The organism is Loigolactobacillus coryniformis subsp. coryniformis KCTC 3167 = DSM 20001 (assembly GCF_002706425.1).
GTDB lineage: Bacteria > Bacillota > Bacilli > Lactobacillales > Lactobacillaceae > Loigolactobacillus > Loigolactobacillus coryniformis.
Map to the genome: position 1 here is coordinate 807,401 of NZ_CP017713.1, position 57,671 is coordinate 865,071.

Here is a 57,671-nt window from a genome sequence, read left to right on the forward strand (position 1 = left end):
GGCTATATTTCAATTTATCGGCGAATTGAAGAGGGCACGATTCGCTGGTACCGTTCAAAACAAGTGATGCTAAGATTTGGTGAATTGGCTTTAGTCGTCTATGCGAGTTCAGTTGAAATTAGTTTGCGGATCCTACATCATTTTTTAACGACCAATCTGTGGACGATGGTCAATTTACAAACGGTGGTTGCGTTGTATACTTGTTTGACGCTGCGTAACAAAGGTGCCAACCTACTTTTCTTGTTAGTGACACTGGCAACATTTGGCTCCTACGGTACGTTAACTTGGGGGCTATGGTTGGCCTTGATCGGTTTGTTGATCATTTTATTTGTGGTCAACCTGCAAAGTGCGTGGTTAGTTGGCAGTCTTAGCCGCTACTTGGCATTTGTCCTGCCATTTGGCACGTTTACTTGGCTGCTATTCAAGGCCTTTTATGCGTTTAGCTGGCAATCACTGTTGGTGCAGTTGTTTTGTTACGTTTGCGTTGAGACAATCGTTTTTCAATACAGTATCTTGCTAAAGAATCGCGGTGCGGCCAGCGCCAAGTTGATCTACGAAACGATGCATGATCGGTTGACCGGCGTGCCTAATTGGGCGAAGTTCAATCAGGATTTTCAGCTGTATCATGAACTAATGTTGAGTACCCAGATCAATGAGATCGTTTTGGTGGCGATCGATATCGATCATTTTAAACAGATCAACGATACGTATGGGCATTTAGCCGGCAATGCGGTGTTGACCAGCTTTGCCCATAACCTACAAACCTATATTCACCAAGTAAATTCGGAATGGGAAGTTTACCGTGCTGGTGGCGAGGAATTTAATGTGATCATGGCCGAGATCGACCAAGCCGCAGCAAAACAGGTGGTTGAAGCTTATCGCCAGCAATTACATGAGCTACACGTCATGTATGAAGGAAATAAGATCAACGTTACCGCCTCGGTGGGCATGACTAAGCTGCAAGGCAACGATGTGCAGGCCGAAGATACGATCAAACGGGCGGACCAGTATTTGTATCAAGCTAAGCAAGCTGGGCGTGACGCGGTCATTGCGGGCTATTGAATAAGAAAACCTCAGGAAAAGATTCCCGAGGTTTTTTAGTTACGCAATTGAGGTGCTGTGTAAAGGCTGTTTACGTTCTGGATAAAGTGATTCTGCAATGTGGTTGACTGCAGTCGGTGCTTCACCAAAGCCCGCGGCGATCAGTTTGGTTTTGCCGGAGTAGGTAACACTATCGCCAATGCCATAAATACCCGCGATCGTAGTCGCCATATTCTGGTCAACGGGTAAGGCCCGATGTTCTAGCGGTAAGCCCCAATCGCGCAGAACGTGATTATCAGCGGTAAAGCCGTAGTTGACCAGTAGGGCGTCAACATTCAATGTTTGTTCAGCAGAACCTTTAGCTTGTTTCAGTTGTAGCGCCAAACCTGTTGCCTGCTTGGTCAATTGCGTGATGTTGTAAGGTGTGACTAATTCAACACTGGAGGCTTCCAGTCGCTTCACATTTGCCTCTAAACCGCGAAAACGCGGCCGGCGATGAATCAAATAAACTTTTTGTGCAACGGCTTCTAGGGTCAACGCCCAATCAATCGCCGAATCACCGCCACCAGCGATCGCCACCGTTTTGCCGGTAAAATCAGCGACATTTTTAACGAAGTAAAAGACTTCTTTACCGTCTAACTTAGGGTCATAATTAACTGCCAGCGGTCGTGGGGAAAAGGCACCACCGCCGATGGCAACAATGATCTGTCGAGTATGGGTGATGCGTTTAGTCGTAGTCAAAATAAACTCGTCGTTGTTTTTTTCTAAGCCAAGCACTTCTTCGTCGCAGAAAACTTGTGGCTTGAAATCGGTGAATTGTAGCATCTGTTCCTGCAAACTATGGACCAATTCGCGACCTTTAATGTGCGGAAAACCAGCCACATCGCGAATGATCTTTTCCGGATAAAGCGCAGCAACTTGGTCGCCTAACTGGGGTAAACTTTCGATCAGCTGGGTATCCAGCTCACGTAATCCGGCGTAGAATGCGGCAAACATACCGATCGGGCCGCCACCGATCACGGTTAAGTCATAAAGATGCGTATCTTGCTGCATTGAGCGTCCTCCTATTGTTCATTAAAGTTAATTTTAGTCGGTGTCGCCAATCTTAAATCTGTGCCAGTGCTTGATCCAAATCAGCGATCAAGTCATCAACGTTTTCGATCCCAATCGATAAACGAATCAAATCTGGCGTGATCCCCGTTTGTTTCAGCTCTTCCGCATTTAATTGGGCATGGGTCGTTGAAGCGGGATGAATGATCAAAGAATGGGCGTCACCAACGTTAGCCAATAAGGAGAACAGCTCAAGGTGTTCGATCAAGGCTTTACCAGCGGCCTCGCCGCCTTTAAGCCCAATGGTGAAGATCGAACCCGCACCTTTAGGAAAATATTTTTCGGCCAAGTCATGGTACGGGCTGTCGGCTAATTCGGGATAGTTGACCCAAGCGACCTTGGGATGCTCGTTTAAGTAGTTGACGATCTTGCGGGCGTTGCTGACATGACGCTCAACCCGTAGCGATAAGCTTTCCAGGCCTTGGATCAACAAGAACGAATTGAAGGGACTGATCGTACCACCGAGATCACGCAAGGATTGAGCGCGCACTTTCGTGGTAAATACCGCTGGGGCAACGTCGGTCCAAACTAAGCCATTATATTGTGGATCAGGTGTGGTGAAACCAGGGTAACGGCCGCTAGCCGCATAATCAAATTGACCGTTTTCTACGATCACACCGCCCATGGTCGTGCCGTGGCCGCCGATAAATTTAGTCGCCGAATGAACGACCACGTCAACACCGTGATCAAGTGGTTGGATCAAGTATGGTGTGCCGAAAGTATTATCGGCGATTAGGATCAAGCCGTGCTTATGGGCAATTGCGGCCACAGCCTCTAGGTCGATCAAGTTGATGCCCGGGTTACCGATGGTTTCTACATACAAAGCTTTGGTGTGCTCATTGATCGCAGTTTCAAAGTTAGCCGGATCATCGGGGTCAACGAAATGCGTCGTGATACCCAGCTTTTTCAAAGTGACGCTGAACAGATCGTAAGTGCCACCGTACAAGGTGCTTGCTGACACAATTTCGTCACCAGCATCAGCCACATTAAGGATCGCCGCGGTAATCGCCGCGGAGCCTGTCGCTAAAGCAACACCGGCAGTCCCATTTTCCAAAGCCGCTACTCGTTTTTCCAACACATCGGTGGTCGGATTAGTTAAGCGGGTGTAAATATTACCGGCGTCGGTCAAAGCAAAGCGGCCAGCGGCTTGGGCGGCGTCTTTGAACACGTAAGAAGTGGTTTGGTAAATTGGTACAGCGCGGGCACCAGTTTCATCGACCGTTTGACCAGCAGTAACTTGTAATGTTTCAAAATTTAATTTTTTACTCATGATAAAGCCTCCAGTTTTTTGTTTAGAGTGATTGAAAAAGCGGGTAGATTATGTAATAATCTGCTTTTTCAACTACGTTTACGCTAAAGCAGACATAAGCTAACTTTGCGTTTTTTGTCACATATTGTTTATGTAACTTTGGTGCAACGATCCTGGTGCACTCGCCTCCTTCTTCTTGCGCAAATAAAAACCGCCGCCCCCGTGCTAAATCAGCACAAGGGACGACGGTCATCGCGTTACCACCCAAATTCGTATCGACCTCACGATCAATACCTTAAAAAGTACAGTTATATACTCGGCAAAGTATCGCTTGCTAACGGTGCGGCTGCACTGGCTCCAAGTTCATCTTCATCAAGCTTGTGCTGTTTCTTTCCACCAACTGAAACTCGCTGTAAACACAAACAAGACTACTCTTCTTTTCGTCGCCATGAATATTAACTTGTGTCTTAAACTAGCATCATCTTTTTTTAATGTCAAGCTCATTTTTAAAATTAATTATTTTATCGATCTTATGCTAAAATGACCTATAGCGTTGATATATCCTGAATTATGCATATCTTTTCCTAAACCTTAACGAGAATGCTGCTACACCATCGTTTTACCTTTGATTGAGGGTTTCACCAAAATGGTGTACCAAAAAAGCACCTTCCGTGTTATTGTTATAGCGACCAAACAATAACGAACACAGGAGATGCCTCATGACTAACTTACACGAAACCCAACTGCGATTCAACCCTAAAATCAAAATTAAGACTGATGATGTTCAACTTTCAAATAACGCAGGCCTGTTGTTTTACGCCGAATTTAAGCACGCAGCTGGTCTTGACCAAATTATTGATCAAGCGGCGGCACAATTAAGCGAAAAACGTATTGGCCCTCATTATTCTAAAACTAGCTTACTCAATCAAATGCTGGAACTGAATATTGCCGGTTACGGCAATGATGTCGCGGCCGACGCGCTACAACACGACCCAGTCATGAAACAGGTCCATGGGACGACTGATTTAGCACCCCAACCGACTATTTCTCGTTTTTTAAGTGCGCTAACTTGTGATGATGTTCTGCACTTGAACCGTTTGATTTTAACCTTGGCGCTCGATTATATCAGGACTAACCATATTGACACGGTCATGCTTGATGTTGATTCGACGCATTATGATACCTTTGGTCATCAAGAAGCTGCTAGTTTCAATGCGCATTATGGGGTTACTGGTTTCCATCCGCTAGTGGCCTATATCGCGCAGCTGAATTTGCTTTTAGGAATCAAGCAACGTCCAGGCAATCAGTACACCAGCACTGGTGTCAAAGAATTCTTAGCCCCGATCTTTGCGGTTTTTTGCGAATTGCCGTTTGATGTTCAGTTGATTTTACGCGGTGATAGTGGTTTTGCGACGCCTGAGCTTTATACGCTCTGCGAATTTTATGATGTAAAATATGTGATCCGCCTGAAGCGAAACGCCGCTTTAGACCAACTAGCTGATGAATTCACACCAGTAGTGCCCAAGCATTTTGATCAGAATTCGGTCATCTATGGTGAATTCAACTACGCGGCCAAGAGCTGGTCGATTGATCGGCGCGTCCTAGTAAAATCGACGCATCAAGTAGGTGAACTATTCTTTGAACGGCAATATGTGGTCACTAATATGACTGAAGCCGGGGTCAAATTATTGTACTTAGCCTATCAAAAGCGTGGGGCCATGGAAAACCTGATCAAAGAAAGTAAAGCCGGCTTTTTTATGGATAAGACGAATAGCCACACCTTTACTGCCAATGCCGCGCGGGCAACTATCAGCGGCATTGCCTATAACTTGATTGCCTTGATGAAGTTAATGGCCTTACCAAAAGAGCAGCGCAACACGACCATTAGTACACTACGCTTTCAAATCTTTCACGTTGCTGGAAAACTAGCCCGTCACGCCGGAAAAATAATCATTCATCTGGCGCAAAGCAACGTCTTTAGCCAGCAGATCGAAGCCTTATTAGCTAACATTCACACGTTAAGCCCCTTAGTGACCAACTAAGAAAATAGCGCAGTTACTTTTAAAATTATTGTGTTTGACCAAGGGATTAGTGGCTACTTTTTTGACGCGATCAAGTATGAAAACTAATCAAACTAACTAAATTAAGTCAAACTTGGCTAGTCATGACTAGCCCAAGTCGTGAATATAGAGAAATTACGTAAAACTGATAATTTGGCCAATCAATTTGATGCATATGCATAATTCAGGTATATAACTGTTTCTAAAGAAAATTGGCTAAGGTAACTAAAGACGCTAATTTAAGGGCCCTTTATGGAAGTTACAGCACTTTACAGCTTTTCACTGACCCCCGACCAACAAGAAGCCAACCACTGAATCACCACTTTGGCCGGTGTTGTTTTTAACCGCCTTTGCACTTGCCGCGCTAAACTAGCCAAAAACAGCGCCGCTTGAATTTGCCGACTTAACCAGAGTTTGCGTTCACGCAAACTTTTGGTTACCAAAAAAGCTAAACTAGGTTGGGTCAATGGCAATACGATCATCAAGGTATACGCCGTATTCAATAAATGATGATCGGCTTCAATCTTGGCTACTGAACGCACGGCGTAATCACCGAAGTGCCAGAATGTTTTCATTTCATAAAAATAGGTCTCGATCGCCCAACGTTTTTGATAGTAGGCCAACGCTCGTAGCGCTGGCGCAGGGGCGCTGGTCTCCGGCGTCCGATAGGTGAGCTGGGTCGGATCAACGGCTAGGGTTTCGGTTGTGATCGCCGCTAATTCTTCGGGCGCGCTCGTCGCCATGAACAGACGACAAGTCGTCTTGCGTTGTACGCGGATCATGTAAACTGGCTGGGGCATCAAGCGTGTCAGACACCGCACTATACCGATCTGATCTCCGGCCGAACAAAGATTTAATGCAATATTTCCCAAATGGATCTGGTCACCATATTTCCGCGGCCGACCGCGCTTACCGGTGCGTTTGGGTAAGCCAAACATGGCGGTATCTTTACGCACATTGGCGATCATAGCTAGATTAGGTTGCGTCATGACCAGTTGGTTGATCTCAGCTTTGGGATACCAACTGTCACACAGTAGGAACACTTGTTGGTCGCTGGCGATCGATTTCAAAGTCGTCTTGATCATTTGCGCCGCTTGCTGGTATTTGGTCGCCTGTTCCGCCTGATAAAGGTGCGTGGCTAACGGCAAGAACGTATAAACTGGCTGGTCATCTTGGTCCCGCTGTGTTGGGATCATCAGACCTAAAGTAACGAAATCATGGGCATTGACGAGCCGCTTACCCGTATGTGCGGCGTGATCGAATAGATATTTGACGCCGGTAAATTTGTGGCCGAACTTGGGTTGGACCGTGTCATCCAGAACCAATAATAAGGGCAAGTCCTGACAAGTAGTGGGAATCAAGGTCAGTAAATACGTCAAGTTGCGCACTTCTAACTGTGGCAAGTGGTCACCGATCACTGCCAAAGCCCGATAAAACGTGTTCAAAGAATGCTTCGTCACCCGGCCCAGAAATTGTTCAAATAAGTGGCGGATCGAGTGGCGGTCACCGATCACTAACAACGCTAGACACAACCAAAAATAGTTAAGGCCCATTGGCTTAGACAAGCCAGCCGCTTTTAAATCAAAAAAATAGGCGTGGAGGGTGGTTAAAAGTGATGATTTTTGATAAAATGAGTTCAACACGAATCCTTCTTTCTGAGTGGTTTTTAGACGAACTCATTTTAGCAAAGAATAGGCATTCGTGCCTTTTTATATCCAAATTTTTTTAAAAAGCTGTAAAGTGCTGGAAGTTAAAAAAATGACCAAAATATTTTCTAATTTAGCGGCTTGACAAATTCAATTAAATTCCCGTATGCTAACGCTTGATCAGAATTAAATAAACCGACATTGAACAGAAGAGTAATTGGTGCTGAAAAGGCAGTGACCCTTGGCAAGTGGAAAAAGGGCTTGGCGGTACTGACGAAGATGAGCTGGGAGTCGCGGCTAAGTTAACGCTTAGTCGCCGGTAGCAACCGTTATTTTGCTAGGTATCAACTGGTACTGACTGAGATGTGTATTGTGAGATATGCATGAAATAGGGTGGCAACACGACGAAACGTCCCTTTGCAAATAATTTATTTGCGCCGGGGCGTTTTTTTGTGGCCAAAAAAACATTGAAAGGATGATCGCCATGAATTTACAACAAATGCGCTACGTTTTGGCAGTAGCCGCCAATGGCAGTTTTCGTGAAGCTGCCAAGGCGCTATACATTTCACAACCAAGTTTGTCCCATGGTATCAAGCAATTAGAACAAGAGTTAGACGCGCCACTTTTTGAACGAACGCGCCAAGGAACGATTTTAACGGCTGCAGGGCAGGACTTCGTTGCTAGTGCACAAAAAATCGTGCAGCAGGTCGATCATTTACAGCAGCATTTTACGACAACAGAAACCGAGCAACATTATTTTTCAGTTGCGGGACAACACTATGATTTTATCGCGCTGGCGGTGTGTCAAGTGTTGAAGCAGTACAATGATTATCGCTATATTCGTATTTTTGAAAGTACGGCCTTGGAAGTGATCAAGGATGTGGAACGGTATCACAGTGAATTAGGCATCATTTTCTTAAGTGACTACAACCAATCTAGTTTGCTGCGTTTATTTAAGCAGGATGAATTGGTGTACGAAGAATTAGGTATTTTTCAGACGCATATTTTTATGCGCACCGCCCATCCGTTAGCCAAAAAAGCAACGATCAGTTTGGCTGATTTAGTGCCGTACCCGCAAGTGCGCTTTACGCAAGAAGCCTCTTACCCTGATTTGGCCGAGGACCCGCTGGAAGCGCCGACGACTGGGGCAGTGATCGCAACAAGTGATCGGGCCACCATGAGCCGCATCGTCGCCCGCACCGATGCCTACGGTTCTGGTTCCGGTATTTTGGAAGCACCAGAGGCACAAGGCTTGATCATGCGGCCGTTGCAGCATTCGCCGAAAAATAGAATGATCATTTTGCGCCGAAAAGGCCACGAACTATCGGAGATCGGCCAATATTTTGTGACTGCGCTGCGGGCTTACTTTGCCAGTCAGCATGGCAGTCTATTTAAATAGTGTGATAGAAAATAACTATCCAGCGCTAAAGCCACTGGCTACAGCGGTTCAGCAGCGACTTTGATCAAATTTTAACGAGCCTGTACCAATGCTAAATAAAAATTAACTATTGGGCAGGCTTTGACACTACCAGAAAAAATGACTAGCATAACGGGTAATCAAACACCCGTACGATCGCAAGATGAGTACAGCTAAGTCTATCGCAAAGCGAGTTCCGCTCAGTGTAAGGGAATCGATAGTTAGTTGGAAGATGGTCTTGACGCGGATTTACTTGTGAGCCTTTTGGTAAACAAGTAACGGCACCAACCGTTAAATTGGGATGCACGCAAAGCGTGCAGCATAAGGTTTTAACTGTAAAGTTAGAATAAATTAAGGTGGTACCACGCGTTGGCGTCCTTTCCGAATATTTCAGGAGGGGCGCTTTTTTTAGTTCAACTGAAGGGGATGAGCGGAATAAGTGGGAATAATGTTCAGGACTAATATATACGATTTTGACTTTTATCTAAAAAAGAAATCTAAATTCAGCACTGTGAAGAGTCAGTGATAATACAGATTATATTACATGAAAGAGTTGATGAATATGGACAAAACCAAACGATTAGAATTCTATGGCGGCCCGATCGTCGGGTTGCTGCCGATCGCTATTTTCATTGTTGCCATCGGCTACATTACTTTAGGCCTGAAATTTTATTCAGTAAGTTCCTTTGCGATCCCCACGCTTGCCGGTTTGATGGTGACCTACTTTCTAGCCAAAAATCGGCAACAGTATTGGCAAACTGCGATCAATGGTCTAGCCAATAAAGGGATCGCCAAGCTGATTTTTGTTTTCCTGATCATCGGGATCTTTACTCGCCTGTTGGTGGTCGGTAAAACCGGCCAAGGCTTTGTCTGGCTGGGCACGACTTTAGGACTACATGGTGCCAGTTTTGCCATTTTAGCTTTTCTGGGCACCGCGATCTTTTCCCTAGGTTCCGGCGTGCCCTTTGCCGCCTTGTTCGCCGCCACCACGGTTTTCTACGTTCCTGGCGTCATGCTGGGCGTCAATCCGGCGATCATGGCTGGTACGATCGTCGGCGGTGTTTTCTTCGGCGATGGCATTTCGCCTAATTCCCAGTTGACCACCGCAGTTTTACAAATGGAAACTGATTCTAAAACTGGCAAAAGCGCTGACCTGGTTAAAATGCTACGCCAACAGGTCGGCTGGGTTTGCAGCGTAGCGGCCGTGACGATCGTTTTCCTGATTTTGTTTGCCGGTAAAGGCGGCACGACTCAATCAGCGGCGGCGTTAAGTAAATTTGCTGATCCGGCGGGCCTATGGATGTTGATCCCCGTTTTAGTCGTTGCGATCATGTGTATCAAAACCCGTGATGTGCTGGCCTCATTGACAACTGGTATTATCATCGGCCTGATCATCGGTTTAGCCACTGGCCTGTTCGGCTTGCAGGACATCATCAGTTTGAACGTTAAAACGGCCACCATCACCGGCATTTTCGAAGACGGCATCAATAGCATGTTACCGATCTCGCTCTCCACGATCTTTCTCAGCGGCTCGATCGCGGTGATGCAACAAAGCGGCATCATCATGATCTTATGTGATCGGCTGACCAAGCATAAATTTGTGCAGACCCCCTTAGGCGCCGAACTCGTCACCGCACTCGGCATGGGGCTAGTCAATATCGTACAATGTGGCGCTTTATTGCCGGGCATTTTGCTTTATGGTGACTTTGCCGATCGAATCGGTCACGTGGCTAAGATCTCACCCGAACGGCGCGCCTATATGTTAGTGGCGATCTCGATGTCACTTACCGGCATTCTGCCGATCAACAGTATTTTCATCATGGGTATTCTCGGACAAATTCGTAGCTTACACACCGCTTTTCCGTCGGTGGCCGTACCCAGCGCCAACGCGATTTTTAGCGGTACCTTCTATTGTTGGATCATCACGGCGCTGTGGTTATGCTGGGTCCTGCTTGGTTGGGGCCGCAGCTTCGAAGCGAGTGCCAAACCCAACCGTAAGCTTACCGCGACACGCAAAAAAATCACCGTCCTGGAAAGCAACGACTAAAACGTATTTTTAAATCAAGTTAACGTAAAATCTAAGCGACTTTAAGCATAAGAAATGGAGTGTTGACCTATGGGCGAACCCTTAGTATTTCCAACTGGAACAGTGCGCTACGATCCAACTAAAGCTTGGAACGGCTACACCTTAGTTCCAACGATCAATGACGGTATTTTATTATTCGATATGAACGGCAATGAAGTGCGCCGATGGAATTTTCAAGGTTTCCCTCCTAAAATGCTCCCCGGCGGCCACATCATCGGTAACTCCGGCATGCGCTACCCTGAAAACGGCATGCAAGATGGCGTCAACTTAGCCCAAATCGATTACGACGGCCAGCTGGAATGGGAATTCGATCATTTTGAAAAAATTGACGATCCCGGCCATGATCATCGGTGGATGGCGCGCCAACATCATGATTTTCAACGGGAAGGCCAAAGCGTTTATTATTCACCTGACGAACGACCTAAGATCAATTCCGGTAAGACCTTGATCCTCGGTCACCGCACCATCCATAACCCGTTGATCTCTGATAAAAAGTTATTGGACGATGTAGTCTATGAGGTTGATTGGGCCGGTAAGGTGCTTTGGCAATGGAGTATTGCCGACCATTTTAGCGAGTTTGGCTTTGATGAAGCCGCTAAAAACGTTTTGGCACGTAATCCCAATATGCGTGCGCCTGATGGTGGGGTTGGTGATTTTATGCACACCAATTGTGTCAGTTATTTAGGCCCTAATCATTGGTATGACGCTGGTGACCAACGGTTTAAACCGACTAATTTGATTCTAGATAGTCGCGAGGCCAATGTGCTTTTCATTGTCGATCATGATAGTGGCCATATCGTTTGGCAATTAGGCCCTGATTACGTGCACGATGCCCAGGCCGCGGCCATCGGCCAGATCATCGGTCAGCACAGTCTGCACATGATCCCGCAAGGCTTGCCTGGCGCCGGTAACTTATTAGTTTTCGATAACGGCGGCTGGGCAGGCTACGGCACGCCTAATCCCGGTAGTCTCGATGGCGCCAAAAATGCCTTACGTGATTATAGTCGTATTCTAGAGCTCAACCCAGTCACTATGAAAGTCGTGTGGTCAGTCACGCCGCAGGACCTCGGCTTCAATATGCCGGTTGATAGCAGTAAATTTTACAGCCCGTACGTTTCTAATGTGCAACGCCTGCCCAACGGCAATACCTTGATCGACGAAGGTTCCGACGGCCACGTTTTTGAGCTCACCCCCGATTATGAAGTGGTGTGGGAATGGATCTCGCCTTATTTCACCCATAATGAAACTGGCCCTAAAGGCAACATGATCTACCGTGCCTTCCGCTATCCCTATAGTTACGTGCCGCAAGAACCAACGCCCACCGAAGTGCCGATTGCCCCGGTAGACAATACCACCTTCCGGCTCCCTGGCGCTGGTCAAAAAGGCGCTAAAAAAGTGGTCAGTGTGGCTGGCACCTTGCCCTACTACCCAGATGTTGCCCTATGTGTGGCTACACTCGATGAGACCAACGAAGTGCAAGCGCTAAAAAAGCAACGCCATTTATTTACTCTGGACCGCAAAACTTTTAGTGAACTTGATCAAACTAGTTTTGCCCAACAGATCCAAGCCGCTACCACTGACCAACTACAGATCGTCATGTTTGGCGCTGAACGCTGCGCCCACTGTAAAGTTGTCCATCCGCTACTAAAGCGTGCACTGACCACTGAATTCGCCGCTGACTTTACATCCTATTACGTCGATGTCGACGCAAACCCTGAGTTAGTCGTCACCTTGGGTATTCTCGGCACTCCCGTAGTGATCGTCTTTAGCGCCGGCAGTGAGCTGACCCGTTTCCGGGGTGAATTAGATTACGCTGGGATCCGCGCTTTTTTAAGTGATACCTTGGTTAAAGCAGAATAGAGAAGACCGTGAAAATAATTCTACGGTCGCTGAATGATCTTATTTTTAGAATACAGTAAGGAGGACTTTTACTTATGAGTTATCAAGTGACATGGGCGGACGCTAAACTCAATAAAAATGAGCAAAGTAAATTAAACGAAGACGGCTTAGATATTTTTCGAGACTTACCTGAATTGGTCAAGCACCCCTTCGCCGCGATCGATAAAAGCTATTATATGTACTTTAAATTTGCTGGGTTGACGGTACAAAAGCCGCAGGAACAGGGCAACTTCATGATGCGGGTGAAAATTCCTGGCGGCATCATTAATGTTAAACAAGCGCGACATTTGGCGGCGATCGCGGCTGAGTATGGTCATGATCAACTAGATTTGACCACGCGGCAAGCGGTGCAGTATCACTGGATCCCCTTTGCCAAGTTACCAGAAGTCTTTGCCGGTATCAACGCAGTCGGTTTGACTACCCAAGGTGCCGAAGGTGATATTACCCGTAACGTGATCGATAATCCATTATCAGGAATTGATCCGGATGAATTATTCGATACGCGGCCAACCGTTCGCCGCGTCCACCGACTATTCCAAGGAAACCGCGACTACTCTAACCTACCGCGTAAATTTAAAATCTCGATCAATAGCAATATCTATAACGCCGGCAACGCGGAGATCAACGATTTGGCTTTCGTACCAGCAACCAAAAAAATCAACGGCCGCACGGTTAAAGGCTTTAATGTTAAAGTCGGCGGTGGCCTAGGAATGCGTCCTTACTTAGGCCTTGGTCTGGATATTTTTGTCACGCGTTCGCAAGTGGCGGCAGTAGCCGAAGCGGCGGTGCAACTTTACCGTGACAACGGCTACCGGCGCAGTCGCTCCAAAGCACGGTTGAAGTTTTTGATCCAAGATTGGGGCGTTGCCGAGTTCGAAACTAAGCTACGTGAAAAAGTGCCTGATTTAGCCACTGCTGGCGATAGTGCAGTAGTCGGTTGGTCCAATGGCACTGCCTTAGGGATTCATGAACAACGCCAAGCAGGTTACTATTATGTGGGCGTCAGTATTCCTGCCGGTCGGTTACAAACCGCTGATTTTAGCGCCTTTGTCGATCTGGCGGAAAAATATGGCCGGGACGAGATTCGCTTTGATCATGGTCAAAACTTGTTGATCCCTTATATTGCAGCTGCCGATCTGCCAGCAGTTAAGGCGGCACCAATTTTCAAAAAGTTTTCTTACCAGCCCCATAGTTTGGTTGATTTTGGGACAACTTGTACCGGTGCTGAATATTGTAATCTGGCTTACACCCACACTAAGGAGATTTTCGCGCCGCTGTTGAAACGATTAGATGCACAGTTTAGCTTTGAGCAGCCGGTACATATCACCTTAACGGGTTGCGGTAATGGCTGCGCGCACCGTAGTGTTGCCGATATTGGTATTGAAGGCCTGACTGCTAAAACAAAAGACGGTCAACGAGCAGAAGCCTTTAAAATTGCGGTTGGCGGTAGTTTGTTAGCCGGCGGCCATTTCAATGAAGTTTTGAAAGGTAAACTATTTACCGACCAACTTTATGGTGCCTTGGCCGCATTGTTGGCTGATTATCAAACACAGCAATTGGCTGCTGAAACTTACTATGCCTATTTTCAACGCTTAGGCATTGCGCATTTCCAAGCTATTTTGGATCAATATTTGGCTCAAGCGGCTTAAGCATTGCCATGTTTCAACTTAGCGCCTTTTGCTTTAGTTGAATGGACACCGTCCGAAACCTTAAAATTTATTAGCGTCCTTGGCTAATAAATCACCTTAATTGTGAAGTAGGAGCGATTTGCATATGAAAATTAAAATAATATACACCAGTTTAACCGGTAACACACAGGAAACGGTTGAAGTTTTAAGTGATGCTTTAACCGCACAGGATATTGATGTAGCAGTTTTTGATAGCGAGGATGGGGTTGAGGTGGAAGATTTTTTCACGGCGGCCGATGCCTATGTTTTGGCAACCTTTACTGATGGCGATGGTGAGGTGCCCGATAGTATTTTAGACTTTTATGATGATATTGCTGAGTTTGACCTAACTGATATACCAGTCGCTGTGTTGGGTACTGGTGACACCAGCTATGACGACTTCTGTCAGGCCGTCGATTTATTAGCTGGGCAATGTACGACTAGCGGGGCACATTTAGCCGTACCTACATTAAAAATTGAGCTGGCACCTGATGATGAGGCGGTTGCAGCGATTGAACAGTTTGCCCAACAATTGACACAGCAGGTCGCAGCAGAATAGGAACTGATCGTGCTAAATTAGCATGATCGCAGGGGGGCAACATTATGGCGCAAGGTATTTTATATGTGTTACATGGTCGGCGTAACAAAATTCCGCAAGTAAATTTACGTTTATTACAGGAACTGATGCACGAGTTGTCACAACCGCAAGTGATCAGTTTTTTAGAAGGTGATCAGCAAACTTTGGCGGCTGGTTTGGTACAGTTGCAACAACAAGTCGAAGATGTGATCGTTGTGCCAGTCCTATTATTCGCGGCGACACATGTGCGCCAAGATATACCACAGCGGCTAAAAGCGCACCAAAGGCTAGGTGTGACGATCACGGTGCTAGAACCTTTGGCCACCACCACGGCGGTTTTTAACTTTTTGCAACAACAATTGACTCGGGCTTGTCAGGCTTTGCCACAGCGGCCGATATTATTGATTGCACACGGGACACCACATTTTGTGGAGCCTTACCAGCAATTGCAAAATTTAGCTGCACAGTTGCAACAACAATTACCAGTACCGGTGATCGCGGCTAATTATATTGGTGCGCATCGATTTACTGAATTATTAGTTGATCAAACTGAGCCGGTGATCGTACAACGGCTCTTTTTAACCGATGGTCGTATTGCGGGTAAAATCAAGCGTGCAGTACAGCAACAGGTACCGACCGCGTTATTTTTACCGACATTGGAAAATCAAATCACGGTCAAGCAAGCAATTTTGGAGCGGCTGACTACAGTAATGGCGCCAATACAAGTTTAATGGCAAATAAAAACGACCCGCGGGCCGTTTTTTTAGTCTAAGTCGTGTTTGGAAAATATTGCTAAGCTGGTTTTTAACACTAATTTAGCTTAAACGTGGCCAAAAAAGCATTGGCACTGAAAACACGACTTAGCAAGTATCTGATTTAATGCCCATTTATTTAAGTAGAACTTGTTTCTAACGAGTCACAGACTACGTTGGGCGCTTTTAAACACACGTTAATCAGCTGCTTTAGCGCCAAAGCGGCTTTTTAGCACACCGATGATCGCTGGAATCAAGGAAACTACGATAATACCGAGAATGATCGCAGAAAAATGGGCCTTGACTACTGGGATATTGCCGAAGAAATAACCCGCGCCGCAGCATAATGCGACCCACGCGACACAGGCGATCAGATTATAGCGAATGAATTGGCGGTAGGAAAAACCTGAGCCGGCCGCAACAAACGGGACGAAAGTTCGAATGATCGGCATGAAACGCGCTAAGATGATCGACATCGCACCGTGTTTGTCGAAGAAGGTTTGTCCCTTGGCTAAGCTTTCTTCATTGATAAAACGACGGAACCAGCGATAACGCGATAAAATTCGTTCAGCATTGTGGCCGATCCAGAAATTACTGGAGTCACCACCGATACAAGCAACCAAAAAGACCGCAACGAAAAACCAAATATTAAGATGATACTCAGGGTTAGCCGCCAAAGCACTAGCCGCAAAAAGCAATGAATCGCCAGGTAGAAATGGTAAGATCACCGCACCCGTTTCAATAAAAATGATCGCGAATAAAATAAAATAGGTTGAGTTGCCAAAAGTATTAACGATCGTTACCAAATGACTATCGATATGCAAAATAAAATCGATCAGTATACTCATAACTTAGTTTTCCTCCAATTTTCAGGTCAAATCTGTTATGAGTGTAGCAGAAAAAGGCTTAGCTGTCTGTAGTTTTTAAATCATTTAAGTTTTTCGCAAAAAAGCTTGCATAAATATTTTTTAGGTAAGATAATTAAAAATGAGCTAAGCGTGTTAATTCAAAACTAATTCTGGATGACACGTTGCACTTGGACAGAAAAATATAGAAGGTGAGCCCGTGAATTATGTAGTTGTGGCGTTATTTGCGTTTTTAGGTGGCGGCTGTCGTTATTTATTAAGTAGTTGGTCAACAACGTTTCCTTGGGGAACGCTGGTCGTTAATTTAATTGGTTGTTTCGTATTAGTTTGGTTAACACAATATTTAGCGTATATTTTACCATTATCAGAACGCTTTGTTCTCGGTGCGGGGACAGGTTTCGTTGGTGCATTCACGACTTTTTCGACCTTCAGTTTAGAAACGATCAATTTTGTGCAAACGCAACAATACTGGTCGGCCTTATTGTATGTCACGCTTAGCGTATTTGGTGGCTTAGCTTGTGCCAGTGCAGGATTATTAGTTGGTCAATTGGCACGTGGAAAGGCAGGCGTACGACCATGATCAATTTCGTTTTGGTTGGTAGCGGCGCTGCTTTAGGCGCCTGCGCACGCTATCATTTAGGTGAATTAGGCAAACGGTATTTAAAAATCGATTTTCCGGCAGTGACTTTATTTTTAAATCTCACCGGCAGTTTTATCTTGGCTTACCTTTTTGGTCATCATTTAGCAACCCCATTATACTTATTCCTTGGTACGGGGATTTTAGGTGGTTATACGACCTTTTCGACGTTTAATTCTGAGTTGGTCTTATTATGGCAACGCCAGCGCTATCAAGCCATGTTGTGGTACGGTGCTAGCAGCTATGTTTGTGGCTTATTGGCGGCAGTTGCTGGTATCTGGTTAGCCACGATTAAATGAGTAAGCTCTCATTATTTTTTTGCTAGAATATTAGGTTAAATTGTTATGATAACCCTTACAAATGGTTGTTAGGGGGAGAGCAACAATGCTAAATCGACATAATGTTCTATTTATTTACTTAGTTTTTCTCGGTTTACAATTCGTGGCGATCGATTCATTTTGTCCAAATACACCAGTCGGCGACAGCTCTATCGCAATTGTGGGGGAAAGCGATGATGGTGAAGCGGGCAGTGCCGGTAATAAAGGAAAGGCCGGATTTGTTGGACGGCAAGGTAAATCTGGCCATTCTACAGCGGTGGTTCAAGCAGCAAAGAAAAGAACGAGTGAGTTCAAGCAGCAGGTAGCGTCGTTGGAAAAAAAGGAGCTATCGGTCAAAGGCCTAGCGATGATGATTTTCGGCTTGGAGGCGATCATGACATTACCGCTTGTTGTGTTTGGCGTGATGAGTCTTAATCTGGAGGCCAAGCAGGCGCGGCAGCGTACGCAAAACAAGAGCAAACGTACCGCTGTGGTGCGGGCGTATACCTAAACTATATAGGAACAGAAGTGGCAGTTCATCATTAATTTTGATGAGCTGCTTTTTATATTACCAAAATAGCGAACGTACGTTTTTATTTTGGCGCGAGTGTGTTATTATTTGTGAGAATAATAGTTCAACAAAGTAGTTCAAGTCATACACTAATTTGGCGTATCGCGTCTTAACAGGATAAAGGAGGCTGAATGTTGACTGAAGCAGAAATCTTAGCGCTATCTTTGGCGGCAGGTCAGCCGCAAACCTTTAAATTGACCCAGACGTTTTGGCGCCATCGCTATCAGGTCGATCCGCAAAGTTGGCTGGTGAATTTTGAACGTGCAGGTCTATTACGACTAACTGTGTCGTCTGAACTTAGTTTGCAGCAAAAAACGGTCGCAGAACTAAAAAGGTTGTTGCAGGCGCATGATTTAAAAGTAAGTGGTCGTAAAGCAGTATTGATCGCGCGTTTACAAACGGCGCTAACAGCAGCAGAATTGACAGCGTATTTTCCGCAGACCTTCTATCAGTTAACACCAACCGGCGCCGAACTAGTCGCGCAAAATCATTATGTGCGCTGGATCCATGATCATTATGTGGCCGGGATCGTTGATTTTGCTGCCGCTAAACGGGCGAATTTACCGAAAAATTTAGATTTGGTGGCAACTTTAACTTGGTTATTGGATGCTGCGCAGGTACAGGCCGATTCGGATTGGCCACAATATTATTATATTGAACATTTACGGTTTCAGTTTGCTTGGCAAAATCAGCTGGTCGGCACGGCGTTAAACGCAGTACTAGACTGTATCCGCTTGAAGCTAGCTGGTTTATCGCAGGCCGAAGAAAAGACAGTGGCGTCACTGGATCTAGCGACAACGGCCTATAAGGTAGAGCCGTTTTATACTTATATATTACAGCGGATCATGCAGGACTATTCACTTGAAGTGACGGACATTATGGCAGCCTTTGCCCAGCGTTGCCAGTTACTTCAGGTGCCACGCCAATTATTCAGCGATCACGAAATGCAACAACTTTTGCACTGGACTTTAACTGATCAAAGGCAACTGATCCAGCAATGCTATCGGCAGAAACAAAAACAATTGCGCGAAGCGTCGGCGTAACTGTTAGTTAAGGGCTGAACATGATACAATGTAAGTGTTAAACCGGTCGGTTGAATTTGGTCAATCATGATATAGAAGCCATGTTTCTTGCGGTGACTGTCGCTCGTTTCAGGCAACGTTGTTTGGCAAGTATAGGATATTGAACTTATTTGCTAAACAAAACGTGCTTGCCGATGTCGATTGGACTAAACCGAAAAACGGTAAGTCCAAGTCGCACCGAAACGGGTTGAGTTGCGGAAACGCAGTTGCGGACTGTGCAACTACGCTCCTTAAAATTGCCACAAGAATGGCCACTATCGCTCGTTTTTAACAACACTTTCAGCAAGTATCGGACATTGAGCTAATTTGCTAAGTAGGACGTGCTTCACGATGTTGATTGGACTAGTGCCGAAGTGCGGCAAGTCCAAGTCGCATCGGCCGAAACATCAAAAATTTTTGGTACAAAAATTATCCACTATATGTGGAGTAGAGGAGCGAGTCATATGTTTAAAGAAAAGTCAGCAAAGTCACAGCACCCAGCTTGTCATGCGATGCATGGTCATCATTATTTAATGGATCATCCGCAGTTATTGTTGCCACTGGCGGTTATTCATGTGATCCCGTTAGCGTTATTTATTCATGGAGCGTTTAAATATGCGAATTTACATGAAAAACGTAAACTTGAACAAGAACGAACTAAGCAGATCAAGTATCGTGCGCTGCCTAGTCGGCAAAAGTGAGGCTGAAGTGAGTGAAGACTAAAGCTAATAAGTTTGTTGTCTATTTTTTTATGTATTTATTACCATTAGCATTGTTAGATTTCTTTTGGATCGTAATGCTACAAAAAGCGGTGCGGCTGGGTTACCGAAATAATTTATTACAGATTCGAATGAACAGCTTTGAAATGTTACTGACAGCTTTGATCGTAGCGGTGGTGTTCAATTATCTTTGGCAATACTTAGTCAAAAGTGTGACCAAAAGTTTGCACGATCAAACACCTGATCATTTTGGCGGATTGCTTAAGGGGTTTTTAGGGATACCTGGTTGGCTTAACTTAGTGGTTGCAGTTGTTATTGCCTTTGTTTTGACGATCATCGTGCCGCGGCATCTACTCATCATTGAAATTCGTAGTTGGCTAGTATTGCTCTGTGCTTACGGGGCAATCGGCTCGTTTTATAATGGTCAGGATGATTTGATCCACATCGTTAACGGAGTCGATCGCTGGGCCGGTGACAATCATAATGTTTAATAGCTTAATATTGGGACAAAAATTAACCACTATTGTGGAGTAGAGCCATGTTTCTTGCGGCACGAATTTTGCCACAAGAATGGCCATCGTCCGTAGCATCAGAAATTTTTGGGACAAAAATCGACCACTATTGTGGAGTAGAGCCATGTTTCTTGCGGTATGATTTTTGCCACAAGAATGGTCATCGTCCGCAGCATCAGAAATTTTTGGGGACAAAAATTAACCACTATTGTGGAGTAGAGCCATGTTTCTTGCGGCACGATTTTTGCCACAAGAATGGTCATCGTCCGCAGCATCAGAAATTTTTGGGGACAAAAATTAACCACTATTGTGGAGTAGAGCCATGTTTCTTGCGGCACGATTTTTGCCACAAGAATGGTCATCGTCCGTAGCATTAGAAATTTTTGGGACAAAAATTAACCACTATTGTGGAGTAGAGGGGAAATATTGTGAACAAATACTATCAGATCAGCTTTTATTTTAATGGCGGTGTGCGGGCCAGTTATCATCAACAATACGATTCAGTAGAATTGGCACAACAAGCAATCAATGCAGCATTTACCAAAAAAGAATTATTGCAGATCGACGGCAGCGTAATCAATACCGGTAAAGCACTCGGTTATGCGGTTACACCTGCTAATACCGTAACACCGGATCAAACGGTTATCTGGGATATGCTTTAAACCGAAAGCTCAGGTAAAACTGGGCTTTTTTATTTGGAGTTAGAAGTTTAGTAAACGCTTTACAGGTGATTAATTAAGTGTTACAGTCATACTGTAAAATTATTAATTACAATATAAAAGTGCTTTGAAAAGAGGCTACGATTTTGGCGAATTATCAGTTTTTACAGCCCTATACTTTTCGTTCAGGAGTAACATTAAAAAATCGTATTGTGATTCCACCAATGACGGAAACGATGAGCTTTCATGACGGTAATGTTACCAGTGATGAATTAAATTATTTTAGCATCCATACCGGTGGTGCCGGAATGTTTGTAACACCAGTGGCAAATGTAAATGCGCTCGGCAAAGGTTTTGAAGGGCAGCTTAGTGTGGCTGCTGATGAGTTTATTCCCAGTTTGAGCCGGGTCGCACACACGATACAGCAAAACGGAACCAAAGCAATTTTGCAGATTTTTTCGGCTGGACGGATGAGTAATAGTCGTATTCTACGGGGGGAACAGCCAGTGAGTGCGAGTGAGATTCCTGCACCGCGGCCACATTCAGAAACGCCCCATGCATTGACCGAGACGGAAATCGAGCAAACAATCAGTGATTTTGGTAACGCTGTTCGTCGGGCAATCATTGCCGGGTTTGATGGCGTTGAATTACATGGTGCGAATACTTATTTGTTACAACAGTTTTTCTCACCGCACTCTAACCAACGGACTGATCGTTGGGGTGGTAGTTTAGCAAAGCGGATGCTCTTTCCGCTCGCAGTTATCCAATGTTCACAACAAGTGATTGCGAAATATGCAACTAAACCATTTTTGTTAGGTTATCGCATTTCGCCAGAAGAAGTTGAGCAGCCAGGCATCCGTATTGCTGATACACTTGCCTTTATTCGGGTTTTACGTGAACAAAAATTGGACTACTTACATGTTTCAATGGGGGACGCGTGGCGAACGTCATTAAATGATAAAAATGATCCGCAGCCATTGATCGAAAAAATTAAGGCTGCTGCTGGAACCAATTTACCATTGATCTCAGTCGGTAATTTGCGGACGCCAGCTGAAGTTGAAAAGGTTATGGCCGCTGGAATTCCATTGGCGGCTTTAGGTCGTGAAAGTTTAGCTGAGCCGCATTGGGTACAGAAGGTACAAGCGGGTGAAGCGGCACAATTACGTTATCAAATCAGTGCGGCAGATTGCGCTGAGTTGGGAATTCAACCCCCATTTTGGGCATTTTTATCTAAATTAATGGGTCATCACGGCAATCCAGATAATCAACGGCAACGTGATGCACAGCATTTAGATAAATTGTTTAGTTGATGATTTCACTGGCTTTTACCGTAGCTTTCTTGTATGATAATACACATAAGGTGGCGATGAAATGCTTAGAAAAACAAAGAATTTTCTTAAAGCAAATGGGTTCCATTATAAGAAAAAATATCTTTCACCCTTAGTCGCGCCGGAAAACTATTACGTTTTGAAGTTCGGTAAGAATCATTTGAATAATCGTTATATCGTTCAATATAGCTATACTTGGACCGGACGAATGAAAGTAACTCAGATCGATTTGCGATTACACGGGCAAAAAAGACCAAGAGTTTTCGCAAATGAGGCGCAGCTATTAAGTTATCTAAAAAAGCATTTGAAATGACGACTGAGGGCAACCTAAACTTTAGAAAAAGTCAGCGTTAAAATAGTCGCTGACTTTTTTGTTATTTTTGGATGAAATTTGGCTTTTTTTGAAAGTAGGTCGCTGGATTTAAAACAAAAGAGTTTATTTGATTATAGCAGCTATTAATGCCTGTGTTATAAGGAATTTTATTAGTTTGTGCAGATTGTAATAAAGTTGTCATACGCGAGTAATTGCGCTGTAATTTCAATGTTCTATGATAGAGACTGGTGAAAGTGATAAAAAACTATTGAGGGGTTACACATATGACAACAATCAGTAAACGGAATTTAGTTAAGGGTGTCACTGCAGGGGTCATCGGTATCGCTGGTGCGACTCTCCTTAGCGTTGCAACAACTTCAGATGTTCAAGCCGCTACTACGGGAACAGTTACATATGAACCTGGCGCAACGACTGTTTGGAATAATTCAGATACACCATCACCAATTCGTTATCTAGTTAAAGATCAAACAGTTAATATTGAAGGTCAGAAACAACATGCTGGCGAAACTTGGTACAATATCGGCAATGACGAATGGGTACCAGGCAAGTACTTAAATGTCACTGAAGATGGCAATACAGCCCAAGCACAAGCTTCACAGGCACAAGCACAACAAGCTGCTGCACAGACACAAACAGCGGCAACAACCACCGCTACTGCCGCAGCAACAACTGCAACAACGTCTAGCACAGGTGCAGTACAAACTGCAATCAATGCGGCTAAGTCACAAATTGGCGTGCCGTATGTTTGGGGTGGCGCCACTCCAGGTGTTGGGTTAGATTGTTCTGGCTTGACGCAATATGCCTTAGCACAAGCTGGTGTTCAAGTAGGCCATAATACAGTTGCACAAGAAAGTGCTGGCCAAAAAGTAGCTGTTAGTCAGTTACAAGCTGGCGACCTTGTATTCTGGGGTAGTGCTGGTGCAACTTATCATGTTGCGCTATACATTGGTAACAACCAATATATTGCAGCACCACAACCAGGTCAAAGTGTTGAAGTTGAAAGTATCAGTAGCTACTTCATGCCATCATTCGGTGTGCGTGCACTCTAAGCTATTAGTTAAGAGCCTAAGTTTCGACTTAGGCTTTTTTTGTTGCGCTTATATTTCAAAGTCACCGTTATTTTGTTATTTTTGTAATATTTTTGTAACGTAAACGTCATTTTTGTGGCATAATAGAGCTGAGCCAAGTTAAGCAGCTATTTTTTATCTATCGTTAGACTCTTTGTATTTTATTTTTAATGGTGGATGATAGGCTACCAGAATAGCCTGATTAATGAGTTTGTTCCGAGCGTCGTTTGGTAATTTAGGGCGTATTGGTAAGAAAAATTAATTGGTGACTATATTAATGGCGTATACCAATCATGAAGTAAAGCGGGGGAATTTTAATGCAGGCGCAACGGCGTGAATTAAAAAATAAACAACATAAATTATTGGTTTATCTAGCAGATCTTTATACACAACACCGAAATAGTGGTGCTGATAAAATGCATCAAGCGGGGACTACAGCAGCAACCTGCCAGATCTGTCATGAAATAAAAGTGATCCACGAAATTATTGACGAAATTAGTGCAGAGTTAAAAAAGACTGCGGCGCCGGCACCACGACGTAGACGGCGACGTAAAGCAAGCGTGACGAATGAACAGCTTTCGGTTTTTTGTCTGTCAGCGCAAAATGGTGCGAATTATTTTATTCGGGCTGCTAATTTGACTGCTGCAATTGACTTATTAGGACAGCAAAACAAAAATGTGGTTGCTTATACAACTGTTGCACCAAGTCTTTATGCGGCGATTCCATTGACTGATCATGCCGCAATAAAAAATATTGCTCAATTATTAGGAGCAGAGCCCGATTTCACAGGTATTATCACAGTTCGATCATTACGTGAAACCCCGGCAATGTCTTATTGAAACTTGACAAGTTAAAAATTATAAGTAAACTTAAGCTAATATTCCAAAAGATATGAGAAGATGAGTAATCCGTTAACCAATCTTTTTTAGCGAGTCTCAGATAGTGTAAGGAGATAGATTTGGCCGGGTGAAGATGGTCTTTTTAAGTAAGCATTATCGAGTGGTTACACAAGGTAGTGATGGGAGCGCCCATTATAGCGCTAAGGTATTGAGTGAATTCTGTACCTGATGAGGCTACTATTGTGAAGTAGTAGCAAAAATAGGTGGTAACACGAATGCAATAGCGTCCGTCCTAGAACTGAAAATAGTTCGGGATGGGCGTTTTTTTATTGGCCAATTTTTATAATGAACTAATGATTAGTGGAATATGAAGGAGTGGTGAAATGTTGAAGAAGAAATACATAGTTGGTTTACTTTGCCTAGCTTGGGTGACAGCTATATTATTACCAGCGCCAGTCGAAGCAGCCAGTTCAATCACGGTTGGTTCCTTAACTTCAGATGCGGTGATTTGGCGGCACATTGCTAAATCACCGCAAGCTAAAAAAGCCGGCTTGAAAATCAAAGTTCGTGAAGTGAGTGATCCAGTTGGTTTAAATACGGCGACGGCTCGTGGTGAGATCGATGTTAATGCTTTTCAATCAGTTAGTTATTTGAAAGCCTATAATCATGAGAATAAAGGTAAAGCACAACTGGCAATGCTGGGGACAACTTATTTGGAACCGATGGGCATCTATTCGAAGAAATTAAAAAGTTTAAAACAGTTAAAAGATGGTGCTACGGTGGCATTGGCTAATAACCCAGCCAATACATCACGTGGATTGGCACTATTACAAACGGCGGGCTTGATCAAATTAAAGGCTAACTTCAATGCTAACAGCAATGAAACGGCGATCAGCCAAAACCCGCATCATTTGAAGTTTAAAGAGATCGATGATAATACTGGGCCACGTGTTTTAGGCGATGTTGATATTGCTTTAATCTCTAATTCAGTAGCTTTGGCCGGACATTTGAATGTTTTAAAAGATTCACTTTTCCATGAAAAAGTGAATCAGTCAACTAAACAAGACATTAATGTAATTGCGACGAGCACCAAGAATAAGCACCAAGCTGAATATAAAAAATTAGTCAAACTTTATCACGATCCAACGATTCAAAAATGGATCGATCATAAATTTGCTGGCACCAAAGTTGAAGTTCAAAAACCACTAAGTTACTTAACTAAATGATTTTTGAGTGAGTCAAGGTGAGCCGTGCTTTTGCGGTAAACTTGGCCACAAGAATGGCCAGCGCCATGAACAGCATAAGCTGCTGCTAAGTAACATCCTATTTGAGTGAGATGATAGAGGAGGAAATTTTATGAGTGCAGTGATCAAATTAGAACATATTGATGTCACTTTTAAAAGTAAAGCACGGACGGTACAGGCAGTTCACGATGTATCGCTAGAAGTTGAAAAAGGGGAAATCTACGGTATTGTTGGTTATTCCGGTGCTGGTAAAAGTACCCTAGTTCGGGTGATCAATTTATTACAGCGACCAACTAAGGGTCAGGTTGAAGTTAATCAACAAGATCTGCTGTCCTTAAAAGCCAAACCATTGCGGCAAGCGCGTAAAAAGATTGGGATGATCTTTCAGCATTTCAATCTGATGAATGCACGGACAATCGCTGATAATGTTGATTATCCTTTAAAAAGCTCTAACTTAACAAAAGCGCAACGCCGAGCTAAGGTGGCTGATCTATTAGACCTAGTTGGTTTAGCGGATAAGAAGAATGCTTATCCAGCTCAACTTTCTGGTGGGCAAAAGCAGCGGGTTGCCATTGCCCGAGCACTAGCTAATGACCCAGAAATTTTAATTTCTGATGAAGCAACCAGTGCGCTTGATCCTAAAACGACGCTTTCCATTCTAGAATTATTACGCAGTCTGAATCAGCGACTAGGTCTGACAATCGTATTGATCACCCATGAAATGCAAGCAGTCAAAGAAATCTGTCAAAAAGTTGCGGTAATGGAAAATGGTCAAATCATTGAACGCGGTGATTTGTTACAAGTTTTCAGTCAACCACAAAAACAATTGACCAAAGATTTTATTAATACGGCTACACAAGTCGAACAAGCGTTAGCTAAAGTGTTACAACAACCGGCTATTCAGCATTTACGGGCCAATGAACGTTTAGTTGAATTATCTTATATTGGCGATAGCACTGATCAACCGTTGATCACTGAATTATACAAACGTTATTTGGTAACGGCCAATATTCTATTTGGTAACGTGGAGATTTTGCAGGGAACGCCAGTGGGAAATTTGATTGTGACCCTAAGCGGTGCTGAAAAGAATCTTAACGCAGCTACTGAGTATTTGCGTCAGGCGCAAGTAAACATTCGGGAGATCAAGGTAGGTCGCGATGTGATTCCTCTGGTTAAACAGGAACATGCCTAAAAAATTATAGTATAAAAATTAACCATTATTGTTGAGAAGCAGGTTTCAACTGGGCAGTTTTTGCCTTGATTGAATAGATATTGCCACAACTATTAGAAGCTTATTGGTAGTTTGGGCTAATAAATTAACCTATTTTAGTGAGAAAAAGGAGTGCTAAGTATGGCAACTATTTTTGCGCATTATTTTCCTAATGTTGTAGGTATCAGTGATCAATTTATACAGAGTACATGGGAAACCATTTATATGGTAGTAGCAACAGCTATCATTGCGGGTATTCTCGGTTTGGTTTTGGGGGTAGCGTTAACGGTGACTGAGCCAGGTCATATTTTAGCGCAACGGACCGTTTATAGTGTTTTGGATAAACTAGTTAATTTATTTCGTTCAATTCCGTTCATTATTTTGTTAGCAGTTATCGTTCCTTTCACCCGTCTATTAGTAGGGACTTCAATTGGGACAACAGCAGCAATTGTGCCCTTAGTATTAGGTTCAGCACCATTTTATGCACGGCAAATTCAGAACGCACTGGTGGAAGTTGACCCTGGCATCATTGAGGCCGCCGAGTCAGTTGGTTCCAGCCCACTAGAAATCATTTTCCGGGTCTACTTAAAAGAGGGCTTATCAGAAATCATTCGAGTATCTGTGGTTACTTTGATCAGTGTGATCGGTTTAACTGCGATGGCTGGCGCTGTTGGTGGTGGCGGTTTAGGTAACTTGGCGATCAGTGTCGGTTACAATCGTTTCCAAAATGACGTTACCTTCGTTGCGATGATTATTATTTTATTAATGGTTTTCTTCGTTCAGATCATTGGCGATTTCTTTGCGCGTAAAACGGCGCATTAAAAGAAGTGACTCTTGCTAACATTGAGCACTTAATAAGTATATTTCAAAATGAACTAAGAAGCGTTACCGCTTCTTTTTATTTTGCTAATTTCAAGCGAACGTACGTTCAAATGTGCTGATGTGTGGTAAAATATAATTACTAATTAGCGATGGGAGCGTTTCTTTTGAGCCTAAAATTTATTTTTGGACCTGCAAGCACCGAGCGCCGTGGTGCTTTAGTTGATCAATTAGCACAACAAATGCAAGCTGATCCTAATGGGCAGTTCTTTTATATTGTGCCCAATCACATTAAATTCAGTTCTGAAGTTGATATATTGACGGCTTTAAAGCAGCGCCGCCACAGTAAAGACAAGGTCTTTGCGGCTAGCCGAATTCAAGTTTTTTCGTTTTCACGTTTGGCTTGGTATTTTATGAAAAATACACCTTATTACCAGATTCCACGGATTGGGACTGCTGGATTAAATATGGTCGTTTATCAAATCATGGCTGATTTAGCTGATCAGCTAACGATTTATCGTGGTGAATTAACGCAACCTGGTTTTGTTGCGCAATTGGTCAAACAATTGCTAGCTTTAAAGGTGGGCTGCGTCACGGCGGCTGATCTACAACAGATCGCTGATGAATTGGATTCTGATACCGATTTGGCCGCTAAAACACATGATTTGGCGTTGATCTATACTGCCTTTGAGCAGACAATGCAAGGACGTTATATTGAAAATACCGATCTACTAAATGCGTTAAGTGATTATTTATTACAGCAGGATCTAAGTCATACTTATTTTTATATTGATGGTTTCTCCCAATTATCAGCTCAAGAAAATCGTTTGCTGTTGACTTTGATTCAAAAAGCAACGCAGGTGACACTGGGGTTGATGTTGGATCGACCTTATCGACAACAACTGCCGGAAAAACAGGCGCTATTCTTTCATCCGGGCCAGTTGTATCATCAACTTTATCAAACAGCCCGTAGCTTACATGTGCCGATTTTAGCTGATTTACAGGTGACCGAACAACGGGTGACACCTGATTTACAACGATTAGAGGCTTATTGGCAACATTCGACTAGTGGTAGTCGTCAATTACGGCCAGAAGCTTTGCAAAATGCAAAAAGTATCCAAATTGTTCAAGCGGATACCCGCCAAACTGAAATTCGGCAGGTAGCGACCAAAATTCGGCAGATGGTTGCGCTACAGGGCTATCGTTATCAGGATTTTTTAGTGTTGACCCGCCATCTGGATGCGTACGAAACTATTTTGGAACCAACATTTCGTGAGTTTGGTATCCCAGCATTTGATGATCTACAACATCACATGACGGATCATCCGCTGGTTGAGTTGATCAATGCGTTGTTTGCCGTCAAACAACATTATTATCGCTATCAGGACATGATGCGTTTATTGAAAACTGAATTGCTGTTGCCACAGGTCAATGGCCAGCCGATGGCTAATCAAGCGTATCGCCAGGCAGTTGATTTAACCGAAAATATGGTACTAAAATATGGGTTTAGCGGCAAACAATGGCTGCGTAAAGATGATTGGCAATTTTATCGTTTTGATGATCAGGACTTTGGTACGCAGTCAACCAAGGATGATGATAGTTCAGCGCAAGTGAATTTGATTCGGCACTTTGTTCGCGATACCTTGCCACCATTTTTTAAAAAACTGGATCAGGCCAAAAATGGACAAGCCGCCGCGCAAGTGCTTTATAACTTTTTAGTTGAGCATGGTGTGGTGACACAATTACAGGCCTGGCGGGATCAAGCACTAGACCAAGGTAATTTGGCTCAAGCTGCAGAACCGGAGCAAACTTGGCAAATCTTTTGCACCATGTTGGATGAATATGTAACGATTTTAGGTTCAGTCTCATTTCAAGCAACGGACCTACTCGCTTTATTTCAGGTTGGGTTTGAAGGTGCCAGCTACTCACAAATTCCCTCGACGTTAGATCAAGTTTTGATTTCAGAAACGGGGATGGTACAAACCGCGATGCGTAAAGTGGTGTTTATGATCGGTAGTACTGACCAGGTCATGCCCGACCGTATTGTCAATAATCAGTTGTTATCGGATGTTGATCAAGAACAATTGACCCCGCATTTGGCGGAGGGCGCTTATTTGATGGATGATGCGCTGACGCAGATGGCTAGTGAACCTTTTTTGAATTACACTGCTTTTTTAACTGCGCGTGAACAGTTGATTTTTACGTATCCGTTGGCTGATGATGGGAGTTCCTTGAAGTTATCACCTTATGTTGAAAGAATCATGAATCATTTCCAACTGGTGCCACAAGTTGCGCAAACTAGGCCGGATATTACGGCTAATAAAATTGCGCCGTTTGTTGGTTCAAAGCGCAGTACTTTATCACATTTGATTCAAGTTAGCCGTGACGCAATGGCCCAGAAAACACAGTTACCACCGATCTGGTTGTACGTCTATCGTTTGTTGCGGCAAGATGGTGGCTACAGTGCGCTAACTGAGCGTTTATTGGCAAGTTTGAACTACCGCAATGTACCCCAAAAATTGCGACCGGAGATTGTTGAAGCCTTGTACGGTAAAACAATCAATACTTCAATTTCAAAATTAGAAGAATTTTATCAAAATCAGTATGCGTATTTCTTGAAATATGGCTTGAAATTACGCGAGCGTGATATTTTTGAACTATCACCAGCTAGTGCCGGTGAATTTTATCATATGGCTTTAGATCAGTTATTTAAGCGAGTGCAGGCTGAAGGACAACAATTGGCTGAATTATCTACCACCGATGTTGATCGCTTGATCGATAGTATCCTGCTGAAAATGTCGACGTTACCGCAATTTCAGATTTTGGCCAGTTCTAATCGGATGGCTTATTTAGCTCGCCAATTGACCGCGACGATCAAGCAAGTTGCCCATGCATTGCAGCATCAAGGTCAACAGACTAAAATGACGCCTTTGCGCACCGAAGTTTTATTCGGGCACGTCGGTAGTACAGACGGTTTAGCGCCGTTGCAATTTAAGTTGCCTCACGGTCGCCAAGTTAAAGTCCGTGGTAAAATCGATCGGATCGATCAAATGGTACTCGGTAATACACGCTATTTAGGAATTGTTGACTATAAATCTGGTGTCCGTGATTTTGATTTTCGGGATGCCTATTATGGCTTATCCTTGCAGATGTTAACCTATCTAGATGCGATGATGCGCAATGCAACTGATTTAACAGCGGACACACAACTACAAACCAAGCCGGCTGGTGCTTTATACCTGCATTTACAAAATCCTAAGCTTAAGTTAACGGAAGTTTTGACCAAAGGATTCGATGACGCTTTGTTGACCAAAAATAAATATCAAGGTTTCTTATTAAATGACGAACCACTGCTAGAGAATTTAGATCACGAATTGGCCGAACGAACTGGCAGTTCTAAGGTTTATCCGTTGACTAAAACTAATTCTGGCTACTCCCTTAAACAGAGTCGATTGGTGACCGAATCAGAGTTAGCGTTACTGTTAACCCATGATGAGGAGTTGATCCAGGCAGCAGCTTTAGCGATTTTTGCTGGTGAACTTAAACTAAACCCAGTTAAATGGCCAAATAATCAAACGGCATTGCAATATTCACCGTTTAAGTCAATCATGCAGTTTGATGCGATGTTGCCGGAAAATAACTATCGACAATTGACTGCATTAGATCGTGCGACCGTGTTAGCCATGCTAAAAGCAGAGCAACAGCAGAAGGAGGATAAATAGTGAGCGCAAAAACAAACTTTACTGCAAGTCAGCAACACGCAGTTACAGATGCTGGACGTAATATCCTAGTTTCTGCTTCAGCCGGTTCGGGGAAGACAACTGTGCTGGTTGAACGCGTGATTCAAAAAATTTTACATGGCACCAATGTTGATGAGCTTTTAGTCGTGACTTTTACTGAAGCGGCCGCCAGTGAAATGCGAGACCGCATCCAAACGGCTTTGCAAAAGGCATTAGCTGCTAGTGAAGAGCCTAAGCAACGGCAGCATTTAAGTCAGCAGCTTAGTCGGTTAGCGGTGGCACACATCAGTACATTGCACGCTTTTTGTTTGCAATTGATCGAACGTTACTATTATGTGATTGATCTAGACCCGGTTTTTCGTTTATTGACTGATGACACGGAAGTCATTTTATTGCGGGAAGATGTCTGGTCAGATCTGCGGGAGACTTTGTATGGTGATAGCCCGGCTTTTGCGCAATTGACCGCTAATTTTTCCAACGATCGTAGCGATGATGGGCTGACTGATTTAGTGATGCGATTATATGATTTTGCTAACGCCAATCCGGAGCCGACAAAGTGGTTGGCGCAACTGGCTGCCGCTTATCACATTACGGTAGCGGAGCCAACGGCTAGTACGTTTTATCAGCAACAGTTGTTACCGCTGTTGCAGGAAGAATTGACGCAGGCGAGTCAAGATCTTAGTAGTGCGCAAGCAATTGCAGCAGAGCAACAATTGGATAAGTTGGTTGCCTGTTTAATAGCGGATCAGCAACAAGTAACCGCTTTGCAAGCACAATTGACTAGCGCAACCTGGGATGAATTGCGGCAGCAGTTTTTGACTTTTAAACTAAAACGAGCGCCCTCACTGCGTAATTTGGACGATGAGGCTAAAGTAGCTAAAACGACGGCAACAGATTTTCGGAAACAAGCAAAGCAACGCGTGAGTGCTATTGGTGATGCTTACTTTGGCTTATCGGCTGATCGATTGATCGAGGTGATGGGGCAAACAGAACAATTAGTGACTCAGTTGGTGGCCGTAGTGGAACAATTTGGTCAAGCCTTTCGTGCCGAAAAACAGCGGCGGCATTTATTGGACTTTAGTGATTTAGAACATTTTACCTTGGCAATCTTAACTGCAGATAACGCCAGTGGGGTGCAAACCCGAACTGCGTTGCAGCGACAATTTAGCGAAGTCTTAGTCGATGAGTATCAAGATACTAATCGCTTGCAGGAGACGATCTTGACCACCGTGGCGCAATCTGATCCTGGCAATATGTTTATGGTCGGGGATGTTAAACAGTCGATCTATGCCTTTCGCTTGGCCGATCCTAGTTTGTTCTTGGATAAATACCATCAGTTTGCCCAAGCTGATAGTGCCGATCAACGGATCATTTTGGCGGAAAATTTCCGCTCGGTGGCGAACATTGATGATTTTACCAACTTAATTTTCAGTCAGTTAATGGATCAAACTGTGGGTGAAATGGCCTATGATGACAGTGCCAAGTTAGTGGCCGGTGCTAAATATCCGGCTGACTTGCCGGCGACAACTGAATTATTGGTGTATGAGGCCGATACCGATACCGCTACCGCAGAGGATGGTATCCCAGAGCAATTTGCATTGGATGATAAGGCTCAGGGACAGGTAGCACTGGTGGCGCAACGAATCAAGCAGTTGGTGGATCACGGTCAAGTTTATGACCGTAAAAATGAGCAACTGCGACCAATTCGGTATCAAGATATTGTTTTACTAACACCAACGCGCAAGAATAATTTGATCATTGTTGATTGGTTTAAGCGGTTAGGTATTCCAGTTGTCGTTAATGGGGCACAAAGTTATTTTCAGACCACTGAAATTCAAATTATGATGGCGTTATTAAGTGTCATTGATAATCCTTATCAAGATATTCCTTTGGTTAGTGTGTTACGCTCACCAATCGTTGGGCTTAACGAAAACGAATTAGCATTCTTACGAATTAATCGCCGCACTGGTGACTATTATCAAGCGGTACTTGATTTTCAACAAAATTTTGTGCCAATGGGTGCGCCAGAATTCCAACAGCAATTGTATGCTAAAATCGACCGTTTTCTAGGCCAGCTTGACCAATTCCGGGAATTAGCACGGCAGAATCAATTGGTTACTTTGATTTGGACGATTTATAATGAAACTGGCTTTCTAGACTATGTAGGTGGGATGCCAGCCGGTGCGCAACGGCAGGCTAATTTACATGCGCTGTACGAACGTGCACATGCGTATGAAGCCAGCAGTTTCAAAGGCTTGTTTCAATTTGTGCGGTTTATCAAGCAAATGCAGGAAAAAGATAAAGATCTAGGTGAAGCACCAGCACAAACAGTTGAAGATGCCGTTTCCGTTATGACAATCCATGGTAGTAAAGGGCTGGAATTTCCAGTGGTCTTTTTGATGGATGCTACGCACCAGTTCAACCAAGATAATTTACGTGGTCAGTATATCTTGGATGATCGTTTTGGAATTGGCGTTACTTATTTAGATCCAGATAAACGGATCGAGATCAATTTACCGCAAAAACAGATTGCTTATACGCTAGCACGGCGACGGCAAGCGGCTGAAGAAATGCGTTTATTATATGTTGCTTTGACTCGAGCAGAGCAGCAATTATTTATCGTCGGTAGTTATCCGAATCGAGAAAAGGCATTGGCCAATTGGCAGAAAGCTTTTCAGAGTCAGCATTTAGTGCTAAATGCTGGGCTACGCAGCGGTATCAACAATTTTATGGATTGGTTGGGTATGTGTCTAGTTCGCCATCCACAATTTGATCAAAGCTTATTAACTCAAGTAAATTCATTTAGCGGTTTAGCACAGGACCAAACTCAATTTAAAGTTCATTTCTATACAGCTAATGACGTTTTACCAGCAGAAATGACTACTGAAATTGATCAAACTAATTGGCCGGATAAATTTGCGGCAGCAGCGCGTACGACTGATTTTACCAGTTTAAATGTTGATCAGTTAGATCAAGTATTGAATCTGCGTTACCCATTTCAAGCGGCGACGCAAACAACGGCTTATCAGGCAGTTTCAGAAGTGAAACGTTTATTTGATGATCCAACGAATAGTGAAATGAATCCCTTGCTTGTTGATACTGGTGAAAAAGCACCGGGCGTTCATCGCTATGTAGCCCAGGACTTTGCAGTACCACAATTTATGCAGACGACCACACAGGTACCGCCGACTGCAGTCGGGACGGCGACGCATCTTGTTTTACAAGAAGTTGATTTGCATACAGCACCAACTGCGGCTAGCATTGCTCAGTTGATCAAGGAGCTTGTGGCTCAAAATATTATTGCGGCACCAGTGGCCAAGCAAATTAAACCAGCTCATATTCTGCGTTTCTTTGCCAGTGATCTGGGACAGCAGTTGTTGGCACAGCCGGATAATGTGGTTCGCGAAGCACCATTTTCGTTGTTATTACCGGCGACTCAATTGTTTACTGATTTTGCTCCCGACGATCCCGCACAGATTCTGATTCATGGGATCATGGACGGTTATTTAGTGACCTCTGATCAGGTGATCTTATTTGATTACAAAACGGATTATGTCCCACAAACCAACGCTGCACCTAAAATTAATCAGTTGAAGCAGCGTTATGCAGGGCAATTGAACCTATATGCGGCAGCATTGGCCCGTATTCTACAACGTCCGGTAACGCACAAATACCTTTATCTACTGGCTAGTGGCGATTCATTGGCCGTTTGATTAAAAAGCTATCTTATGGAACATGCTTTGACTATCTTGTTCGGAAGTACAAAGAAAGAGTTGCGGTATAAATGATTTATGCCGCAACTCTTTTTAGGTTCTATTTATTTTGTTGTAGTTGAATACTGATTGTTCCAATCGACTCTTTGTTGGTGGGATTGCTGGCAACATATTCAACAGTACTTGTATCATTCTGTAACGCTAAACCGACAACAGCGGTGACGGTCTGGCCAGCAGCTACGGCTGTTTTAGCTTGATTGCTATTTGTGGCGTAGCTGGTCTCACTTTGCTGATAGCTAGTAGCGGGAATACCTTCATTTAATTTGGTGCCATCTTGCTGGAATTCACCATATTGTTGTAATATCGTTGCTGGCGTTAAGTCAGCGTTGCTTTTATTTTTAAAGGTATAAGTAAAGAGGATCACTTTACCGTTATTATCGTCGCTGACTATCTGAATCTTACTGAATTCGAGCTGAAAATTTTTAGTGTTAAGTGTGTTACCAGAAGCGTAGGTATTATTTTCAGCTTGATAGCTTAAAACGTTTTTCAATGAGTCCGGTTGCTCGCCATTAAAATATTTTTTTGCGATTTGCTGTGCTTCCGTGTTTAGAGCAATAAAATTACGGGAGTAGGCGCTATTATTGGCGTTTTTAAGCGTTGTTAGTAAACTGCTAAAGGTTGAAAGTTAATATTCCCAATTGAGTCCCAATCTGTTGGGGCTTTTTTGTTATAAAAATAGACACGAAACACTCCGTATCTGTATAATTGAGTCGTCTAAAAAACAAACATACAGAGGAGTTTTCGTGCCATGTCTACTATACAACATTCTACCCCTAATATTCACCTAGCAATGCAACATTTTTCTAAATTGGTCCAGTTACCTGACGTTTTACGTCGCGCTAATATCCATAAAACTCGTGGTATTCAGGTGCCAGTCCTGTTTGAATGGCTGATCACCACTATTTTTACGCGCTATTCCATCTTTCGTGCCGAATCTGATCCACATTTTACTAAGAAAACCGCCCGCAACTGTCTCAATAATCGCCATACAAATTGGCAACGTCTAGTTATTTTACTCGCAGTGCGGCTAATTCAATATGTTAAACACTTTACGGATACCCGCCGTGCACAAGCGCTCATCCTAGATGATTCCTTATTCAAGCGTGAGTTCTCGCGTAAAACTGAGTTATTAGCTCGGGTTTTTGATCATAATCACCAGCGCTATTATCATGGCTTTCGTACGTTAACTTTAGGTTGGAGTGATGGGAATACTTTCTTGCCCGTTGATTTTGCGCTGATGTCATCTGGCAAAGCCAAAAATCAATTAGGTCCGATCAACCAATTTGATCCGCGTACATTAGCCGCACAGCGACGAGCACAAGCCAAACGAAAAATGAATGAGGTTGCCTTAGAGCTAGTTGATTCGGCTTTAAGTGCTGGCATTAAAACTAAATACGTTCTGTTTGATAGCTGGTTTGCTTCACCAAGACTATTTTTTGAGTTACTGCAACGCGGTCAGTTTGGTGTAGGTATGCTCAAACGCAGTGAGAAAGTTTATTTTCGTTATCGTGGTCGCCAAATGGATGTTAAATCGTTGTACGAGCGCCTTCGGCGGAGTAAATGGCCTCAGCATCAGAATTATCATTATAGTCCCATTGTCACTTTCGAAGTTGGAGGTCAGCCCATGAAAGTTAAATTAGTTTTCGTTCCTAACCGAACAGATCACAGTCAGTATCTGGTTTTAGGTACAACAAAAACGACCCTAGAACCTGACCAAATCATTCAACTTTATGGTCGTCGCTGGCAGATCGAGGGCTACTTCAAAGTAGCCAAACAATACCTGCGTTTTGATCAAACCCAAGTCCAAAGTTACGATGGACTGTGCGGCCATATGGCCATGGTCATGATGAGTTACGATATTTTAGCGCTGCATCAACGCGAACAAGTTGATGAACGAACGCTTGGCGATTTATTTTATAATTTTGGCCGCCCGTTGCCGGATATTGAGATCGCAGTCGCTTTAGCTTGGTTGATGTGCCAATTAACTGGTCTAGGTGAAAAGTTAGGGCTCACAACAACCATCATTGATGAACTCTTCGATCAATTTATCCGAACACTGCCCAATAATCTGGCCCAATTATTGGGCAATGGCGTGTAATAACTGAATTAACTAATTTTTAGTCTTCAAACTCAGGACTAGCAGGAGTTTGAAGTTATTTGGGTACTTTCAACCTTTAGTAAACTGGTAATTGTTTGGCTGTAGTGTAGTAATGCCTTGGTCAACTTAACGTGGGTCCGATTGTGTTTTAATTCAGTGTTTAACTGATCAATACTTTGCGTTGCCGTATTTAGCGAATCGCTTAATTGATTGTTGGCACTTTTTGACTGTTGATTGACCAGTGTAACGGGCTTCATGGCGGCATCAGTTAATGCAACGTATTTTTGCTGTAATTCATAGGTTGACTGGTTATGATCGACACTAGATGATCGTGCAGCACTGTCACTAGCTGAACTCTGTGAATGGCAAGCCGTTAATAACATTGTAGCGCTTAGTAAAGCGATGATTGAAATAATTAATTTACGCATGAAAAAATTCCTCCAACAAGCATCTTTAGTCCTATTTTAGCATCAATTGGTCAGCAAGTAGGGTAAATTTTTGCCTTTCACCTGCTAAGCAGGTATTCTGAAATAAAGAAGATCTAGGTGAGGTGATCAAATGCAAGCTAAGCAAAAATTTACGTTGCTGACATTAGCGACAGGTATTTTATTAGCAGCACCGGTAGTGACCTATCCGCAAGCTGCGCGGCAAAAGCGTAAGCGTGCCGATGTGATCATTATTCCGGGACATCCAGCAACTGCTACTGGAAAAGAAACACCGTTATTAAAAGCCGTCCTGGATCAGGCAGTTAAGTTATACCGTCGTGGTTTGGCATCATATATTTTAGTTTCTGGTGGTGCGATCCATACACCTGCGGTCGAGGCTGACGTAATGGCACAGGGTTTGATCAAACGCGGAATCCCACGAGCGGCAATTATTCGTGAGCGGCGAGCCCGGCATACTGGTGAAAATTTTGCCTTGGCGCAACCGTTGTTAGCTAATTTGCAATTAACGCGTGCAATTGTGGTCACCAGTGCGTGGCATATGCGCAAGGCGAGTTTTTATGCGCGCAAATACGGTATTCGCCACACGACTAGTGTCGCACCAACACCACAGCAAATCACTGAGTGGCAAGTAGTCAAAAACTTTACGTTGACCTATAGTAAAATGCTTTGTCAACTACCCTTAGCTTATCAGCGTGTACAAAAATAGACCGCGAGCAGCAGTAGTTCGCGGTCTTGCGGTATTATTCTTAGAATTGTAAGGTTAAGTGTTGGCGGCCCTTAGCAGTTAATTCACCATTTTTGATCAAGCCAAGGTTTTGTGCGCTGCGGTGAAGGCAAGCGCGGAAAGAATTGTGCTTGAGGATGATAGGATTGAAGGTACGGTCTTGAATTGCTTGCAAGTGTTTTTGTAAGTCAGTTTTTTGCATTTTACCAACGCTTCCTTTCTTTTAATTCTATGAATAATTGTGTGGTTAACAATACGCCACAAATAAAAATATAATTTGTGGTTAGTGTTAGTATAGCGAGCAGAAAGCGTAACCGTCAAATAATACGCTAGGGGGCTGGATGTGTCATTGCTGCTGGTTTAACCCATTGATCAAATTCAGTTGCGGTGACTGCACCAGAGGCCAAGGCTGCTTCACGTAAAGTCGTACCTTGCTTTTGCGCGCTTTGTGCGATCTGTGCACTTTTTTCATAACCAATGTGTGGTGTCAGTGCAGTAACTAACATCAAGGAATTCTCAACTAATGCCTGCATTCGTGGTGCGTTAACTTGCAAGCCCTTGACCAACTTTTCGGTCAATGAATGGATACTTGAAGTTAATAACTCAGTTGATTCTAGAAAAGTGGCAATAATGATCGGTTTATAGACGTTCATTTCAAAGTTGCCTTGACTAGCGGCAAAATTCAAAGTGGTGTCATTACCCATAATACGCGCAACAACCATTGTCAGTGCTTCGACTTGTGTTGGATTGACCTTGCCGGGCATGATTGATGAACCTGGTTCGTTAGCCGGGATGATCAATTCGCCATAGCCAGCACGCGGGCCACTCGCTAAGAAGCGAATGTCATTACCAATTTTCAAAAGATCACTGGCTAATGTACGTAAACAGCCATGGATCATATTGAGGCCGCTGTGATTAGCTAAGCCTTGGAATTTATTAGGCGCGACAATGAATGGAATCTGGTAGGTTGCGGCTAAGTCAGCAACAATTTTTTGATCAAAGTTAGCCGGTGTGTTCAAGCCGGTGCCAACAGCAGTTCCACCTAAAGGTAATTCTAATAATGTGGCCATATTTTGTTTGAGATATTGTTGATCGTGTTCCAAAGCGCTGATCCAGCCGCTGATTTCCTGACCAACAGTTAGGGGCGTTGCGTCTTGTAAATGCGTACGGCCGATTTTAACGATCGTTGCGAACTCGGTTTGTTTTTGCTGAAATGCAGTGATCAGTTGAGTCAATACTGGCAATAGGTCCACACAGGCTTGATAAGCGGCGATCATCATTGCCGCTGGAAAAGTATCATTTGAACTTTGCGCATGATTAACATCATCATTCGGCGATAATGGTAAATCAGGGGCAATTTGTGCCGCATAATGAACGATAACTTCGTTAACATTCATATTCGTTTGGGTGCCACTACCAGTTTGATAGACAACCAGTGGAAAGTCTTTACGGTGATCCTGTTTTAATAATTGATCAACCGTTTCTTCGATCAAAGTTGCTTTAGCAGGATCGATTTCACTCAAGGAAGAATTGACTTTTGCAGCTGCTTTTTTGATTTGTAATAGCGCTTTGATCACTGGATAGGGCATGGGACCACCGGTTTGAAAATTTTGCCGGCTGCGTTCCGTTTGGGCACCCCATAGTACGCTTTGTGGAACTTTTACGGATCCCAAGGAATCATGTTCAAGACGAAAGTCACTCATTTTTTACCTCCATTTATTCGTAATAAATCTATCATGGCTGCTTTAATCGCTGGCGTCAAGCGCTAGTCGTTTAATTCGCGGGAAAACCCTGCTATTATTTTGTCTGCAAAATCGCTAAAATTAAGATGAATCCATTCAAGTGAGGAATTTGCTAATGTATGACGACTTAAAACAAAAGATTATTGCCGCTAGCGCGGACTTAGGCATTGATAAAATTGGTTTCACTACAGCAGCGCCATTTGCAGAAATGGCGGCCAGTTTGAAGGCACAAAAAGCAGCAGGGCACACCAGCGGTTTTGAACATCAAGTTTTGGCGGAACGCTTGTATCCGGAGCAGATTTTTGAGCAACCACAATCAATTATTGCAATTGCCTTAGCCTATCCGAGTAAGATGCGCCAAAAAGCGCCACGTGATCGCCAGCAGCGACGTGGTAGTTTTGCGCGTGCTTCTTGGGGTGAAGATTATCATTTTATTTTACGCGATAAAATGCAGCAATTGGTTGAATTTATTGAGGCCAATGCTGCGGCGGAAGTACGCTTCAAACCGATGGTCGATACTGGCGAGTTAAGTGATGTTGCAGTCGCACAGCGGGCAGGTTTAGGTTTTATTGGTCGCAACGGCTTATTGATCACTGAAGAGTTTGGTTCATTTGTTTACATTGGTGAAATTATTACGAATATTCCATTTACGCCTGATCCGCCGGTAGAAAATCAGTGTGGCACTTGTACTCGTTGTATTGATTATTGTCCACCTAGCGCCTTAATGGGTGACGGTCGTTTGAACGCCCAGCGCTGCTTGTCCTATCAAACACAAACCAAGGGGATGATGGCCGCAGAATTTCGACCACAAATTCGTAGTGTGATCTATGGTTGTGATATTTGCCAGTTAGTTTGTCCGTTTAATCGGGGCAAGGACTTTCATCGCCATTCACGGATGGAGCCAGAAGTGGAGGAAGTAACTCCTGTATTGCAGTCAATGCTGACAATTTCGAATAAAGAATTCAAACAACGCTTTGGCCGTCTGGCAGGTTCTTGGCGCGGGAAAAAGCCGTTACAGCGTAATGCGATTATTGCTTTGGCCAACGTTAAGGACCGTAGTGCGGTACCTTTATTACTGGAAGTGATCGATAATGATCCGCGACCTGTTATTCGAGCAACCGCGATTTGGGCAGTCGCCGAGTTGGCGCAACATAATGAAGCGGAATTATTAGAATTCCTTCAAAATCAGCAAGTTTCGGAAAACGAAACTGAAGTGCAAGCGGCAATTACTGCGGCTACCGCTAAGTTAAAAAGTCAACAGGACTAAATAGTACTAAATTTAGTCAAGAAAGCATATTCTGAGTTTGATAGAATAATAGTTGGAAGCGGAAACACTTTAATGACTTTAGCTACCTTAAAAGAAGTGGCGTAGAGGAGGGCAGATTGTGACTAATAATGATCGTTATGCTTTTGCACAGATATCTACTGACCAAGTCGTCAATGATCAGTTAGCACAATTGCTCGAACAAGCGTTACATCAGCAGGCGCCTGCCGCGACTTTACAACGATTACCGTATTTAGATGATGATTATTTAACTGCGATCATGGCATTTTATCAGCAAAAAGTTCAAACGATGACGGTCACTGGACCATTGGAAATGCCGGTTACGGCACGTTATGGCGTTTTAGCTGCTGGTAAAATTGTGGTCATTGATATTCGCAGTTTGCTAGGGCCCCAATTGATTCCAGAAATTGCCCGCAGTCCGCTGACGGCTACTAGTTTTGGTCTAGGCGAATTGATGCGCAAAACGCGGACGACCCAAACCACTGATTTTATTTTTATTAATTTAGTTAATATCACCAATGATTTAGGTGTAGGGGCGTTAGAGGCCTTAGGTGCTAAGTTTACGGATAGCGCCGGCCAGCAAATTCATGGTGGTGGTAAATTAGGGCGTTTGCAGCAGGTTGATGTTACTGCATTGGCGACGTGGCAATCCTTACATTATCATTTTTATACCAATAAGCAGGTACGGGGCCCATTATTAGGTGCTGATGGTGTGACTTACCGGAATATTGGTCTGACCGGTGCTAGTCCAGAAATTGCTAAGGTCTTAGAAACGCAATTACAAAAATTTAGTGCTCAAGTAGTTGCAGTCAACTTTACTGACTGTCGGGCTGATGCTAAGGCCGAATTAGCAACTGGCCTAGGTTATTGTTTCCAAACCTTTTTTGGCCAGGTCACGGTAACGGATATGGCAACGGCTTTTGTTAAGGATACAGAAATGTCTGCGTTAGTGCAGCAGACGCCTTATTATTTTGTGGCCGCACATAGTTTGAGTTATCGGACACTTTTGGCGCAATACAACAAGCGCGTGATCGTTTTAGCTGATACAATTAAGGTCGAACCCACGGATAATGAAGTTGTGTTGTTTGATTATCCTAATGATATGAGTGACGCTGATCAATTGGCGCGTTTCACAATGACGCTTAATAATGCGTTACGTTTGATTTATTTCCGCCAAGTTTAAGGACTGATTGCAAGTGTCCGTAACAGCAAAAAATAATTATATTATGAAGTAGAGAGGTGTCGTTGATGGTAGTAAATGGATCAACTAAAAAACCTGAGCGCATGATTCAAGAATATGTTCCGGGTAAGCAAGTTACTTTAGCGCATATTATTGCGAGTCCGGATGAAGATATTTATACGAAATTAGGCTTAGATGATGACCATAATGCATTGGGGATATTAACGATCACCCCTAGTGAAGCGTCGATCATTGCCAGTGATATTGCGACTAAAGCGGGTAATGTTAAGCTTGGTTTCATTGATCGGTTTAGTGGCTCAGTTGTGATCTGCGGCGACGTTTCTGATGTGGAGTCAGCGCTGAACCAAGTAATCACCAAGTTACAAACGATCCTCGATTTCTCTGTACCGGTGATTACCCGAACCTAAGTTTGACGAGTAAGTAGCCACTTTAATTAAATAATGACCATTCAAGTGATCCAAAGGAAACTAGTGTAAATCTAGTGCTGTACCCGCAACTGTGAGATGGACAATGCATATAACCACGTTAGTTTGGAAGGATATGCGGCGATTGAGATCAAGTCAGGATATTTTGGTGAATGGTATACAGGCTTTTTCGGGAGTAGAGAAGCGCGGTGCTTTATTTAGCTAACAAAAAAAGGCGCAGCGGGAAAAGCCGTTGCGTCTTTTTAGCGTCTAATTTGGGAAAGCATTGAGAGGTTGCGGTTCGGCCTGAACCTGGTTGAAAAAGGGTGGTCCATTGTCGACTAGCTGTGCCATAACCTGAGTGCCTTTTCAATACATGCTAGTGGGTCTGGATTTGCTTACGGTATTGGCTAGGTGACGCGCCAACCGATTTTTTGAACGTTTTACTGAAGTAGCTGGTCTGCGAAAAGCCTAAACTGTGGGCAATACTGTCAACTGACCAAGTTGAATCTTGTAGCAGGATCTTAGCCCGTTCGATTTTTTTATTGTTAACGTAGTCGACAAAGTTGATCTGCATTTCCTTCTTAAACAGCTTACTTAAGTAGTAGCTAGATAAAAAGACATGTTCGGCGACTTCATCGAGACTGATCACTTCGTTCAAATGTTTATTGATGTAATCCAATGCTTTTTTGATCTCAGGCTTTTGCGGCTGGACGGGATGGTGCGGTTTCGTGATCGAAAAATTGATTTTAGCGGCCTGTTGTTGGTTATCTGCCGGATCTGGGCCCATTTTAGCTTTGATCTGTGCAGGTACTGGTCCCGGTGCATCGACATCAAAGGTACCATTAACAATATTAGATAGGTAATTATTGATGATGATCTTCAATAATTCGGCCCCAGATTTGATTTTACTCGGTTTAACTGTTGGTAAATTTGCGTAGGCCTCGCTGAGGATCGGATCTTTATGCCAATCGGTTTTTTCATTTAAAATAGGTTCAAATTCAGCGTCATCTGAGACCTTGGCTTGACCGCAAAGAATATAGCCGACTACTTGTTCACCTAACTTGATTGGATAGGAAAAATCGATCAACCCGGCATGACAGATATATGGCTGCGATTGTTTTGCTTGAACGGCGCGGCGGCCACCAAACATATCACAGTTTTGACAGAGCTGGCGCGTTTTCTCATTATTACGCATTAACTGACAAAAGGGAGTAAAGCCATAGCCGTAAGTTAGTTCGTCCCCGCGGGTATCAACTAGAATAGTGGGTAAGCCTGTTGCCTCAGCAAATTCACGTAGAATTTTATCGAGAACTTTCTGATTGTTACCAAAGTAATTTTCCGGAACAAGCATCTAATTACCTCCATGGTATTTGTAAAATTTAGATTTACAATTAACAAGAATTCATAAATATACTTTTCAGTATAAGCGGAAATTTAAAGTTAGTAAACCCTACTTGCAAGCGCTTAGCCAAAATGTAAGCATTTTTTTGTGGTGCAAGATATTGTCATTTTAACGTTAGTAATTTTTGGACAACTATCAGAATTCGGCAAGAATGTCGCATTCTTTTTTTTTATACTGGAGTTTGTAAACAGTTACATAATCCAATTTGAGGAGGAATCATTATGCAACAAGAAGCTTTAGGTTTGATCGAAACACGTGGCTTAGTCGCATCAATTGAAGCGGCTGATGCAATGGTCAAGGCGGCCAATGTCGAATTGACTGGCCAAGAAAAGATTGGGCAAGGACTCATTACGGTTATGGTCCGTGGTGACGTTGGTGCCGTAAAGGCTGCCGTTGATGCCGGTGTTGCTGCCGCAGAAAACGTTGGCGAAGTTGTTTCTAATTATGTCATTCCACGTCCACACACAGATGTTGAAAAGATCTTACCAACACCAGGTGCAGTTGGTGATGGCGATGTCAACGTTGAAAACGATTAGTGAGCTATTATGAAAGATGAATCGGAAATTATTGACCGCGTGATGGCGCGAATCTTGGCTAACAAGCCAACCGCTGAAGCGGAAAGTGAGGTCAACAGTTTGGCAACAGAAGGTAAGGCACTAACTGAGTTTGTTGGTACTGCACCGATCGGCGATACGATCGGTTTGGTGATTGCAAATGTTGATGCTGATCTAGCTGCAAAAATGGGCTTAGATCAAAAGTATCGTTCAATTGGCGTTGTTTCTGCGCGGACCGGTGCTAGTCCCCAAGTGATGGCAGTTGATGAAGCTGTTAAGGCAACGAACACGGAAGTTGTTTCCGTGGAAATGCCACGTGATACGAAGACAGGTGCTGGTCATGGTTCCTTGATCACGATCGGCGGCGAAGACGTCTCGGATGTACGGCGGGCCGTTGAAGTCGCTTTAGCAGCAACACCAAAAATGTTTGGCGATATTTACGCTAACGATGCTGGTGACATTGAAATGCAATATACTGCACGGGCAAGTTACGCTTGTAACAAAGCTTTCGGTGCACCGATCGGCCGTGCTTACGGCTTGGTCTGCGGCGCACCTGCAGGTATTGGCGTTATTATGGCCGACACCGCGGTAAAAGCGGCCAATGTTGATATTATTTCTTATGCCTCACCAAGCAAAGGAACTAGCCTTTCCAATGAAGCGATGATCCACATTAGTGGTGATTCTGGTGCTGTTCGTCAAGCAGTGATCGCGGCACGTGAAATTGGCATCAAATTGTTGAGCACAATGGGTGCTGAACCTAAAAATCAGCATCCCTCATATATTTAACTGAATTAGGCGTTTAAAAGGGCATTATTTTAGGACCATATTTCTTGCGGTACAAACTTTACCACAAGAATAGATACCGTCCGTAACATCAAAGTTGATTAACATTTTTGGTTGATCAACTACCCTAATCGTGAAGTAGGAGGTGGCAATTTGAATAATCTTGATCAATTAGCGGATAACAAGTTAACTGAGTATGTTGGTAAAGCACCGATCGGTGACACAATCGGCTTAGTCATTGCCAACGTAGATCAACAGATTCTGGATAATTTGCATTTAGATAAGAAATATCATTCATTAGGTATTTTAGGCGCACGGACTGGTGCTGGTCCCCATATTATGGCGGCTGATACTGCGGTCAAAGCGACTAATACTGAAGTTGTCGATATTGAATTACCTCGTGATACTAAAGGTGGCGGTGGTCATGGTTCCTTGATCATCTTCGGTGGTGACGATGTTTCAGATGTCCGTCAGGCGGTTAGTATCGCTTTAGAAGACGTTAAACGGACTTTCGGCGATGTTTATAGCACCGATGCTGGTCATTTGGAATTCCAATACACGGCGCGGGCAAGCCAAGCGGTGCATAAAGCTTTTGGTGCACCATTAGGCAAGGCCTATGGCTTAGTTTGTGGCACGCCAGCTGCGATCGGTGTTGTGATGGCTGATGTTGCAGTCAAAACAGCAGCAGTTGAAGTTTTGTCTGTTGCTTCACCAGCGCATGGCACTAGTGTTTCTAACGAAGCAATGGTCCACATTACCGGTGATTCTGGTGCCGTTCGTCAGGCTGTTATCTCAGCCCGTGAAGTCGGTAAAGTATTATTAGGTAATTTAAGTGGTACTGAACCTAAAAATGAATTTCCATCATATATTTAAGCGTTGGACAACAAGCCGGGTTGAGTTTCTTGTTGCATGGGGTGTCGCAAGGGAATTAACTAGCTTGTAAATACGATTTTGCCCAAGCAAAATCTATCCTAGTTATTAGAAGGAGGAAGCATACTTGAAACGTCAAAAAAGATTTGAGGAATTAGAGAAGCGGCCAATTCATCTTGACGGATTTGTAAAGGAATGGCCTGAAGAAGGTTTCATCGCGATGATGGGGCCTAATGATCCTAAGCCATCGATCAAAATTGAAAACGGTGTTGTCACTGAATTAGATGGCAAGAAACGCGCTGATTTTGATTTGATCGATTCATATATTGCGGAATATGGGATCAATTTGGATCGTGCCGAAGAAGTTATTCAAATGGATTCCGTTAAGATCGCCAACATGCTTTGTGATCCGAATGTTAGCCGTCAAGAAGTCATTGATATTACAACTGCCTGCACACCATCTAAATTGGAAGAGATCATCAGTAAATTGAACTTTGCTGAAATGATCATGGCAGCTCAGAAGATGCGTCCACGGCGGACACCAGCAACGCAAGGCCATGTTACCAATATTCGTGATAACCCAGCCCAGATCGCTGCCGATGCTGCTGATGCCGCATTGCGTGGGTTCCCTGAAGAAGAAACAACCACTGCGATCGCACGTTATGCACCATTAAATGCGATCGCGATCACAACTGGTGCCCAATCAGCACGGCCAGGTGTTTTGACGCAATGCTCAGTTGAAGAAGCAGCCGAATTAAGTCTAGGTATGCGTGGTTTTACTGCCTATGCCGAAACGATCTCTGTTTATGGGACTGAACCAGTCTTTACCGATGGTGACGATACACCTTGGTCTAAAGGATTTTTAGCTTCTTGCTACGCGTCACGTGGATTGAAGATGCGCTTTACTTCTGGCTCTGGTTCTGAAGTTATGATGGGCTACGCCGAAGGTAAATCAATGTTGTACCTTGAATGCCGTTGTATCTTGATCACCAAAGCATCTGGTGTCCAAGGTTTACAAAATGGTGGTGTTAGCTGTATCGGTATCCCTGGTGCCGTACCATCAGGTATTCGTTCAGTACTTGGTGAAAACTTGATCTGTATGATGGTCGATCTAGAATGTGCTTCGGCTAACGATCAGGCCTTCAGTCATTCCGATATGCGGCGGACTGAACGGATGATCGGTCAGTTTATCGCTGGGACAGATTATATTTCTTCCGGTTATTCATCGACACCTAACTACGATAACGTTTTTGCCGGTTCTAACGCTGATGCGCATGATTATGATGATTATTATGTTTGGGAACGTGATCTAGCTGTCAATGGTGGCTTACATCCGGTTCAAGAAGATGACATCATCAAGGCACGTAATTATGCTGCTAAGTCTGTTCAAGCAGTCTTTGAAGATCTTGGCTTACCAGCGATCAAGGATGAAGAAGTTGAAGCAGCAACTTATGCCGATACTTCCAAAGACATGCCTGATCGTGATATGGTCGCCGATATGAAAGGCGCACAAGATATTCTTGATCGTGGCGTTACCGGTGTTGATATTGTTAAAGCATTAAACAATCATGGCTTTACTGACGTTGCTAATGCCTATTTGAACTTACTGCGTCAACGTTTAGCTGGTGATTTCTTGCAGACTTCTGCTATTTTTGATGAGAACTGGAACGTTATTTCCGCCATCAACAATGCTAATGATTACAAAGGTCCTGGCACTGGCTACCGTCTCTGGGAAGATAAGAAAGAATGGGATCGGATCAAGGATCTACCATTCGCTATCGATGGCAAAAATGCTAAATTGTAATCACTTATTGCGTGTTGCGTAATTAAGTATTGTTAACGAAAACAGACCGCTATTGGTCTTAAATCTAACCTACTTTTTAAAGGAGGAAATAACATGGCAGAAATTGATGAGTCATTACTGCGTGCCATCGTCAAAGAAGTTTTGCAGGAAGTAAATACAAACGAAACTAAAATTGATTTCAGCGATAAAAATGCTAGTGGCGCAGCGACAGCTGTTGCCGCAAAGCCTGAAGCAACTGATGCACCTAAACAACTTTCTTGGTTTAAACATATTGGCGTTGCTAAACCAGGGACTTCTAAGGACGAAGTTGTCATTGGGGTCGAACCTGGTTTTGCCGAACATTTGACCCATACATTGACTGGTTTGGATCACAAAGAAGTGCTCCGCCAAGTCATTGCTGGGATCGAAGAAGAAGGATTGCATGCACGGGTCGTTAAAGTTTATCGGACAGCCGATGTTTCATTCGGTGGGGTTGAAGCCGATCATTTATCTGGCTCTGGAATTGGGATCTCGATTCAGTCTAAAGGGACAACAATCATTCACCAAGTTGATCAAGAACCATTATCTAACTTGGAATTGTTCCCTCAGGCACCAGTTATTGATCTACCAACTTACCGGGCCATCGGTAAGAATGCTGCTAAGTATGCTAAGGGTGAATCACCAGTACCAGTACCAACGGTCAACGACCAAATGGCACGGGTGCAATACCAAGCACTTTCCGCATTAATGCATATTCGGGAAACCAAGTATGTTGTAATTGGTAAACCAGCTGATGAAATTCAAGTAACGTTTGATTAGGAGGCGTTAAAAGTGGCAGAAATGGATGAATTAGTCAAAAAAATCATGGCTCAAATGCAGCAGCAAAATGATGCGCCAACTGCGCAATCAACGACTACTGCAAGTGCCCCAACCGCACCTACAAAAGAATTAGATGCATCAGATTATCCATTATTTTCCAAACATCCCGATTTGATCAAATCACCAAGTGGTAAAGGCTTAGATGAAATCACTTTGGATAACGTCATGAAGGACAACGTTAAGGCTGATGATCTGCGAATCACAAAAGAAACCTTGCAGTATCAAGGTGAAATTGCTAAAAACGCTGGTCGCCCAGCCATTCAGAAAAACTTTGCTCGGGCTGCAGAATTAACGGCTATTCCCGATGAAAAAATTTTAGCAATGTATGGTGCATTACGGCCATATCGTTCTTCTAAACAAGATCTGGAAGATATTGCTAAAGAATTGGAAACTAAGTATAACGCACCAATTTGCGCAGCTTGGTTCCGTGAAGCAGCCACTAATTATGAAGGTCGTAAGAAGTTAAAAGGCGACAACTAGTTGTTGCCAGAATAAGATTTCTGTATGGTGTTTTGTTTTTGCGCTAGGAGCGTTCACCGCTAATTTAGTGAAGGATCTTGGTTATAAAACCAAGCAGATCAGTATAGAAATTGAATTCAAATTCTGAATAACTATTGGTAGGGAGGAGCTCTCATGGAAAAAGTAATTGGTGTCGATATCGGGAACTCATCAACTGAAGTTGCTTTAGCCAACGTTGATACAGATGGTTCAGTTGACTTCATTGCTTCCGATATTGCTGAAACGACTGGGATCAAAGGCACATTGCGTAATCTGATCGGTATTCGCAAGGCGTTAAATGGCGTTTTGCATAAAGCTGATCTAGATATTGCCGATGTGGATCTAATTCGGGTCAATGAGGCGACGCCGGTAATTGGTGATGTGGCGATGGAAACCATCACAGAAACAATTATTACTGAATCAACCATGATTGGACATAATCCGCGGACACCTGGTGGTCTAGGTCTAGGTATTGGGTATACGGTCAACATCGTTGATTTGATCAAACAAACGGATAAAGAACGCAGTTACATTGTCTTGATCCCACGTAGTGTTGATTTTGCTGACGCTGCTAAATTGATCAATATGTATATCGGTTGCGGTTATAAAGTTACCGCAGCGGTCATGCAAGGCGATGATGGCGTTTTAGTCGATAATCGTTTGGATACTAAGATTCCAATTGTTGATGAAGTTGCTTTTCTGGATAAGGTACCAGTCGATATGTTGGCAGCTGTCGAAGTTGCTGAGCAAGGACGGGTGATTTCTGAGTTATCGAATCCTTACGGGATCGCCACTGTTTTTGGATTGAATTCTGAGGAAACGAAGAATATCGTACCTGTTGCCCGGGCCTTGATCGGCAACCGTTCAGCGGTTGTGATCAAGACGCCTAAAGGTGACGTCAAGGCACGAGTCATTCCGGCAGGCACATTAACGATCCATGGTGATAATGGCCGGACGGAAAAGGTTGGCATCTCTGATGGTGCCGATAAGATCATGAAGGTCATCTCCAGCTTTAAGACGATCGATGATGTGACCGGTGAACCTGGAACCAATATTGGCGGTATGCTGGAACGTGTTCGCCAAACGATGGCCGAACTTACTGGCAAGCAGCTTAATGAGATCGCCATTCAAGATCTGTTAGGGGTCAATACCTCAGTACCGATCAATGTCAAAGGCGGTCTAGCAGGTGAGTTCTCGATGGAACAGGCCGTGGGGATCGCTTCTATGGTCAAGTCTGACCGGCTGCAAATGTCGCGGATCGCTAAGGAAATCGAGAAGGAACTCAACGTCAAGGTTGATATTGGTGGTGCCGAAGCCGAGGCCGCAATTCTCGGTGCGCTGACCACACCAGGGACAACAAAACCGATTGCTATTTTAGATCTAGGGGCCGGCTCGACCGATGCCTCGATCATCAATAAGGAGAATAAAATCGTTGCGATCCATTTAGCCGGTGCTGGCGACATGGTTAGCATGATCATTAATTCTGAACTCGGTTTAGATGATCCTTATTTGGCTGAAGATATCAAACGCTATCCGTTAGCCAAGGTTGAAAATTTATTCCAGCTGCGGCATGAGGATGGTTCGGTACAGTTCTTTGAAAAGGCATTACCGGCTGATATTTTTGCTAAAACGGTGGTGGTTAAGCCAACCGGTTATGAACCAATTCCAGGTGAGCTTTCGATCGAAAAGATTCGTATCGTTCGGCGTACTGCGAAGAAACGGGTTTTTGTTGCCAATGCGATCCGTGCCTTACAGCATGTTAGTCCTACTGGCAACATTCGTGATATTCCATTTGTGGTTATTGTTGGTGGCTCGGCACTTGACTTCGAGATTCCACAATTAGTCACAGATGAATTGTCTCATTATAATTTAGTTGCTGGTCGCGGTAATGTACGTTCGGTTGAAGGGCCACGGAATGCCGTTGCCACTGGATTGATCTTACGTTATGCCAATGAGGTAAGGAGGTAAGCGGATGGCAGTTAAACCTGTGATCGTAATCGCGAGTGGTACTGATGATCAACGCTTGCAGCCGCTACTTTATGGGATCGAGGAAGAACAAATTCCGTATGTATTGCGACCTATGGATGTTAGTGGGTCGTTAGCCCATATCGCCCATGAAGCAGCGATCGCCTCACCATTGTCGGTAGGCATTGCCTATGATCGGCAACAGATCGTTGTTCACTACAAGAATTTACCAGAGGCTGAACCGTTGTTTACAGAAACTTGGGGCAACGATCATAAGCTACGTGCGCTCGGTGCTGACGCTGCACGTCTGGTCAAAGGTGTGCCATTTAAGAAAATTGAGTTATGATTTTCAACTAAAGTGGTACAGCATCCGTAACATTAAATGCGGACAAACGTATTTTAGTGTTAGTTAGTTTAGCGAAAACGTGGTTGAAACAGCAGGTTACGGAATATACGCAATCTGGGCGCTTTTTCAACCCGCACTATTTTGTGAAGGGGGGAACCGGAAATGAATGATGCACTTGGCATGGTCGAGGTTATTGGATATGCCTGTGCCGTTAGCGTGGCCGATACGATGGTCAAAACTGCTGCCGTTGATATTCAAGGTTTGCAGCGTGCTAAAGGTTCCGGCTGGCTCACCATCAAAGTTACTGGTTCAGTTGCAGCGGTCGAAGCCAGTGTTAATGCTGGTAAGGCACAAGCACAACGAGATCACCTCTATGTAACTTCGAAGGTGATTCCACGCTTAGGCACTGGTTTAGGCCCAACCTTTTTACCGCAACCTAAACCAAAGCCCCAACCGCCAGTAACGCCGGAACCAAAGACTACAAGCAAGGTGGCGCCAGTGAGTGCTGCGGCTAGTGCAGCTGACTCAGCAGCGACTTCGGTCTCAGCTTCTGCGATAAGCGAAGCTGCAGCGGTTAGTCATGCGTCTAAGCCGACGACCGAGCCAACACCGGCGACTCATTACACTTGTAATTTATGTAAAGATCCTGCTTGTCCACGTAAAAAAGGCGAGCCGCGCGCTTCTTGTATTCATTTTAATGAAGTTGAAGCTGAGCAAAATAAATCATCACACAAAAAATAATCTGTTTATAAAGCTGCCGTTAAAGGCTTGATAACAGGTATTTAAACAATAATCAGGAGGTTGTTATTTATGAACAACGCATTAGGTATGGTAGAAACAAAAGGTTTAGTCGCAGCAATCGAAGCAGCAGATGCTATGGTCAAAGCAGCTAATGTTAGCTTAACTGGTTACGAACGTATCGGTTCAGGTTTAGTTACAGTTATGGTTCGTGGTGATGTTGGTGCCGTTAAAGCTGCTGTTGATGCCGGTACTTCTTCCGCTGAACAAGTTGGCGATGTTTACGCTTCATACGTCATTCCTCGTCCACACAGCGATGTTGAAAAGATTTTACCAAACGGCACAGAAAAATAATTTTAGATAAAGCGGTGTATTGAATTATGAATGAAGAAGAATTACGTAAAGTTATTCGCAGAATTATTAAAGAAGAGTCAGAACCAGGGATTCCGGTGGCGGTTTCTAACCGCCATGTCCACTTAACTGAAGCGGATTACAAAGTCCTCTTTCCCCATGAAGAGATTTCACCGCGGAAATGGCTGACCCAACCTAAGGAATATGCAGCTAACCAAGTGGTTACGATTGTTGGACCTAATGGTAGCGAGATTCAGCATGTCCGGGTCATGGGGCCTTGCCGCAAGCATTCGCAGGTTGAATTAGCTCGTTCGGATGCACGCAGTCTCGGCATTACAGTTCCAGTTCGTTTGTCTGGTGAATTAGATGGTACACCATCGATTAAAGTAAAAACTGCCGATGGTGAAGTCACAATTCAAGGTGTGATTGCTGCAAAACGCCACATTCATATGAGCGATAAAGATGCGGAACGTTTCGGCGTTAAGTATGGTGAAACCGTTGAAGTGGCCATTGAAACTAATGGTCGGCGGACGATCTATGATGATGTCATTGCGCGGCCTAATCCAGATTTTGTTTTGGAAATGCATATTGACGTTGACGAAGCTAACGCAGCTTGCGTTGGTCCTGATACGGTTGGTCACATTATTCCTAAAGACAAACGAATCTAATTATCAGCAACTTGTGCTACAAAATTAACCACTAGAGGTGTATTCAAATGCAGACAGCAAAAAAGCAATGGACGTTAGATACCGCTAATCAAACGTTGAGGAAGTTCGCAAAGTTGGTCAACGGTGATAAAGCCGCCCGTAAATTGCATAAGGATGAGACGTTGAAGGTTGGTGTGGATCTCGGTACGTCATCAATTGTTTTAACTGTTTTAGATCAAAATGATCAACCCTTATATGGGGCGTTTGAATACGCCAAAGTTGTTCGTGATGGCATTGTCGTGGATTACATTGGGTCAATTCAGATTTTGAAACGATTAAAAGCGCAGGCCGAAACTGTGTTAGGCCAGACGTTGACCAGTGCTTGTGGGGCCATCCCCCCGGGTACTGGGGAAAATAGCGCTAAGGTGGTGGCAAACGTCATTGAGGCTGCTGAAATGGAAGCTAAGGAAATTGTTGACGAACCGACCGCAGCCGCTAAGTTTCTTCATTTAGCGACGGGGACGGTAGTTGATATTGGCGGTGGGACAACGGGAATTAGTGTTTTTAAGCAGAAACGGTTGGTCAAAGTAATTGATGAGCCAACTGGTGGTTCGCATATGACACTTGTTTTAGCTGGCTATCACCATATTCCGGCTGACGATGCAGAATTAATGAAACGTGACCCCAAGAAAGATAGCGCTAATTTTCCGATTATTCGGCCAGTTGTAGAAAAGATGGCGACGATCACCAAAAATGTGATGGCCACACAATTAGCTGAGCCAGTGATCGTGGTTGGCGGGGCGACTAATTTTAAAGATTTTGTTGCAACTTTCAGTCATACCCTAGGTCGTGCCGCACAAAAACCTGAATTTCCGCAATTTGTAACACCATTAGGCATTGCCATGTACGATAAATAAAATAGAACAGCTTGTTGATCGGTTTAATAAGCCGTTCTTAATTGTGAAGTAAGTAGAGGTGGTTGCGATGAATGAAGAACTCATCCAACAAGTGTTGGCACGCTTGCAGAAAAGACAGCAACAAAAGATCGATTTTTTCTACCAATCTGATCAGCCAGCACCCAGCGCAACGATCTATTATGATTATGCTAGCGTCACCGTTCAAAATGTTTCGATTCCCTTGATCCGTGATCTCTATCGAATGGATGTGTCTGATCCATGGGTGCAATGGTTAATGACTGGTATCGGCTACCGAGTCCATTTAACATTAGCGGTCAGCTTTAAGCAACTTGACTTTATTCCGTTGCCGATGTTAACTGCATGGGCATTAAAGTTCAAGACTTATCAGCAACAACCAATTGCTGCTTTCGAACAGACCCAGATCACACGGCGCGATTTAGTTAAATTGCCGCCAAAAAGTGTGGTGCTAAAAACACACGCACAAAAAATAACAATGTTGGGGCAAGAAGAATTGGTCAAGCGCCAGCTCGTCCTCCAAGAAAGGTCGAATCGCACATGTATATGGGAAAAGTAGTCGGCAGCGTGGTTTCTTCACAAAAGGATACGTCATTGATTGGACGTAAATTAATGATCGTACGCCAAGTTGATAGTAATGGCGACCCTATGAATCGTGAGGAAGTTGCTGCAGATACGGTAGGTGCTGGCATTGGTGAATATGTCTTAATGGTTCGTGGTGCTGGTGCACGTCATAGTCTTGATGGCGACAGTTCGCGTCGAGATGTCATGGATGCAGCAATTGTCGGCATTATCGATCGTTTCGATAAATAGGGCCATGCTTCAACTAGGCGTATTTTGCCTAAGTTGAATGGACACTGTCGCTGGTTTTCGACAACACTAGTAAGCAAGTATTGATTAGTTGAACTTTTTGGCTAAGCAGAACCTGCTTCCCGTTGTCGATTGGACTAGTGTCGAAGTACGGCAAGTCCAAGTCGCACCGTCAGGAACATCAAAGAATTATTAGTGCATTTGGCTAATAAATCAACCTTGATCGTGGAATAGGGATGTGAATAATGGCAATTTATACTAAGACTGGTGATAAAGGTAATACAAGTTTATTTGATGGCGGCCGCGTTAAAAAGTATGATCTGCGGGTCGAAACTTACGGCACTTTTGACGAGTGCAACGCCCAAATCAGTGTTGCTGAAAAGTATTGCCAAATTTCAGAAAATAAAGAATTGCTGAAACAAATTGAATATAAAATGTTCTTCTTGCAAGGTGAGATCGCTACGCAAGATACCGACAAATTTTACGGTAAAAGTCAGCGGATCGAAGCTGAAGATATTCATTTATTAGAGCGTACGATCGATAAGTACACGGATGAATTGCCAGCAGTAGATAGTTTTATTTTACCGGGAATGAGTTTGGCCGGCGCGCAACTGCATGTTTGTCGAACGTTATGTCGGCGTGCAGAGCGTCGATTAGTCCAGCTGAGTGAGACGATCAAGTTTCGTCCAGAAGTTGAGCAATACGCCAATCGGTTATCGGACTTCATGTATATCTTGGCCCGGGCAGAAGATCATTATGCGCAACAGCAGAAATTAGTTGATGAAGTTGTTAAACGCTACTGTAAAGCAATTGAATCAAAATAGAAACGAAGTGAGTCAGAGTGAATACAGAAGAAATTCGTCGAGTCGTTAAGGCTGTTTTAGCGGAAACGAATGCAGAACGTTTCTTTACTCGGCAAAATATGCAACGTGTATTTGATGTTGCTGAAGCTAAGGCTAATGAGCTTAAAGTTGGCGTTACAATGTGTGTTGCTGATGAAGCAGGCAATGTGCGGATGCTTTATCACATGCCCAACGCCAATATGGTATCACGGACTTTAGCACCTAAAAAGGCTTGGTCGGCGATCGCAATGAAAGAACCAACGATGCAGATCGGACCTGATATTCAACCAGGAGGACCACTTTATGAAATGAGTGGGAATCTTGATGGCCGCTTGGTTTCATTTTCGGGCGGTATCCCGTTGGTTTGGCATGATAAAATCGTGGGGGCTGTCGGTGTGAGCGGCGGTCTGGTCGAAGAAGATCAACTGATCTGCGAAACCGCAGTCAACGCATTTTTCAAAGGAGACAAAGATAATGGCTAGTTTAGAAGAACAAATTAGAAAAATTTTAGCAGAAGAATTACAAAGTGGGGCAGCAAGTACAACAACTGTTGCTGCAACTAATGGTGATCACGGTGTATTTAAGACCGTTGATGAAGCAGTTGCTGCCGCCAAAGCAGCACAAGAAAAATTTGTTGATTGCTCGATCGACACTCGTGAAAAAGTGATTGATGCGATCAAGGAAGGCTTCCGGCCACATATCCAAAAAATTGCTGAAGATATTTTAGCTGAAACTGGTATGGGTACTGTCGAAGCCAAAGTGGCTAAATTAAACAACGCTTTGTATAACACACCTGGTCCAGAAATTCTCCAACCAGAAGCTGAAACTGGTGATGGTGGTCTAGTAATGTACGAATATGCACCATTTGGTGTTATTGGCGCTGTTGGTCCATCAACGAACCCTGCTGAAACCGTTATTGCCAATGCGATCATGATGTTAGCTGGCGGCAATACCTTGTTCTTCGGTGCGCATCCTGGTGCTAAAAACATCACTAAATGGACGATTCAAAAATTGAATGAGTTTGTTGAAAATGCCACTGGTTTAACTAACTTAGTTGTGACATTAGACGAACCATCGATCGAATCCGTACAACAAATGATGAAACATCCTGACATTGCCATGTTAGCCGTTACTGGCGGCCCTGGCGTGGTCCATCAAGCCATGATCA

General features: G+C 43.8%; 55 protein-coding genes and 1 riboswitch (2 of these 56 running past the window's edge). Of the genes, 46 read left to right on the forward strand and 9 right to left on the reverse strand.

Annotated elements, in window-relative coordinates; all coding sequences use genetic code 11:
* A protein-coding gene (locus LC20001_RS04015; protein ID WP_010011688.1) for a GGDEF domain-containing protein crosses the window boundary here: on the forward strand, positions 1–1,062 show its 3' portion. It extends 51 nt beyond the left edge of the window; only the last 1,062 of its 1,113 coding nucleotides appear in the window; its start codon lies beyond the left edge, outside the window; its stop codon occupies positions 1,060–1,062.
* Positions 1,063–1,101: 39 nt separating this feature from the next.
* Here LC20001_RS04015 and LC20001_RS04020 read toward each other — a convergent pair whose 3' ends face one another.
* A complete protein-coding gene (locus LC20001_RS04020) occupies positions 1,102–2,094 on the reverse strand; it encodes an NAD(P)/FAD-dependent oxidoreductase (RefSeq protein ID WP_010011687.1) in 993 nt (330 codons plus the stop codon).
* A gap of 52 nt (positions 2,095–2,146) precedes the next feature.
* Entirely contained in the window at positions 2,147–3,421 is a 1,275-nt protein-coding gene (locus tag LC20001_RS04025; protein ID WP_010011686.1) for an O-acetylhomoserine aminocarboxypropyltransferase/cysteine synthase family protein, read from the reverse strand.
* 698 nt (positions 3,422–4,119) lie between these two features.
* On the opposite strand from LC20001_RS04025, the gene LC20001_RS04035 reads away from it, so the two are divergent.
* On the forward strand, positions 4,120–5,442 hold the full coding sequence (locus tag LC20001_RS04035) for an IS1380 family transposase (protein ID WP_099267116.1): 1,323 nt from the start codon (positions 4,120–4,122) through the stop codon (positions 5,440–5,442).
* Between the two features lie 287 nt (positions 5,443–5,729).
* On the opposite strand, the gene LC20001_RS04040 is transcribed toward LC20001_RS04035, so the two are convergent.
* On the reverse strand, positions 5,730–7,103 hold the full coding sequence (locus LC20001_RS04040; protein ID WP_145955951.1) for an IS701 family transposase: 1,374 nt from the start codon (positions 7,101–7,103) through the stop codon (positions 5,730–5,732).
* A gap of 487 nt (positions 7,104–7,590) precedes the next feature.
* Here LC20001_RS04040 and LC20001_RS04045 point away from each other — a divergent pair, with 487 nt between their 5' ends.
* The 6 genes from LC20001_RS04045 (at position 7,591) to LC20001_RS04070 (ending at position 15,483) form a co-directional block, all read left to right on the forward strand.
* The gene (locus LC20001_RS04045) at positions 7,591–8,505 is read left to right on the forward strand and encodes a LysR family transcriptional regulator (protein ID WP_010010238.1); all 915 of its coding nucleotides are present in this window, start codon (positions 7,591–7,593) and stop codon (positions 8,503–8,505) included.
* A 580-nt stretch (positions 8,506–9,085) separates the two neighbouring features.
* Positions 9,086–10,570 carry a Na+/H+ antiporter NhaC family protein gene (locus LC20001_RS04050; RefSeq protein ID WP_010010235.1) on the forward strand — a complete coding sequence of 495 codons (1,485 nt, stop codon included), beginning with the start codon at positions 9,086–9,088 and terminating at the stop codon, positions 10,568–10,570.
* Between the two features lie 69 nt (positions 10,571–10,639).
* Positions 10,640–12,469, forward strand: a complete 1,830-nt coding sequence (locus tag LC20001_RS04055) for an aryl-sulfate sulfotransferase (RefSeq protein ID WP_010010234.1) — start codon at positions 10,640–10,642, stop codon at positions 12,467–12,469.
* 74 nt (positions 12,470–12,543) lie between these two features.
* Positions 12,544–14,157 carry a nitrite/sulfite reductase gene (locus LC20001_RS04060; protein WP_010010233.1) on the forward strand — a complete coding sequence of 538 codons (1,614 nt, stop codon included), beginning with the start codon at positions 12,544–12,546 and terminating at the stop codon, positions 14,155–14,157.
* Positions 14,158–14,281: 124 nt separating this feature from the next.
* On the forward strand, positions 14,282–14,734 hold the full coding sequence (locus LC20001_RS04065) for a flavodoxin domain-containing protein (protein WP_010010230.1): 453 nt from the start codon (positions 14,282–14,284) through the stop codon (positions 14,732–14,734).
* A 44-nt stretch (positions 14,735–14,778) separates the two neighbouring features.
* Positions 14,779–15,483: a sirohydrochlorin chelatase gene (locus tag LC20001_RS04070; protein WP_010010229.1), complete on the forward strand. Its 705-nt coding sequence runs from the start codon at positions 14,779–14,781 to the stop codon at positions 15,481–15,483.
* A 218-nt stretch (positions 15,484–15,701) separates the two neighbouring features.
* Here LC20001_RS04070 and LC20001_RS04075 read toward each other — a convergent pair whose 3' ends face one another.
* The gene (locus tag LC20001_RS04075; RefSeq protein ID WP_056943278.1) at positions 15,702–16,352 is read right to left on the reverse strand and encodes a VTT domain-containing protein; all 651 of its coding nucleotides are present in this window, start codon (positions 16,350–16,352) and stop codon (positions 15,702–15,704) included.
* Positions 16,353–16,569: 217 nt separating this feature from the next.
* Between LC20001_RS04075 and LC20001_RS04080 the strand changes: the two genes are divergently transcribed.
* The 16 genes from LC20001_RS04080 (at position 16,570) to addA (ending at position 35,140) form a co-directional block, all read left to right on the forward strand.
* Positions 16,570–16,950, forward strand: coding sequence for a fluoride efflux transporter FluC (locus LC20001_RS04080; RefSeq protein WP_069700411.1), 381 nt, complete (start codon positions 16,570–16,572; stop codon positions 16,948–16,950).
* Positions 16,947–17,306 (forward strand): fluoride efflux transporter CrcB, encoded by a 360-nt coding sequence (gene crcB / locus LC20001_RS04085; protein ID WP_056943279.1) that lies wholly within the window; start codon positions 16,947–16,949, stop codon positions 17,304–17,306. The genes LC20001_RS04080 and crcB overlap by 4 nt, the downstream gene beginning before the upstream one ends.
* Positions 17,307–17,391: 85 nt before the next feature.
* The gene (locus LC20001_RS04090; RefSeq protein ID WP_056943280.1) at positions 17,392–17,835 is read left to right on the forward strand and encodes a hypothetical protein; all 444 of its coding nucleotides are present in this window, start codon (positions 17,392–17,394) and stop codon (positions 17,833–17,835) included.
* A 191-nt stretch (positions 17,836–18,026) separates the two neighbouring features.
* Complete coding sequence (locus LC20001_RS04095) at positions 18,027–18,938, forward strand: SAP domain-containing protein (protein ID WP_010010226.1); 912 nt, start codon at positions 18,027–18,029, stop codon at positions 18,936–18,938.
* Between the two features lie 482 nt (positions 18,939–19,420).
* A complete protein-coding gene (locus tag LC20001_RS04100; protein WP_010010224.1) occupies positions 19,421–19,657 on the forward strand; it encodes a hypothetical protein in 237 nt (78 codons plus the stop codon).
* 11 nt (positions 19,658–19,668) lie between these two features.
* On the forward strand, positions 19,669–20,166 hold the full coding sequence (locus LC20001_RS04105; RefSeq protein ID WP_010010223.1) for a hypothetical protein: 498 nt from the start codon (positions 19,669–19,671) through the stop codon (positions 20,164–20,166).
* Positions 20,167–20,615: 449 nt separating this feature from the next.
* Positions 20,616–20,849 (forward strand): hypothetical protein, encoded by a 234-nt coding sequence (locus tag LC20001_RS04115; RefSeq protein ID WP_010010222.1) that lies wholly within the window; start codon positions 20,616–20,618, stop codon positions 20,847–20,849.
* Positions 20,850–20,992: 143 nt separating this feature from the next.
* Positions 20,993–22,156, forward strand: coding sequence for an NADH-dependent flavin oxidoreductase (locus tag LC20001_RS04120; protein WP_010010221.1), 1,164 nt, complete (start codon positions 20,993–20,995; stop codon positions 22,154–22,156).
* Positions 22,157–22,217: 61 nt separating this feature from the next.
* Positions 22,218–22,487 carry a hypothetical protein gene (locus LC20001_RS04125; protein ID WP_003677921.1) on the forward strand — a complete coding sequence of 90 codons (270 nt, stop codon included), beginning with the start codon at positions 22,218–22,220 and terminating at the stop codon, positions 22,485–22,487.
* A gap of 284 nt (positions 22,488–22,771) precedes the next feature.
* Positions 22,772–23,557: a C40 family peptidase gene (locus tag LC20001_RS04130; RefSeq protein ID WP_010010220.1), complete on the forward strand. Its 786-nt coding sequence runs from the start codon at positions 22,772–22,774 to the stop codon at positions 23,555–23,557.
* Between the two features lie 335 nt (positions 23,558–23,892).
* Positions 23,893–24,414, forward strand: coding sequence for a hypothetical protein (locus tag LC20001_RS04135; RefSeq protein WP_010010218.1), 522 nt, complete (start codon positions 23,893–23,895; stop codon positions 24,412–24,414).
* A gap of 383 nt (positions 24,415–24,797) precedes the next feature.
* Positions 24,798–25,640: a MetQ/NlpA family ABC transporter substrate-binding protein gene (locus LC20001_RS04140; RefSeq protein WP_035457062.1), complete on the forward strand. Its 843-nt coding sequence runs from the start codon at positions 24,798–24,800 to the stop codon at positions 25,638–25,640.
* Between the two features lie 130 nt (positions 25,641–25,770).
* Positions 25,771–26,850 (forward strand): methionine ABC transporter ATP-binding protein, encoded by a 1,080-nt coding sequence (locus tag LC20001_RS04145; RefSeq protein ID WP_003677147.1) that lies wholly within the window; start codon positions 25,771–25,773, stop codon positions 26,848–26,850.
* Positions 26,851–27,009: 159 nt separating this feature from the next.
* Positions 27,010–27,690 carry a methionine ABC transporter permease gene (locus LC20001_RS04150; RefSeq protein WP_003677146.1) on the forward strand — a complete coding sequence of 227 codons (681 nt, stop codon included), beginning with the start codon at positions 27,010–27,012 and terminating at the stop codon, positions 27,688–27,690.
* Between the two features lie 164 nt (positions 27,691–27,854).
* Positions 27,855–31,409 carry a PD-(D/E)XK nuclease family protein gene (locus LC20001_RS04155; protein WP_010010217.1) on the forward strand — a complete coding sequence of 1,185 codons (3,555 nt, stop codon included), beginning with the start codon at positions 27,855–27,857 and terminating at the stop codon, positions 31,407–31,409.
* Positions 31,409–35,140 carry a helicase-exonuclease AddAB subunit AddA gene (addA, locus tag LC20001_RS04160; protein WP_010010215.1) on the forward strand — a complete coding sequence of 1,244 codons (3,732 nt, stop codon included), beginning with the start codon at positions 31,409–31,411 and terminating at the stop codon, positions 35,138–35,140. The genes LC20001_RS04155 and addA overlap by 1 nt, the downstream gene beginning before the upstream one ends.
* 100 nt (positions 35,141–35,240) lie before the next feature.
* On the opposite strand, the gene LC20001_RS04165 is transcribed toward addA, so the two are convergent.
* Positions 35,241–35,690 (reverse strand): DUF5067 domain-containing protein, encoded by a 450-nt coding sequence (locus LC20001_RS04165; protein ID WP_029507987.1) that lies wholly within the window; start codon positions 35,688–35,690, stop codon positions 35,241–35,243.
* A 258-nt stretch (positions 35,691–35,948) separates the two neighbouring features.
* On the opposite strand from LC20001_RS04165, the gene LC20001_RS04170 reads away from it, so the two are divergent.
* A complete protein-coding gene (locus LC20001_RS04170; RefSeq protein WP_099267117.1) occupies positions 35,949–37,298 on the forward strand; it encodes an IS4 family transposase in 1,350 nt (449 codons plus the stop codon).
* Between the two features lie 38 nt (positions 37,299–37,336).
* Here the strand turns inward: LC20001_RS04170 and LC20001_RS04175 are convergent, their stop codons facing one another.
* The gene (locus tag LC20001_RS04175; RefSeq protein ID WP_056943248.1) at positions 37,337–37,726 is read right to left on the reverse strand and encodes a hypothetical protein; all 390 of its coding nucleotides are present in this window, start codon (positions 37,724–37,726) and stop codon (positions 37,337–37,339) included.
* A 130-nt stretch (positions 37,727–37,856) separates the two neighbouring features.
* Here LC20001_RS04175 and LC20001_RS04180 point away from each other — a divergent pair, with 130 nt between their 5' ends.
* Positions 37,857–38,450: a YdcF family protein gene (locus tag LC20001_RS04180; protein WP_010010212.1), complete on the forward strand. Its 594-nt coding sequence runs from the start codon at positions 37,857–37,859 to the stop codon at positions 38,448–38,450.
* A 40-nt stretch (positions 38,451–38,490) separates the two neighbouring features.
* On the opposite strand, the gene LC20001_RS04185 is transcribed toward LC20001_RS04180, so the two are convergent.
* Positions 38,491–38,670, reverse strand: coding sequence for a hypothetical protein (locus tag LC20001_RS04185; protein WP_010010210.1), 180 nt, complete (start codon positions 38,668–38,670; stop codon positions 38,491–38,493).
* 127 nt (positions 38,671–38,797) lie between these two features.
* Positions 38,798–40,171: a class II fumarate hydratase gene (locus tag LC20001_RS04190; protein ID WP_010010209.1), complete on the reverse strand. Its 1,374-nt coding sequence runs from the start codon at positions 40,169–40,171 to the stop codon at positions 38,798–38,800.
* Between the two features lie 154 nt (positions 40,172–40,325).
* Here LC20001_RS04190 and queG point away from each other — a divergent pair, with 154 nt between their 5' ends.
* The 3 genes from queG (at position 40,326) to LC20001_RS04205 (ending at position 43,103) form a co-directional block, all read left to right on the forward strand.
* Positions 40,326–41,477, forward strand: a complete 1,152-nt coding sequence (gene queG, locus LC20001_RS04195; protein WP_010010207.1) for a tRNA epoxyqueuosine(34) reductase QueG — start codon at positions 40,326–40,328, stop codon at positions 41,475–41,477.
* A 118-nt stretch (positions 41,478–41,595) separates the two neighbouring features.
* Complete coding sequence (locus LC20001_RS04200; protein ID WP_010010204.1) at positions 41,596–42,678, forward strand: glycerate kinase; 1,083 nt, start codon at positions 41,596–41,598, stop codon at positions 42,676–42,678.
* A gap of 65 nt (positions 42,679–42,743) precedes the next feature.
* Entirely contained in the window at positions 42,744–43,103 is a 360-nt protein-coding gene (locus LC20001_RS04205; RefSeq protein ID WP_003677135.1) for a BMC domain-containing protein, read from the forward strand.
* A 23-nt stretch (positions 43,104–43,126) separates the two neighbouring features.
* A riboswitch (cobalamin riboswitch) is annotated at positions 43,127–43,283 on the forward strand.
* Positions 43,284–43,479: 196 nt separating this feature from the next.
* Here LC20001_RS04205 and LC20001_RS04210 read toward each other — a convergent pair.
* Positions 43,480–44,454, reverse strand: a complete 975-nt coding sequence (locus tag LC20001_RS04210) for a PocR ligand-binding domain-containing protein (RefSeq protein WP_010010203.1) — start codon at positions 44,452–44,454, stop codon at positions 43,480–43,482.
* Between the two features lie 272 nt (positions 44,455–44,726).
* Between LC20001_RS04210 and LC20001_RS04215 the strand changes: the two genes are divergently transcribed.
* The 17 genes from LC20001_RS04215 to LC20001_RS04295 all read left to right on the forward strand — a co-directional run.
* Positions 44,727–45,041 carry a BMC domain-containing protein gene (locus tag LC20001_RS04215; protein WP_003677132.1) on the forward strand — a complete coding sequence of 105 codons (315 nt, stop codon included), beginning with the start codon at positions 44,727–44,729 and terminating at the stop codon, positions 45,039–45,041.
* Between the two features lie 9 nt (positions 45,042–45,050).
* Positions 45,051–45,845, forward strand: coding sequence for a propanediol utilization microcompartment protein PduB (gene pduB, locus LC20001_RS04220; RefSeq protein ID WP_003677130.1), 795 nt, complete (start codon positions 45,051–45,053; stop codon positions 45,843–45,845).
* Positions 45,846–45,995: 150 nt separating this feature from the next.
* Complete coding sequence (pduB, locus tag LC20001_RS04225; protein WP_010010201.1) at positions 45,996–46,715, forward strand: propanediol utilization microcompartment protein PduB; 720 nt, start codon at positions 45,996–45,998, stop codon at positions 46,713–46,715.
* A 124-nt stretch (positions 46,716–46,839) separates the two neighbouring features.
* Positions 46,840–48,516: a propanediol/glycerol family dehydratase large subunit gene (locus tag LC20001_RS04230; protein ID WP_003677127.1), complete on the forward strand. Its 1,677-nt coding sequence runs from the start codon at positions 46,840–46,842 to the stop codon at positions 48,514–48,516.
* Positions 48,517–48,609: 93 nt separating this feature from the next.
* Positions 48,610–49,314 (forward strand): propanediol/glycerol family dehydratase medium subunit, encoded by a 705-nt coding sequence (locus LC20001_RS04235; protein WP_003677125.1) that lies wholly within the window; start codon positions 48,610–48,612, stop codon positions 49,312–49,314.
* 12 nt (positions 49,315–49,326) lie between these two features.
* The gene (locus LC20001_RS04240; RefSeq protein WP_003677123.1) at positions 49,327–49,854 is read left to right on the forward strand and encodes a diol dehydratase small subunit; all 528 of its coding nucleotides are present in this window, start codon (positions 49,327–49,329) and stop codon (positions 49,852–49,854) included.
* A 153-nt stretch (positions 49,855–50,007) separates the two neighbouring features.
* Positions 50,008–51,840 carry a diol dehydratase reactivase subunit alpha gene (locus tag LC20001_RS04245; RefSeq protein ID WP_003677121.1) on the forward strand — a complete coding sequence of 611 codons (1,833 nt, stop codon included), beginning with the start codon at positions 50,008–50,010 and terminating at the stop codon, positions 51,838–51,840.
* A gap of 4 nt (positions 51,841–51,844) precedes the next feature.
* On the forward strand, positions 51,845–52,183 hold the full coding sequence (locus tag LC20001_RS04250; protein WP_010010200.1) for a glycerol dehydratase reactivase beta/small subunit family protein: 339 nt from the start codon (positions 51,845–51,847) through the stop codon (positions 52,181–52,183).
* A 162-nt stretch (positions 52,184–52,345) separates the two neighbouring features.
* Positions 52,346–52,924, forward strand: coding sequence for a BMC domain-containing protein (locus tag LC20001_RS04255; RefSeq protein ID WP_010010198.1), 579 nt, complete (start codon positions 52,346–52,348; stop codon positions 52,922–52,924).
* A 69-nt stretch (positions 52,925–52,993) separates the two neighbouring features.
* Positions 52,994–53,275 (forward strand): BMC domain-containing protein, encoded by a 282-nt coding sequence (locus tag LC20001_RS04260; RefSeq protein WP_003677120.1) that lies wholly within the window; start codon positions 52,994–52,996, stop codon positions 53,273–53,275.
* Between the two features lie 26 nt (positions 53,276–53,301).
* Positions 53,302–53,940, forward strand: coding sequence for a phosphate propanoyltransferase (pduL, locus tag LC20001_RS04265; protein ID WP_003677118.1), 639 nt, complete (start codon positions 53,302–53,304; stop codon positions 53,938–53,940).
* 47 nt (positions 53,941–53,987) lie between these two features.
* Entirely contained in the window at positions 53,988–54,836 is an 849-nt protein-coding gene (eutJ, locus tag LC20001_RS04270; protein ID WP_003677116.1) for an ethanolamine utilization protein EutJ, read from the forward strand.
* A 67-nt stretch (positions 54,837–54,903) separates the two neighbouring features.
* On the forward strand, positions 54,904–55,410 hold the full coding sequence (pduM, locus tag LC20001_RS04275) for a PduM family microcompartment protein (RefSeq protein WP_003677114.1): 507 nt from the start codon (positions 54,904–54,906) through the stop codon (positions 55,408–55,410).
* Positions 55,392–55,664, forward strand: a complete 273-nt coding sequence (locus LC20001_RS04280; protein ID WP_010010195.1) for a EutN/CcmL family microcompartment protein — start codon at positions 55,392–55,394, stop codon at positions 55,662–55,664. The genes pduM and LC20001_RS04280 overlap by 19 nt, the downstream gene beginning before the upstream one ends.
* 242 nt (positions 55,665–55,906) lie before the next feature.
* Positions 55,907–56,485 (forward strand): cob(I)yrinic acid a,c-diamide adenosyltransferase, encoded by a 579-nt coding sequence (locus LC20001_RS04285; protein ID WP_003677112.1) that lies wholly within the window; start codon positions 55,907–55,909, stop codon positions 56,483–56,485.
* Positions 56,486–56,502: 17 nt separating this feature from the next.
* Entirely contained in the window at positions 56,503–56,985 is a 483-nt protein-coding gene (locus LC20001_RS04290) for a GlcG/HbpS family heme-binding protein (protein WP_003677111.1), read from the forward strand.
* Positions 56,978–57,671 carry the 5' end (the start) of an aldehyde dehydrogenase family protein gene (locus LC20001_RS04295; RefSeq protein ID WP_003677110.1) on the forward strand. It continues 722 nt past the right edge of the window, so 694 of the gene's 1,416 nt are visible here — the first part of the coding sequence; its start codon is at positions 56,978–56,980; its stop codon lies beyond the right edge, outside the window. The genes LC20001_RS04290 and LC20001_RS04295 overlap by 8 nt, the downstream gene beginning before the upstream one ends.

Bases quoted from the DNA above. Each gene is read 5' to 3' on its own strand.
- LC20001_RS04020 (WP_010011687.1), bottom strand. From the start codon at position 2,094: ATGCAGCAAGATACGCATCTTTATGACTTAACCGTGATCGGTGGCGGC.
- LC20001_RS04025 (WP_010011686.1), bottom strand. From the start codon at position 3,421: ATGAGTAAAAAATTAAATTTTGAAACATTACAAGTTACTGCTGGTCAA.
- LC20001_RS04035 (WP_099267116.1), top strand. From the start codon at position 4,120: ATGACTAACTTACACGAAACCCAACTGCGATTCAACCCTAAAATCAAA.
- LC20001_RS04045 (WP_010010238.1), top strand. From the start codon at position 7,591: ATGAATTTACAACAAATGCGCTACGTTTTGGCAGTAGCCGCCAATGGC.
- LC20001_RS04050 (WP_010010235.1), top strand. From the start codon at position 9,086: ATGGACAAAACCAAACGATTAGAATTCTATGGCGGCCCGATCGTCGGG.
- LC20001_RS04055 (WP_010010234.1), top strand. From the start codon at position 10,640: ATGGGCGAACCCTTAGTATTTCCAACTGGAACAGTGCGCTACGATCCA.
- LC20001_RS04060 (WP_010010233.1), top strand. From the start codon at position 12,544: ATGAGTTATCAAGTGACATGGGCGGACGCTAAACTCAATAAAAATGAG.
- LC20001_RS04065 (WP_010010230.1), top strand. From the start codon at position 14,282: ATGAAAATTAAAATAATATACACCAGTTTAACCGGTAACACACAGGAA.
- LC20001_RS04070 (WP_010010229.1), top strand. From the start codon at position 14,779: ATGGCGCAAGGTATTTTATATGTGTTACATGGTCGGCGTAACAAAATT.
- LC20001_RS04075 (WP_056943278.1), bottom strand. From the start codon at position 16,352: ATGAGTATACTGATCGATTTTATTTTGCATATCGATAGTCATTTGGTA.
- crcB (WP_056943279.1), top strand. From the start codon at position 16,947: ATGATCAATTTCGTTTTGGTTGGTAGCGGCGCTGCTTTAGGCGCCTGC.
- LC20001_RS04090 (WP_056943280.1), top strand. From the start codon at position 17,392: ATGCTAAATCGACATAATGTTCTATTTATTTACTTAGTTTTTCTCGGT.
- LC20001_RS04095 (WP_010010226.1), top strand. From the start codon at position 18,027: ATGTTGACTGAAGCAGAAATCTTAGCGCTATCTTTGGCGGCAGGTCAG.
- LC20001_RS04100 (WP_010010224.1), top strand. From the start codon at position 19,421: ATGTTTAAAGAAAAGTCAGCAAAGTCACAGCACCCAGCTTGTCATGCG.
- LC20001_RS04125 (WP_003677921.1), top strand. From the start codon at position 22,218: ATGCTTAGAAAAACAAAGAATTTTCTTAAAGCAAATGGGTTCCATTAT.
- LC20001_RS04130 (WP_010010220.1), top strand. From the start codon at position 22,772: ATGACAACAATCAGTAAACGGAATTTAGTTAAGGGTGTCACTGCAGGG.
- LC20001_RS04135 (WP_010010218.1), top strand. From the start codon at position 23,893: ATGCAGGCGCAACGGCGTGAATTAAAAAATAAACAACATAAATTATTG.
- LC20001_RS04140 (WP_035457062.1), top strand. From the start codon at position 24,798: ATGTTGAAGAAGAAATACATAGTTGGTTTACTTTGCCTAGCTTGGGTG.
- LC20001_RS04145 (WP_003677147.1), top strand. From the start codon at position 25,771: ATGAGTGCAGTGATCAAATTAGAACATATTGATGTCACTTTTAAAAGT.
- LC20001_RS04150 (WP_003677146.1), top strand. From the start codon at position 27,010: ATGGCAACTATTTTTGCGCATTATTTTCCTAATGTTGTAGGTATCAGT.
- LC20001_RS04170 (WP_099267117.1), top strand. From the start codon at position 35,949: ATGTCTACTATACAACATTCTACCCCTAATATTCACCTAGCAATGCAA.
- LC20001_RS04175 (WP_056943248.1), bottom strand. From the start codon at position 37,726: ATGCGTAAATTAATTATTTCAATCATCGCTTTACTAAGCGCTACAATG.
- LC20001_RS04180 (WP_010010212.1), top strand. From the start codon at position 37,857: ATGCAAGCTAAGCAAAAATTTACGTTGCTGACATTAGCGACAGGTATT.
- LC20001_RS04185 (WP_010010210.1), bottom strand. From the start codon at position 38,670: ATGCAAAAAACTGACTTACAAAAACACTTGCAAGCAATTCAAGACCGT.
- LC20001_RS04190 (WP_010010209.1), bottom strand. From the start codon at position 40,171: ATGAGTGACTTTCGTCTTGAACATGATTCCTTGGGATCCGTAAAAGTT.
- queG (WP_010010207.1), top strand. From the start codon at position 40,326: ATGTATGACGACTTAAAACAAAAGATTATTGCCGCTAGCGCGGACTTA.
- LC20001_RS04205 (WP_003677135.1), top strand. From the start codon at position 42,744: ATGGTAGTAAATGGATCAACTAAAAAACCTGAGCGCATGATTCAAGAA.
- LC20001_RS04210 (WP_010010203.1), bottom strand. From the start codon at position 44,454: ATGCTTGTTCCGGAAAATTACTTTGGTAACAATCAGAAAGTTCTCGAT.
- LC20001_RS04215 (WP_003677132.1), top strand. From the start codon at position 44,727: ATGCAACAAGAAGCTTTAGGTTTGATCGAAACACGTGGCTTAGTCGCA.
- pduB (WP_003677130.1), top strand. From the start codon at position 45,051: ATGAAAGATGAATCGGAAATTATTGACCGCGTGATGGCGCGAATCTTG.
- LC20001_RS04235 (WP_003677125.1), top strand. From the start codon at position 48,610: ATGGCAGAAATTGATGAGTCATTACTGCGTGCCATCGTCAAAGAAGTT.
- LC20001_RS04245 (WP_003677121.1), top strand. From the start codon at position 50,008: ATGGAAAAAGTAATTGGTGTCGATATCGGGAACTCATCAACTGAAGTT.
- LC20001_RS04250 (WP_010010200.1), top strand. From the start codon at position 51,845: ATGGCAGTTAAACCTGTGATCGTAATCGCGAGTGGTACTGATGATCAA.
- LC20001_RS04255 (WP_010010198.1), top strand. From the start codon at position 52,346: ATGAATGATGCACTTGGCATGGTCGAGGTTATTGGATATGCCTGTGCC.
- LC20001_RS04260 (WP_003677120.1), top strand. From the start codon at position 52,994: ATGAACAACGCATTAGGTATGGTAGAAACAAAAGGTTTAGTCGCAGCA.
- pduL (WP_003677118.1), top strand. From the start codon at position 53,302: ATGAATGAAGAAGAATTACGTAAAGTTATTCGCAGAATTATTAAAGAA.
- eutJ (WP_003677116.1), top strand. From the start codon at position 53,988: ATGCAGACAGCAAAAAAGCAATGGACGTTAGATACCGCTAATCAAACG.
- pduM (WP_003677114.1), top strand. From the start codon at position 54,904: ATGAATGAAGAACTCATCCAACAAGTGTTGGCACGCTTGCAGAAAAGA.
- LC20001_RS04280 (WP_010010195.1), top strand. From the start codon at position 55,392: ATGTATATGGGAAAAGTAGTCGGCAGCGTGGTTTCTTCACAAAAGGAT.
- LC20001_RS04285 (WP_003677112.1), top strand. From the start codon at position 55,907: ATGGCAATTTATACTAAGACTGGTGATAAAGGTAATACAAGTTTATTT.